We start from the raw sequence: 57,671 nt of genomic DNA on the forward strand, positions 1-57,671 counted from the left end.
AGTACGCAGTTTTTGAACACACAACAAAAGCTTGAATCCTAGTATTTACAATAGGTTTCAAGCTTTTTATCCTTTTCAACTGTCAAAGACGGGATTATATACTAAAGTTTGGAAAAAAACACCTTTTATTTATTTGTGCGATCAAGATAGCCCTGTAAAATATGTATCGCTGCTAGCTTGTCAATAACTGTTTTTCTTTTTTTTCTGCTGACATCAGCTTCGATTAATGTTCTTTCTGCTGCAACAGTTGTTAATCTTTCATCCCAAAAAACAGTTTCTAGATTTGTACGTCTTTTTAATTTTTCTGTAAATTCTATTACCTTTTCACTTTGAGGTCCTAAAGACCCATTCATATTTTTAGGTAATCCTATAACAATTTTTTTAACATCATGCTCTTGAATAATTACTTCTATTCTTTGTAAATCACTTTTAATATTTGTCCTATGGATTGTTTCTAGACCCTGGGCTGTCCATCCCATTAAATCACTTAATGCAACCCCTATTCTTTTATCTCCCACGTCTAAGCCCATAATTCTCATCATCACTTATTCCTCCTATATTACTTTAATACAAAAATGGGGACAGCTTTTTGAACAATAGCCACAGAGTACACATTTTTCTGGATCTACTATTACTTTGTCCTGAATAATCTTTAATGCATTGTGCCTACAAGTTTTTATACAGTTGCCACAGCCTTCACACCAAAAATCTATTTTCAATTTTCTATTTTTTCTTTTTATGCTGTCCAACAACGCTTGATTTAGTTCTTTGCCTTCAAAACTTTCTATATTAACATCAATTTCTTCTGTAGTTTGCATTCCTACTGCTATAGAATCTAAGCAGGATAAGTTTAAGACAAAATGAAAGCAATCTTGAAAATCCTTTAGAAGATTTCCTCCACCTAAGGGTTTCATACCATAAATACCTTTCCCTAATTTATGAGCTTCTGTCAAAGACTTTAACATTTCTTCTATAGACCCATCTTGTATGCCTAAGCCCAGCTTATTTACAATTGGGTGAAGTATTTCTATTTCATTCATAGATAAAGAGGCCTTTACTGCACTAATGGTATGGGTAGAAATACCTACTGCACCAATATAACCTTTTTCCTTCATCCTAATGAAATACTCTAACGCTTCATAATGTCCTCTTATAGTATGCTGGCTTTCTTGCTCATGTAATAAAAAGATATCAATGTAGTCTGTGTTCATTTCTAATAGCGCTTTTTTTAGGCTTTCTTCAGCGGTTATTTTAGAATAGGCATAGGACTTTGTTGCAACGACAACCTGATCTCTTTGCCAATGACTTAATCCATGCTTAATATGTGGATATGTTTCATATAGCTCTGCTGTATCAATAAAGTTAATACCCTTTTCAAAAGCATGTAAAAGTAAATTTCCGCCTTCTTCTGGAGACAGATTTGCTTGTAAGGGTCCCATTGTTAAACTGCCGAAACAAAGCTTTGAAACAAGAATAGAAGTGTTTCCTAATTTATTTTTCTCCAAGTTCTTCCCCCTACTTCCTATAGATATACGCTTATTCTAAGGTTGTTTTGTTCATAATTAAATAAAGAATCGATGTAGTTAAGAAAATGATTGTAGTAGCAGCAGCTACTACGCCTGAATCATTCACCGCAAAAGATATAACGCAGCCTAAGATAATGCCACTCCATCCTATAGCGATATTAGGATAATCATTTGCTAGGCTTTTTATTACCCCTACAGGTCTATAGAATAACACACCTAATATAGCTAAAGCAATAAGTAAAACCCTACTCCAAACTGTAACTCCCATCACACGAATGTTCATTGAGATTTTTCTAGCAATGATTTCGTATATTGCGACAGGGCCTTTTTCCACTATCTGTTGAAGAGCATTGGCTAAATGGGTTTGATTTTCCATAATAAAGAGGTCAATAAAGGCAATTACCGCTATTACCATCACCATTGAAAGAAAAATGTAAATTAACTTTTTGCTGTTGATTTTCATACCTAATAATCGAATAGAGGTAAATAAAAAAGCAACAACAGCGGTTATAGTACCTCCTACATTTGCTCCTAAGGTTGGTAAAGCAATTATGGCTATAGTAAATATATATATAAGTATAATGAAGTACTTATTTAATTTAAATCGCTCAATTAGGGTAGTTGTAAAGATTAATGCAGAACCTATTAACACTCCCATATATTCATTTCCAATCCCATAATATCTAGCTCCAATAATTGGATCATATCCGAGTATTGAATTTTTAATCAGATTTTGGCCTAAAATGATATCAACAATCAAACCTATCATGATCAAAAATGATGCGTACATGATCATGTTTAAGGAGTTTTTTCTACCTAATGCATATAAGCTGCAAACAAAACCCCCAGTAATTCCTATCAAAAGAAGATAGTTAGCAAGTAAACTCATTATCCCCAAAAGAGGTAGAATCAACAGTGTAAATGGAGCTACAATCGTACTTAATAAAACTAAAGAAATAGGCGTATTCCATTTTTTATGTATCCTCTTTTTAAATACAATTGCTAATAATGCTATTACAGAAGCTAGCATTTGAAATATAGCAAAGCTGTATAATATCCTATATCTCTGTAGTGAAGTATTTACTACTCGCTTGTTTAAATAGTGAATGTGATTTATAGCATCTTCTCGAGGAATTGACGTTAGTTTTCTACCAATCATATTAGTGGGCTCAATATGAAAGTAGGATAAAATTGTTGGGGCAATGTCAACATTCCCTATGATTCCTGGTCTTCTGGTTGTACTTGACCACAGTAGTCCTTGATTTAAGCCGCCGTCATAGATGATAACAGGCGTCAATCTTTCACCTGCAGCTGCAGCATAATCTGAGGGATACGGTGTTACAAACATTAATAGAGTCTCGTTAATATCTATATGATTCAGCAAATTTCCCACGAAATCATCTATATTGCTTAATATATTGTTTTTGTGGTGCTGATATAAACTCGTACTTAGATTATCTTTATATCTATCAAGTCGATTTGTATCTCCTGTTTCTATAAGGATCAAGTCTCCTTTTGGATAAACTTCTATAGAACTGTTTAATAACTGAGAATAGTTTGTTTTTATGCCATAGGGACTATAGTTATCTTCTTCAATTAATTCTTCAGAAACATTGCCATCATCAATATAACCTCTGCTATCCATGGCTATCAATCCAATCGCTCTTGATTTTTCATTTTCAATATCACTATTTCCAATGATAGCTGTTCTATAATTATGTTTTCTAAGAAGATCTCCCAAAATACCAGGAAAGGCTCCGTACTCTCCTCTTAGATTTTGCTGGATCAATAGATTTATATTGATATTAACAATTCCTTCTTCCTCAAAAAGATCCCCAGTTCTTCTTTCGTAGATCCCTGTAGTTTCTTCCTCTAAACGAAAAAAGGTTGAAGTGTTTTGAGCTGCTTCTGCCCTTGTCCCCCAACCTAGTGTAGCATAAGATTTGAACTCACTGTTTCGACCAGATGCCCTGGTATTCATTAGTGCAATACTGCTTTGGTCAATGATAGATTTCATTTGAGGCATATTGTATAAATCATAGAAATCTACACGATTAATGATGACCATCACTACCTTTGGTGTTGACTCTTGATTAACTCCATAGGATATAACGGCATTATCGATAAAGAATACGCCTATGATGATGATGAATAGTATTCTAAGTGGCCTTTTAGTGATTTTCAAGCTTACTCGCTCCTATTTTTTTCTAAGTATGTTTTCAGTAGTTCCTCCAGCAATTCATCTCGTTCTATTTTTCTAATAATACTTCTAGCATTATTATGATTTGTTATGTATGTAGGATCTCCAGATAAGATATATCCAATGAATTGATTAATTGGATTGTATCCTTTTTCTTCTAAAGAATTATATACTTCTATAATAACGTCTTTAGCTTGTTTCTCCTTATCTTTATCCAAATTAAATTTCATAGTAAAATTTAATTTATCTCCCATAGTTATTCCCCTCTCTCTCTAATTTAATTCTATTTTACCATATTATACCCGTTCCTCCAATTATATTTGCAAAATGTCATAAAATCATAAAATAGAATTTTCCATTCATCATCTTTAATTTATCCTTTAGGATAGTACTTATATATGGAAAGTAAAATAATAGAGCATGGAAAACCATGCTCTATTATTTTATCCATTTAATTGACTTTTTAATAGTTCTTCAACTGCTTCTAAAGCATCTTTTATTTTTTCTGGGCTTTTACCACCAGCTTGAGCCATATCGGGTCTTCCACCACCACCACCGCCGGTAGCTTTTGCAGCTTCTTTCACAAGGTTACCTGCATGTACACCCTTTGCAACGATATCCTTTGTCACGATTGCAATAAAGTTTACTTTTCCTTCTGCTTCCGAGGCCAATAGGATGACACCGGAGTTTATTTTCTCTTTTAATATATCTCCCATTTTTCTTAAATCATCCATACCTTGGATATCTACTTTTTCTATTAAAATCTTCACATCATTGATTTGTTTAGACTTTATAAGTATTTCGTCGATAGACCCTGTTGCCAGCTTCGTTTTTAGCTTAGAAATTTCACGATCCTTTTCTTTTCCTTCAGCAATAAAAGCTTCTAGCCGATGGATTATATTGTTTATTGGCGTTTTTAATAAATCACTAACCTTTTCAATTGTGTACTGCTGTTGTTTTATATATTTATATGCTTCTAAGCCTGTAACAGCCTCTATTCTACGAACACCAGAAGCTATACCGCCTTCGCTCAGTATTAAGAACATGCCAATTTCACTGCTATTTCTTACATGAGTACCACCACATAGCTCTATACTATAATCTCCAGCCTTAACCACCCTTACAATTTCTCCATATTTTTCACCGAACAAAGCTTCTGCTCCCATTCTCTTTGCTTCATTAGGTGTAGTTTCAGAAACTATAATTTCTTGTCCCTTCATAATTTGATGATTAATTCTTTCTTCAATTTCTGTTATTTCCTCTGATGTTAATCCTTCAAAATGGGTAAAGTCAAATCTTAATCTATCTGGAGTTACAAGAGAACCTGCCTGCTGCACATGTCCTCCTACAATTTCTTTTAGGGTTTTATGAAGCAAGTGAGTTGCTGTATGGTTACGAGCAGTACTTTTCCTAGTTTTTTCATTTACTTGGGTATTGACGATGTCACCTGTGTTTATAGTGCCTTTGTTTACTTTTATTGTTTGGAGAATTCTATTGTTAGTTCCTTTTTTCGTATCCAATACAGTTGCTTCGAAGACTTCATTGTAAAGTATACCTATATCTCCCACTTGTCCACCACCTTCACCATAAAAAGTGGTTTCATCTAAGATCACAATGGCTTCTTCATCATTTTCAATACTAGTTGTGATCTTGTTATCTTTGATGATGGCCAATACTTTTCCTTGATTCTCAAGTGTTTCATAACCTTTAAATTCTGTGACAATGTCTTTGCTAAGGCTTGAAAAGACGTCCTCCTTCCAGCCCTCTGTATCTTCTCCGACCCTTGCTTTTCTAGCTCTTTCTCTCTGCTGTGTCATTTCTTCTTCAAACCCATCAATATCCACCTGCAAACCTTTTTCTTCCAATATTTCTTTTGTTAGGTCAAGTGGAAATCCATAGGTATCATAAAGCTTAAATGCATAGGCGCCATTTAGTGTAGTTTCTTTAGATGCTTCTAGTTCCTTTATATAGTCGTTCAAAATATCTAAGCCTTGGTGTATGGTTTCTTGGAAGCGTTCCTCCTCCACACCTATTACCTTCTTTATATATTCCAGCTTTTCTTCTAATTCTGTATAGGTGCCTCCATACATTTTCACTACTGAATCTACTAATTCATTTAAGAAACTTTTATCAACTCCTAAAAGCTTACCATGTCGAGCTGCTCTTCTAAGAAGCCTTCTTAAAACATAGCCTCTTCCTTCATTGCTGGGTAGCATTCCATCGCTAACCATAAAAACAACAGAGCGTATATGATCAGTTATTACTCGAATAGATATGTTTTTCTCTTCACTTTCATTATATTTTGTATTGGTCAATTTACATACATTATCTAGTATGTACTTCATGGTATCCACTTCAAAAATAGAATCTACGTCCTGCATAATACAAGCAACTCTTTCCAAACCCATTCCTGTATCGATATTTGGGTTTGGTAACAAATTGTAATTACCCTCTTCATCTTTATCAAACTGAGTAAATACATGATTCCAGAACTCTACATAACGATCACAATCGCAACCGGGTTTACAGTTTTCATGATCACAACCATATTTTTCCCCACGATCAAAATAGATTTCTGAACAAGGACCACAAGGACCTAAACCAATTTCCCAAAAGTTATCTTCTTTTCCTAATCGAACAATTCTTTCTTTAGGAATCCCTACTTTTTTGTCCCATATTTCATAAGCTTCCTCGTCTTCAAAATAAATAGATGCCCATAATTTATCAACCGGCATTTTCAAATATTCAGCAACAAACTCCCAGCCCCATAGAATAGATTCTTCTTTAAAGTAATCACCAAAGGAAAAATTTCCCATCATTTCAAAAAAGGTTGCATGTCTAGCAGTCTTTCCTACATTTTCTATATCTCCTGTACGGATACATTTTTGACAGGTAGCCATTCTTTTACTTGGAGGCACCTCTGTTCCTGCAAAATATGGCTTTAAGGGAGCCATTCCAGCATTAATTAATAATAGACTCTTGTCATTTTGAGGCACAAGTGGATAACTAGGTCTTACCAAATGTTCCTTTGATTTGAAAAAATCTAAAAACAACTGTCTTATTTCATTTAAGCCTTTCTTTTCCATAAAAATCCTCCTCATTAAGTATCTTACTATTTAACAATAAAAAAACCCTCATCCATACAATGCATATCGCATATAGTAGGGACGAGAGTATTCTCGCGGTACCACCCTAATTACCGTAATAAAACGGTCCCTCAGAGGAAAAACCTTTAGATAACGGATTATCCGATAATTTCTACTTTAGCAGTTAAACTATTTGGAAATTATAACTCCGGGACTGCTTCGCATAGTTTATCTAGAGGTTTTCCAGCCAAAGAACCTCCTCTCTATCAGAATCAAGATATACTACTATTTCCCATCATTGTTTTTTTAAATATGTATTTTATTTGCATTATATAGAATTACCTATATTTTGTCAATATATAAGTAAAATTATTAAAGTTTAACAACATAGCTGACAATATGTTTTCCTAAAACCTTAAGAATAGCGGCCGCAGGAACTGCTACTAAAAGACCAACAATGCCAAAAAATCTTCCACCAATGATCAGTGCAAGTATAACAAATACTGGATGAATACCCACGCTTTTCCCAACAATTTTCGGAGCAATAATAGCACTTTCTATTTGTTGAATGACAATAAAAACTAAAACAACCCATACTGCTTTCATAGGACTATCCATTAAGGCAAATAAAACTCCTGGTACAATCCCGATTACAGGACCAAAATATGGAATAATATTAGCTATTCCTGCAATTAACCCTACTAATACAGCAAATTCTACTCTAAGTACCAGAAGTGATAGTGTGGTTAGTATACCTACAAAAGCTGCAACTGTTAACTGTCCTCTAATAAACCCAGCTAGTACCACATCCATATCCTTAGCGATATTAAGGATTTGATTTCTACAGAACCTTGGTAGTAATAGAATAATACTTCTTTTAAATTTCTCAGCATCCTTAAGAAAGTAGAAGGCTAGAACTGGAATTAACACTAGACCAATGACTTTAGAGAAAATCCCTATAAACATATTTGTAATAGAGGTAAATGCTCCAAAGACAATCCCCTCTATTCTATCAATATTTAATCTAAGTAAATCCTTTACTCCCTCTAGCTCTGCTGGAAGACTTTCAACATTCCTATTGTATCTTAGGTATAAATCGTATAAATATTCATATGCATCATTACTATATTTTGGCATAAACTCTATCAAGTGTTTTACTTCTAAAGTAAATCTAGGAATTAATGTTATTGAGAATAGTGTTAGGATAAGAAGTATTGTAGTATAGATTATTAACACTCCCCATAATCTTTGAATTCCTTTTGATTGAAGGTAGTGTACTATAGGATTTAAAATATAAGCTAAAGCTATGGCGAAAATGAAAGGTCCTAATATTTCATACATTAACCCTCGTATTCTAAACATAAAAATAATTAGAAGTACAATGAGAAATACAAGGATAAACAAATATATTTGTTTTTTTCCAATATTAACTTTATTTCCTCTCTCAACATATTGATTGCCAATATGAATCAAATAATAGGTAACAAAGCATAGCAACAATAATAGTATCAGCTGCGTCAAAAATCCAAAAAAATCTGTAAAACCAGCTCCTCCTGTTATTGTTCTTATGTTTCTAGATATAATCTCTATAGCACTATTATCCATAATTTTTCCCCCGTTTTTATTGATGTGTATATAGTAGTATATTCATTAATACCCTAATCTAAAATTAGTTATTATGATTTTCTGTATTTTGTTGTAATATAAAAGCAGCTTTTTAGCTGCTTTTATATTACAACATATTCATTCCACCTATCAAATGACTTGCTACTTTCATTATTTTTCTACTGCGTTTTAACATTCTCTTTTGTTCTCTTGGATTCATTTGTGAAATTGCATATGCACTAACTGTAGCTCCTATTAGGCTTCCAGTAATTAAACCTACCATTGTATCTCTTTTCATTTTATCACTCCTTACTTTGGAAAGAGCATATATAGTATTAAGTTTAATCATATTTTTTGTTATTCTTATTATTCTATACCAAGAAATTTTTTCAATCCTCCTCCTTGAGATAACATAGATTTTAATTCATTGTCTCCTACGATAACGTGGTCTTCATGAAAATCCACATAACGGAGAATAGGTAATAAAGAATATCCTTGAAGCAAATCATTAAAAACTCCTTCACTTATAATAAATGCAAGAACCTTACCACTTTTTTTTTGTATTACTGTGTCTTTAATTACACCTACTAAATCTTTATGATGGTTATAAATATGGAACCCTATTATTTTTATAGGGTTGTTATAAGCTTCTTCAATTTCCGGTATTTGATAGGGAAATATGATATCATTTTTTGATGAAATGATTATACCCTCTCTTGTAATTGCTTGTATTTTTTTGAAGGGTATCATTCCATCATATTTATAAGAGTGTTCTCTTGAGCTTAAACTTAAAGCTAATACCTTAAAACCTTTTTTAGAATATATTACCTCTCTTGCAAAATTGTTCGTATCTATTTTATTATCTATTAATACAGATAAACCTATTAACTCACTCCCTTTTAGCATATATATCCCTCTTTTTAAAATTCATTTATATAATTATTGTATCTTATCTATTTGAAATAATTCAGGTAATGGATGTATATTCAGTTATAGATTGCTATATTTAATAAAATTCTCATAACAAAAATAACCATAAAGCCTTTTTGGCTTTATGGTTATTTTTGTTGTTTTGTTATCGTTCCCCCACCAACAACATGCTCTTGATCGTATAGTACGACAGCTTGGCCTGGAGTAATTGCTCTTTGTGGTTTATTAAACACTATTCTTATTTTTTGATTTTCAGGATATACGATAGCGGCTTCTGCTTTTGCATTGTATCGTATTTTGGCAAATAGTTCTTTAGGTTCACTCAAAAATTCAAAGGGAATATAGTTAACTTCATCTGCAATTAACTCTGAACCAAAAACTTCTTCTGCGTTCCCTAGTACTACTTGGTTTTTATCCGGGATTATATCAGTTACATAAACAGGCTTTCCCAGTGCAATGCCTAAACCTTTTCTTTGACCAATAGTATAGTAAATGATCCCATGATGTCTTCCTAACACATTGCCTTCTTTATCAACAAAATCTCCTGGAATAATTTCTGAAGGACTATTGTTCTTAACAAAGTCTCCATAATTGTTATCTGATACAAAGCAGATCTCTTGACTATCAGGTTTAAAAGCTACTGGTAAATTAAGCTCTTCAGCAATTTTTCTAATCTCCTCTTTATGATAATAACCTAATGGCATCAGCGTATGTTCCAGTTGATGTTGTGTCATATTATATAAAGCATAGGTTTGATCTTTTTCTTCTGTAACAGATTTTTTTAATAAGTATCTTTTTATACCTTTATCATATTCAATTTTTGCATAGTGTCCTGTTGCTATGTAATAGCAATTTAATTGAAGTGCTTTATTTAAAAATTCTTCAAATTTAATATGTTTGTTACATGCAATACAAGGATTAGGTGTTCTGCCTTCCCTATATTCATCTATAAAATAATGAATTACTTTTTCCTTAAATGCTTCTTTAAAGTTCATTACATAAAAGGGAATATCTAGTTTTGCCGCTACTCGTCTTGCGTCTTCTACCGCTGACAAAGAACAACATCCACCTTCTGTTTTTTGTATTTCATCATCTTCCTGCCATATTTGCATTGTGACCCCAATAACCTCATAGCCTTGTTGTTTAAGCAAATAGGCTGCTACTGAGCTGTCTACTCCTCCGCTCATTCCTAAAAGTACTCTATTATTTTTTTCCAATAGCTTCACCTCTTAATATTATAGCAGTAATAACCCCCTAAAAATCTCAGGATCAAACTGGTGAAAAGTCCTCTCTTCTTCGTCGCTTCAAAAACCCAGCATCCTCACGTATCTCTATTGTACGCTGCGGCCACTGGGTTTTCTTGATCCTTAAATCTACAGGCTTTTGAGCAGTCTGGATTCTATTTTAATGTGCTTCTTCCTCATCATGATGATGGTCATCTTCATTAGGATCGAAGCCTTCTAATTCTTCAAAATATAGGTCGTTTTTCTTTGCATAATCATATATTGCTGACTTAACAGCTTGCTCAGCCAGTACAGAACAATGCATTTTTACAGGAGGTAATCCGTCTAATGCATCTGCTACAGCTCTATTTGTTAATGCTAAGGCTTCTTTGATAGTTTTACCTTTTATCATTTCTGTAGCCATACTTGAAGTTGCAATAGCAGATCCGCATCCAAAGGTTTTAAATTTCACGTCTACTATCACTTCGTTTTCTATCTTTAAATACATTTTCATTATATCTCCACATCTTGGGTTGCCTACTTGACCTATGGCATCGGCATTTTCTATTTCTCCAACATTTCTAGGATTCATAAAATGCTCCATTACTTTATCACTATACACTTTTTGCTTCCCCCTTTACTTTTTCATATAGCGGCGACATTTGTCTCAATCTTTCTACGATGGGTGGTAAATGTTCAACAACATAGTTTATTTCTTCTTGAGTAGTTGAGTCACCTATAGTTAATCTCAACGAACCATGGGCAATTTCATGGGTAAGCCCTATTGCCATCAAGACATGGGAAGGATCTAATGAACCTGAAGTGCAAGCAGATCCGCTTGAACCAGCAATTCCCACCATATCAAGACTCAATAGCAATGATTCTCCTTCTATAAATTCAAAGGACAAGTTTACATTCCCTGGTAATCTCTTCGTTGGATGTCCATTTAATCTGGTATAAGGTATCTTTGCCATAAGCTTATTAATCAACTGATCTCTAAAATTAAGTTGGTGTTGATTATGCTCTTTAAGGTTATTGATAGCAATTTCTGCAGCTTTACCGAATCCAACAATGCTGGGAAGATCTTCCGTTCCTGCTCGTCTTCTTTTTTCTTGTGCTCCTCCATGTAAAATGGATTGTAGCTTTGTACCTTTTTTGATGTATAAGGCACCAATACCCTTAGGCCCATATACTTTATGTGCAGATATAGATATTAAATCGGCTCCTAAGGTTTCTGCATTTATATCAATATTCCCATATGCTTGTACTGCATCTGTATGGAAAATAATTGATTTCTCTTTTGCAATTTTTGCAATTTCTTTAATAGGTTGTATTGTACCAATTTCATTGTTAGCATACATAATCGTTATTAGAATTGTAGTATCTTTAATAGCTTTTTTTAAGTCTTCTAAACTAATCATTCCATATTGATCTACATCTAAATAGGTTACTTCAAATCCTTCTTTTTCTAAATGCTGGCAGCTGTGTAATACTGCATGATGCTCAATCTTTGAAGTGATAATATGTTTGCCTTTATTTTTTAATGCATAAGCTACACCTTTAATAGCCCAATTATCTGCTTCTGAACCACCAGCTGTGAAAAAAATTTCTTCGGGCTTTGCAGTTAATGAATTAGCTATTCGATCTCTTGCTAGATCTATAGCTTTTTTGCTTTCTCTGCCATAGGAATGAATACTTGATGGATTTCCAAAATGCTGATTAAAATAAGGGAGCATTTCTTCTAAAACATCTTTTTTCACCGGTGTTGTAGCGGCATAATCTAAATACACCTTCATGTAATCCTCTCCTTAAGCTTTATTTAAAGCTGTGATTTTATTTTATTTATAAAGCACTTTTATTATATATAAAACATATAATTATCTTTGCTTTTAATTTTATTGTAGTCCTCCAGCATATCTTCTAATGTAATTGAATCAATCACATCAGTAATACTGTCTCTAATTTTTTCCCATACTCCCTTTGTAACACAATAATTAGCTCTTTCACAAACTTTTGGTTCATCTTCCATGACACAGTCTGAGGGGGCAAGAGGACCTTCTAATGTTCTTATAATATCTCCTACTGTAATATTTTTCGGATCAGTTGCCAACATATATCCACCCTGTGCACCTCTAACACTTTTTACTAAGCCAGCCTTTCTTAATATAGCAATCAATTGTTCTAAGTAATGATCCGATATGATTTGTCTCTCGGCGATGCTTTTTAAAGCGATTGGCCCGTCACCATAATGCACAGCTAAATCAAACATTGCCTTTAAGCCATATCTTCCCTTTGTTGAAAGCTTCAAGCCATCATCCTCCTTTAATTCCAAGTAAAGAGATTGGAATTCGATTTAATTATATTATACCCAAGTATTTTTGTCAAGATTCACCAATGAAAATATTTTTTGTTTTTTTACAATCATTCTATTTCTTGTTGCTGCACCTTTTTCTAATTTTCAAATAAAATGTTATTAGAGGAGGTGTCTTAGTCTGTGCTTGATTTAATACTATTTTTGTTAATCATTACTTTAACAACCATTTTTATTTTTGTAGTGGCTCCTATTCTTTCTAAAACTCTTAATAAAGATGATATTGAAAAAATTCAAAGTATCATTAAAAATGTTATTCTATTTATTGAGCAGACCAAACAAGGTTTTTCAAATGAAGAAAAAAAGACAATGGCTGTAAATTATGCTAAAACAATCCTCGAGTATATGGAGCTTCATATAAGTGATGAGCTATTAGATGTTATTATTGAAGCTCAAGTTTATTTGCTGAAAAAATAGAAACGGCTTAATTGACATTTGGATATTGGAAAAACCCCTTATCTGATAAGGGGTTTAACTTAGTCATTGCTATTGTTGTTACTAAATAAAGGAAATGGAATTTCATTTTCTACGTCAAGGTTTTCTGGTAAATTATATATTATAAGTTAATCTTTTTCAATTATTTATTAATGCCTTATTTTATTACACTTAGATTTGTGAAGATTATACCTGTTAAACATCTAATAATAAATGTTAATCGTTACTGACAAAATCTAAAGCTCTAGCTTTTCAATCATATTATTCATTTCATTAAATTGTCCCATATCAAGCCATGCCTCTTCACTTATAGGATATGCTCCAACTCGTTCTCCTTTTTTTATATACTTTTCTACTAAATCAGTAATGTGATAAAATTCATTATCTGGTATATCCTGTAGTGTTTCAGGTTCCAGTATATACATACCAGTATTTACTAAATAACTGCATTCTGGTTTTTCAATAATGTTCTTTATAATACTCTTATCATCTAGTTCTATTACTCCATAGGGAACAGTGAAAAATTTAAGGGAAGCTATTACCGTGATTTTATTTTCTTTTTGTCTGTGGAATTGAAGCATTTTATAATAATTTTCATCTATTAGTGTATCGCAATTGCTAATAAAAAAAGTCTCTTTTAGCTTGTTTTTTAGTAGATACAAACTTCCGCCTGTCCCCAATGGTTTTTCTTCCTCAACATATTCAATTACATAATCTTTATCTAAATCATTGAAGTAAGCCTTAATTAAATTTTTTTTGTAATTAATGGTTAAATAAAATCTTTTGCAACCAAAACATACAAATCTATCTATTATTCTTTCAACTATCGGTATATCTCCTATCGGAACTAATGGTTTTGGAAACACCTTAGTAAGAGGATGGAGTCTAGTTCCCTTGCCCCCTGCCATAATTACTACTGGATTATTAAAAAAGTTGTCAATTTTCAAATTTTCATTATAAGAATCCTTCCAAAATATTACTTTGATAATTTCCTCTTCTTCATTTACGATAGGTATTGCTTCAATTGATTTTTTCTTCATTATATCTTTAGCTTGCCACGCTTCTTCCTTCCTTAGATAAATCGGATTATTATTCATAATCATTTTAACTTTTTCATTTAAACTCCCATTTATTAAAATCCACCGTCTAATATCTCCATCGGTTATAATACCTTTTAAAAACTTATCCTTGGTTATTAACAATACTTTTTTTGCAGTTTGATCTAATTTTTTTATAGCCTCTTTTATAGTAATCTCTTCACTTATAAACAAATCTGTTACATTCATCTTTATCCCTCTTTTTGAGATTTTAAGCTATTTAACGCTCTGATAACCCTCAAAACATCATTGATCTCTAAATTTGTACTACAGGGAATATTCAAAACCCTTTTTATCCAATATTTAGCTTTGTCAATTTTATAGCTTTGATTATGCATATAAGGTTTTTGTTCATGAATTAGACTCCATATTGGTCTTGTTTGTATACCTCTTTCAGATAATTTCACCATTAAATTATCTCTGCCTAATCTATATTTTTCTTTATCTACAATTAAAGGATAAAACCAACAATTTGGCCTTATATCAGAATTAAATTCTAACAGGCTTAGCCCCTCAATTTCTTTAACTTCCTTTTTGTATAGATTGTAGTTTTTAATTTTTATTTGAATAAATTCTTCTAATTCTTCTAATTGTGCAACACCTAAAGCTGCCTGTAGATTTGTCATTCTATAGTTATATCCAATAGTTTCATGCACATAGTATATTGGGTTGTCTTTGGCTTGATTTGACAAGTATTTTGCTTTTTCACTAAGAGAAGCATCTTTAGCAACAAGCACTCCTCCACCACCGGAAGTAATTATCTTATTTGCATTAAAGGAATATGCTCCAAAGTCACCTATAGTACCTGCAAATTTTCCAGAATATTTTCTTTTCCGATAGTAGGAGCCTAATGCTTCAGTTGCATCCTCTATAACCTTTAATCTATATTTTTCCGCTATATTCATTACTCTTTCCATATTGCTCATATTTCCAAATACATGGACTATTATTAAAGCCTTTATTATTCTATTGCTTCTTTTATTCATTAACCCATTCTCTGTTAAGGTACATTGACTTTCACAAAAACTTTCTAATTTATCTAAATCCATATTTAGCGTATCATCACAGTCCATAAACACTGGCTCTGCTCCTTGATATTTCACAGGATTTACTGTGGCTATAAATGTAAGTGTTGGTACAATTACTTCATCTCCTAGTTCAACGCCTGATAGTCTTAATGCTAAATGAAGAGCCGCAGTTCCATTTTGACATGCTACGGCCTTTTTTATCTTTAAATATTTTGCTATCTTTTCTTCAAACTCTTTTACAAATGGACCTTCAGTTGATACCCATTCTGATTCAACAGCTTTTTTAACATATTCAAGCTCTTTACCTGTGAAATTTGGTACTGAAAGAGGTATTAACTTCTCCATAATAATTCCCCTTTAAATATTATATATATCAACTTTGTATTGATTTAAGTTGTCTTTTAACCATGTTATTGTTTCAGCCAACCCTTCTTTAAGCGTATATTCTGGCTTCCATTTTGTCAGCTTTCTTATTTTTTCATTTGAACCAAGTAATCTATTTACCTCGCTTTTATCCGGTCTTAGCCTATTTTCATCAGAAATTATTTTTGCTTTTGGATTAATTTGCATGATTAACTCCTCAGCTAATTCTCCTATTGATATTTCTTTTTGAGAAGCAATGTTTATTTCTTCTCCTATTGTCTTTTCTGAATTTGCAATTTCTATAAATGCTTGTACTGTATCCTTGACATAATTGAAATCTCTAGTTGGTGTTAAAGAACCGAGTCTTATTTCTTTTTTTCCTGTCAATAACTGAGTTACTATAGTTGGTATAACTGCCCTTGCCGATTGCCTGGGACCATAAGTGTTAAAGGGTCTAGCTATTGTTATGGGCATATTAAAGCTTCTGTAAAATGATTCTGCCACTCTGTCAGCACCTATTTTACTTGCTGAATAGGGTGATTGAGCCTGAAAAGGATGAGTCTCATCTATAGGAACGTATTTTGCTGTTCCATATATCTCGGAGGTGGAAGTTATTAATATTCTACTTGTTCCAAAATCTCGTGCTGCTTGTAATATATTTAAGGTTCCTTTTATATTTGTTTCAATGTATGAATCTGGGGAGTGATAACTAAAGGGTATTGCAACTAAAGCTGCTAAATGATATACTTCATCAATTCCCTCTAGTGCCTTCCTCACTCCATTTGGATCTCTTATATCTCCTGTAAATATTTCTATTTTTGATAATTTGTCTTTTGAAAATTTATCTAACCATCCCCATCTGTTAAATGAGTTGTAATGCACAAAACATCTTATAACGTTACCTTCTTGGAGTAGTCCTTCTACTAAATGGCTTCCTATAAATCCTCCTGCTCCTGTTACTAAGACTTTTTTCATTTCCAGCCTCCAATTTACAAGTATTTACAATAGAATTGTACAAATATTTGTTTAAAAACATATATATGTTTTTCTATCCTTAGTAAGCATTTTAGAATAATAGTCCAGTGTTTTCTATTCTTTTATAGTATTATTATTAACTGCTCCAAGTAGAAAAACATTTTCTTTCTTTTCTTTTATAGTATTTCTAGTATCATATATAATTTTTAAGTTTTCAATTAATAGTTCATAATCTATATTATCATGGTTTGTAATTATAATTGAGCAATCATATTCTTTTAAATTTTCTTTAGTAAGATTAATTGAAGAAATAGTTTTGTTAGATATTGTTAGTTCTTTTACATAAGGGTCATAGTAGTCCACACTAGCTTTTTCATCGATCAGTAAATCTATTATCTTCAAAGCAGGGGACTCTCTTACATCATCTATATCTTTTTTGTAAGCAACTCCTACGATTAAAATTTTAGATTTTTCAATAGATTTTCCTGAATTATCTAATATCTGTTTAATAGAATTTACAATATACTGTGACATACTGTCATTGATTTTACTGGCTAATTTGATGAAACCACTATAAAAGTTAAAGGTTTTTGCCTTCCATTCTAAATATATTGGATCTATAGGAATACAATGCCCCCCAATTCCTGGTCCAGGATAAAATGCCATATATCCAAAAGGTTTTGTAGAAGCGGCTTCTATCACTTCCCAAATATTTATTCCCATTTTTTCACATAGCAATGCCATTTCATTGATAAAACCTATATTTACGCTTCTAAATGTATTTTCTAAAAGCTTTACCATCTCAGCAGTTTTTACTGAAGAAACAAAAAAAACTTCATTAGTAATTTGTTTATATAGTAGTCCAGCTAATTGGCTACATTTTTGAGTGACTCCACCTACTATTTTAGGAGTATTTCTTAAGCTGTATAATTTATTTCCTGGATCCACCCTTTCTGGAGAAAAGGATAAGTTAAAATCTTTATTTAATACCCATCCAGCATTTTCTAGTTCTTTCATAATTAATTCTTCTGTTGTTCCTGGGTAACTAGTACTTTCTAAGATAATTAAAATTGACTTTTTTGCATATTGTTTTATCTTTTCTACCACTTGATAAATATAACTGACATCTGGAGTATTGTCATTTTTTAATGGAGTAGGAACACAAATGATAATTACATCCATTTTATTCATTTGCTTATACTCACTAGTGACCGATAAACTTCCTTTTTTTATTACACTAGCAATATCATCATCTGGAACATCCTTCACATAAGATTTTCCCGCTAGTAGCTTATTAACTTTTGTTTTGTTTGTTTCAATACCTATTACTTTAAACCCTGATAATGCAGTTGTGGTTGCTAAAGGCAATCCTACATACCCTAATCCTATTACACCGAGAATAGCTTCTTTATTATTAATTTTATTTTTGAGGCTCATTTTTTTTAGCTCCTTTTGTTAAGATATAGTGATTTTCCTAGTTTTATTGTATGATAATCAAATGCAAGTGGTTACCAGAGAGATATTAAATCTTTCTCAACAAAAAAGGAGATGAAAATCTCCTATTTACTAGATAAATATTCTTTCAATGCCTCCTGCCATCCTCTTAATGTTATATATGAATTGTTCTTCAAGCTTGAGTTTACTGGTCTTTTAGCTTTTTTTTGTATTATATCAGAAGTAGTTGGAGACAACTTTGCTGAAATATTCCTAATTTTGATAATCTCCTTAGCAAAGTTATACCATGTACAGTTGCCTTCATTTATAAAATGATATATTCCATATTCTTCGGTAGTTATTAGTTTCTTTAATGCTTCAGCTAAGTCAACGGCATAGGTAGGGGATCCCGTTTGATCATCTACTACCTTTAAGAGTGTATTGTTAGAAGTTAAACTCAATATTGTTTTAACAAAATTTTTCCCTTTGTGCCCATATAACCAAGAGGTTCTTACAATAAAATACTTCTCAAGGTTTTTTTTTAGTTCAGATTCACCTTGATATTTGGACATTCCATATACATTAATAGGGTTCGGTAAATCATTTTCATCATAAGGACTCCCCTTATTTCCATCAAAAACATAATCTGTACTAATATAAATCAGTTTACTATCTAACTTCTCTGCAACAAGAGAAACATTTTTTGTCCCTTGAGCATTTATTTGAAAAGCAAGCTCGGGGTTATTTTCACATTGATCTACATCTGTGAATGCCGCTGAGTGGATAATAGTTTCTGGTTTTATTGTTTTTAAGGTTTTATATAATTTGTCTAGATTAGTAATATCTAAATTTCCTTTCCCAAATCCAACAACTTCTTTATACTTCATCACTTTCATCAATTCGTGTCCTAGTTGACCATTACATCCTAGTAAACATATTGTCATTATTTCACCTCACAATTTCTCTTTAAATAGGACATTCTTATTTAATTCTATTCTTATACATTATTTGTTGTTACATAGGTGTAGCAGCTTATAAGCTTTTTAACTACTTTTTCCCATAAGAAGTTCTCAACAATATAATCCTTGAAACTAGGGTCAAAGGGCTTTCTAAATGATTCTATTAGTTTTTTTTCTATATCTATTAGATCATAGGGATCAACATAATCAGCATATTTTTTAAAATATTCTCTAGTACTGCCTTCTTTCGTCGTGAGTATATTACAATTTCCTAGGGCTGCCTCTAGACTTACTAACCCAGGAATCTCATACCAACTTACCAAAGCATGGACCTTAGCAGCAGCATATATATCCTTTAATTTAGCATGACATGTCTTACTGATATATAGAATATCTTTATTAGCTCGCATGCATTGATGATAATAATTTAAATCATTTATTGGACCAACTAGTACTAGGGGAATTCCTAGTCTTTTTGTAACTCTAGCTAAAGTTAATTGATTTTTGTGGGGCGAAATTCTTCCAACAGAAAGTACGAAATCTTTTTTCTGGAATTTATCTAAGAAGTTATTTCTATTACCTTCTGCAAAAATCTTATCCACTCCGTTGAAAACTACCTGATAAGGTACTTTTATATTAAAGCTTTTCTCTATTTCTCTCATCTCTACTTCAGAGCTAGGCAGAATCATATCTGCCTTTTCAAATATTTCTTTCCTCATTGGATTCTGCTTTTTCCAGTAACTAATTCTATAATTATTTGTAGGATTCTTAGGTAAGTATTTTATGTAATTCCAATAAATTGGTGTTAATACAATCTTTTTTTTATATTTTAATATATTTTTTAAAAATTGATAGGTATCAAATACTCTTATGGTATTAAATAGATGTATTATATCATATCTATCTAAATTTTCTTCTGTATTACTTGAAATATCTACTTCTACTTTAGCTTTACTTAGATATTCCTTAGTCTTAATTAATAAAACACTATCTCCTGCAATGTTTTTTTTATAATCCTTACGAATATACATTAGCACCCTCATTAACTCACCTCTGTATAATGAAAACATAGGGGAATTCATTACACATTTTCCTTTTCTAGATTATTTTCTATATAATCTTTATTAAACACTGTGGATTAGCTTTCTCACCTCTTCACTTCTTAAAATTGTAACATTTGTTTCCATTATATTTGATATATATAATTCAATTCCTTTACCCCCTATCTTATACTATGTTTAATAAATTCCAAATATTGCATTTACTATTTTATGGTAATTAGGTTGATTTTTTTAAAATACTCCTGTATTATAGTTACCAAGGTTAACATAATAAAAAGGAGTGATACTAATGAGTAAATCTAAATCAATCAAAAAAGTTGTAGTTCCAGTTATTACAGCTGCGTTACTTTTATCGACAGTTGTAACTAGTAGCGCCAACACGTTGTATAGTAATGGTGGCAGTAATAGAGTGGTGTTAAATTATAATATTAGAACAAATACCACTTCTACCTATAAATTTAATATTGTAAAACATATTCAATCAGTACGAATTTTTAATTTCAACAAAAATACCGATGCCACTACACCAAAACAAAACGATACTATTCCTAATAATAATGAACCTCAAGAAGTTCAAAATCCTAGCACAAACTCAGAAAATCCTACCCCAAGTGTTCCATCTCAACCGCAGGAACCATCTAAGAATGAAAATCAGCCAGCTACTCCAAGTAAACCAGTACAAGAACCACAGGTTGAGAAAGAGCCACAAGAGCAAAATCCAAATACTGAGCCACAAAACACTTCTAATGCTAAACATGCTCTAACAGCAGCTGAAATTGAAATGGTTAATTATGTAAATCAGGCAAGAAAAGATGCTGGATTACAGCCTTTAGCTATAGATGTTGACTTATCTTATGTTGCAAGAGTTAAATCTAAGGATATGCAAGATAACAATTATTTTTCTCATACTTCACCAACCTATGGATCACCTTTTGATATGATGAAAAATTTTGGAATTCAGTATAAATCAGCTGCTGAAAATATTGCTATTAACTCTAGTGTAAGCGGAGCTCACAATGCCTTCATGAATTCTGAAGGTCATAGAAATAATATCTTAAATCCAAGAATGACTCATATCGGAATAGGAATTGAGAATAGACATTATACACAAATGTTTATTCAAAAATAAAAAAATTTATTTATTATACTAAAAAAAACTGCCTTAGGCAGTTTTTTTTCTCAGACTGTTGAAACACCTCCACCTTCTTCGTTGCTTTGAAAATCCAGCACCCTTACGTATTTCTGTATACGCTGTGGTCGCTGGATTTTCTTGCGCCTCGAATCTGAAGGCTTTTGAATAGTCTGGATTTTGTTGACTATTTCAACAACCTCAGAATAAAAAACTGCCTTAGGCAGTTTTTTATTCTTTAAAAAAACTCATCTTGTGGTATATCTTCAAATTGTCTTGGGAAGAATGCCGGAAATGGTTCCATCTCAAATATTTCACATATATCATCTGGTGAAAATTCTTCGCATTCCGGAGGTTCTGGACAGAAGCCAAACTCAGGAATTAATAATTGTACTCTTCCAACTACTTTTATAATTATAAATACACCTACTGCAAATACTAAACACCCATCTTCTTCAATTGGTTCATTTAATAATTGTGATGCTGTTTCAATTACTATGCTAAATGTAAATTCATCTCTTGCTTCTGGTATGAACAATACGATGTCTTTTTGAATTTCTGGTAATTCCCCTGGTATAGTTATAATTACACCTGTTTCAATATTTCTCACTCTTAATGTATAGGTGACTCGTACTCTAAAGCGCACTCTACTAAAATTAGGTCGATTTGGTATTGGTGTAATAACTAGTGTTCCATGAATAATTTCTCCTGGGTTAAATGTAATGTCTACAAATTCAAAATTTCCTCCTTTTGGCAACTGTACTGCAACAGTTTCAAAACATTCTCTCTGCTGACAATGAGCATATACTTTGTCTGCAATGATACACACTGGTGTAAAATCTGGAAAATATGGGTCTTGTTGCAAACTTATAGCTTCGTTCAAGTTTAGATTTAAGTTGTTATCCATTTTATACCCCCCTTACTAAATAATGTTTTTTCTAAACGCGATGTTTTATATACAATATCATTATATGTAGTACTGAAAATTCTGTTACAAATAAAAGCTACCAATTTTGGTAGCTTTTATTAGAAAAATTCATCTTGAGGGATATCTTCAAATTGTCTTGGGAAAAATTCTGGAAATGGAACTGCTTCAAAATCAATACATACCAAGTCTCCATTGAATTCTTCACATTCCGGAGGTTCTGGACAGAAGCCAAACTCAGGAATTAATAATTGTACTCTTCCAACTACTTTTACGATTATAAATACACCTACTGCAAATACTAAAAATCCATTTTCTTCAATTGGTTCATTTAATAATTGTGATGCTGTTTCAATTACTATATTAAATGTAAACTCATCTCTTGCTTCTGGTATGAACAATACGATGTCTTTTTGAATTTCTGGTAATTCTCCTGGTATACTTATAACTACACCCGTTTCGATATTTCTTACTGTTAATATATAGGTAACTCGTACTCTAAAGCGTACTCTACTAAAGTTAGGTCGATTTGGTATTGGTGTAATAATTAGTGTTCCATTAATAATTTCTCCTGCATTAAAAGTGATGTCTATAAACTCGAAATTGCCTTTTTCCGGTAGCTGTGCTGCAACAGTTTCAAAGCATTCTCTCTGCTGGCAATGAGCATATACTTTGTCTGCAATAATACACACTGGTGTAAAATCTGGAAAATATGGGTCTTGCTGCAGATTTACTTCATTAATCATTTCACTCATTTCATTAATCCCCCTTATTTTTATTTCCTCTTATTATTCTCAAATTAATAATAAATTTGTTGTTAATATCATAATATGGATTAAGTAAATATTTGTGATAAATAAAATAAAAAGGATGTGAGGCATATGCATCTATTTCACCAATATTACCTTATAAAAACAGAAGATAACACTTCTTACTTTTTCTATTTAAATAAAAATCAAGAAATTCACTATAATATTTATAGTGCTGAAAATCTCTTGTTGAAAAATGAAAAATTAGTTGTAGAAATAGTTATGGATTTTGCTGCTACTATTGATTTTAATAACCAAATTCATGTAATCTGTATAACTAAATCTGGTGTTTTAAATTACTACATTGGTTTAGATACTAAATGGAAACATAAAACCCTCACTCAGCTTGATGTGAAATCAAATACTTATAGATATCTTTCATTACTAATTGATAAAAATTATACTCATATTTTTTGTATTAAGACTAATTTATTAAACGCTACAATTGCTTCAATAGAACATATGTATTGGAATCAAAAAAACATAAACAAGACAACAATTACTACTTATATGCCTGGTAAATATCCTAGCCCTTATGAAATTGATCTTGACAGCATGGGTAATATTCACATAATATATAAGGTTTTTTATAGAAGTAACCATCAATTATTCTATAACAAATTTAATATATTTAATAAAAAGTGGGGAACAAGTGAGATGGTTAGTGATTTACAGGAAGAGCATTCTCATCCTAGTATACTTATTGATAGAAGAGATAATCTACATTTAGTTTGGTGCACTATTACAAAAAATAATTTCACATTGAAATATAAAAATAAAATGAATATAACGAATCCAAAATCTAAATGGTGTAATCCTAAAATATTGTCAAGCACAAATGCTAATAATTTATCTCCTATAATTTTGCATGAAGGTTCTTTTATTAAGGTCTTGAGTAAACAAAATAATAATATTAACGAAGTTGTTTCTAATGATTATGGTTTGAGTTGGGAGCCTAGTAGCAGAAATCAAAGTTATAGATCCAAAAATCCTATTCTTATTGGCTATTTTTCAAATCATAAGTTAGAAAATAAGAGTTCTAAAATTAAATATGTTTATGGTGAAATAGAAGACAACGTTAATATATTTGGTGCTAAACTATTTAAAGTGAAAGAAAGCTCAAGGGTAATGAATATAACAAGCAATACATCTAACACCATCCATAAAGAAAAAGATCCTCATGATGATGTTTCAATATCTAATAATATTATCAAAGAAAATATAGATTCTAGTTTAGATATAAAGGATACTAAGCTTGAATCCAGCGAAAATATTCAAACTGCAGAAATCCAAACTGCTGGCATCAATAAAGGCTTAGTTGCAAATGATATGAAAGAAATAAATAGAAAAGATAAGTCTTTTGATCAACTTATCTATAATATAGAAAACCATATGAACACACTCATAAATGAACTGGAAAAGCTATTAGAAATTAAAAATTTACTAGAAAAAAACTCCTTCAACTCTGAGGAATCAAATCAATCATTGACTCCTACAAAATCAAAGGAATTTTTCACTAATCAACTTTTAGAGATTAATAATACTCTTTCCATATTGGATAAAGAAAAAAATAATCTCAAAGAAAAATTAAATACTCTACAAAATCAATTTGATATTGTTGAGAGTAGAATCAAGGAGTGTCAAAATAGACATGTTGTTTTACAAGAAGAATTATCAAAATTTACTGATGAAAACTTAGGATTTGTCAATAAAATAATGAGTTTTTTTAGGTAATATTAAGTTTTTTTAGCACTCTATTCCTATTTACCTTTTCAGCTATATATACAGCTGAAATTTTCTTTTTTATTTTAGTCGCATGAGCTAGCAGTAAATCATAGTCTTCTAATTTATTGAACCTGATAGAATAACTACACCCCGCTTTTATTTTACAAGGAGTTGCAATAAGTTGAAATTGAGAAAATTTATTTCTTTTTAAATGTTGATATAACTGCATAGCATGATTTCTAGAATCAAATACTGCAATATAATATTGATCTTGTATATATTTTTCCTTCATATTATTTCCCTCCACCATAAATTTACTGGTTTTTATATATTAATATATGTAGGTTAAATAATACTTGTTACTAATATTAAAAACCTATAATTAAGTGAAATTATAATTAAAAAACACTAATGCATGTTAATCATCAGTGTTTTTTAATGTGCTCATATATATCTTAATTTGCTTTTCATACCCATTTTCAGTAGGAATATAATAACGTTTGTCTCTCAATTCATTCGGCATATATTGTTGTTGAATATAGTTTTTTTCATAATTATGAGGATACAAATAATTTAATCCATGCTCCATGTCTTTAGCATTTTTATAGTGAGCATCTTTTAAATGATTTGGTACTGTTGTTTTTATAAGTTCTACATCCTTTAAGGCTTTAGCTACACCTACGTAAGCAGCATTACTTTTAGGTGCCGCAGCTAAATAAGTAGTTGCCTGAGCTAAGGGAATCCTACCTTCTGGCATCCCAATAATCTTTAGCGCTTCATGTGCTGCAATGGCAACTTTTAATGCATTAGCATCTGCATTTCCAACATCCTCTGAGGCTGCAATAATCAGACGTCTTGCAATGAATTCAACATCTTCACCAGCATAAATCATCTTAGCTAAATAATGTAAAGCTGCATCAGGATCACTTCCTCTGATTGACTTAATGAAGGCTGAAATAACATCATAGTGTTGATCCCCATCCCTATCATACTGCACTGTTCTTTTTTGAATGGATTCTTCTGCTGCCTTAAGATCGATCTTTATCATTCCAGATTTATTAGGTGGTGTGCTAAGCACTGCAATTTCCAGTGCATTTAAGGCCTTTCTAACATCTCCTCCAGCTATTTCTGCTATATGTTCTAGTGCATCTTGGTCAACTTCTGTATCAAATCTTCCCAGTCCATATTCTTCATTTTTTAGTGCCTTTTGCATAATCAGCAGAATATCATCTGTTTCTAATTCCTCCAGCTTAAGTACTGTAACTCTTGATAAAAGTGCATTATTCACTTGAAAAAATGGGTTTTCTGTTGTAGCCCCTATGAGTATAATGACTCCTCTTTCTACATGAGGAAGTAATGCATCCTGTTGATTTTTAGAAAATCGATGAATTTCATCAATAAACAAAATGGAGGTTTTTTGGTACATACCTAGTAGTTGCTTAGCTTCTTCTATTACTTCTCGGATTTCTTTCACTCCAGAAGTAACAGCATTTAATTGAAATAGATTAGCACCAATTTCTTTAGCAATCACTTTTGCTATTGTTGTTTTTCCAGTGCCTGGTGGCCCATATAATATGATTGAAGGTAATCTTCCTGACTTTATGCACCGATTTAAGAACTTATTATCTCCTAGAATATGATCCTGACCTAATACCTCATCAATAGTTTGAGGCCTCATTCTGTCAGCTAAAGGTGCTGTATTTTTTAAAGTTTCTTCCTTAAGCAAATCAAATAAATCCATTTTTATCATTCCTAACTAATAATTTCTTTGATAATATCTACAGCATCAAGAACGTCCTGTCTGCTAACATCTTTATGAGTTACAAACCTAATGACATAATCATTACGAGGATTTGCTAATAATCCTTTATTTTGAAACAGCTGTATTAATTGAGCTGTAGTAAATATAGTATTTGAAAAATCAACATTAATCATGTTAGAATGTACTTTGTTTACATCTACTAGTATATTGGGAATGTCATTCAATTTTTCTGCTAATAACTTAGCATTTTGATAGTCTTCTTCTAGTCTTGTTGTCATTTCTTCTAAAGCCATACTAGCTGCTGCTGCAATAACACCAACTTGACGCATACCACCCCCTAGCATTTTTCTAAATTTTCTAGCACGATTAATAAAGTCTTTAGTGCTTACCAGCATACTTCCAATAGGAGCACCTAATCCCTTTGAAAAACAAAACATAACTGAGTTTACATATTGTGCAATTTCTTTAACTTCAACGTTTAGATAGTTAGCTGCGTTGAAAATTCGTGCTCCATCTAAATGGACTGGAATATTATTTTCTTTTGCTAAGGTATAAATTTCTTTCATATTGGTTAAAGGAATTGCCATCCCTCCCGCCATATTATGAGTATTTTCTAAACAAATTAGTCCTGTTTCAGGAAAGTGAATGTTTTCTTTTCTTATTGCATTTTTTATATCCGACGGGTTCATTATTCCTTCAATACCCTTTATAGGTTTTGCTTGAACGTTGGCAACCCTTGCAATCCCCGCAACTTCATATAGATAAATGTGACTGCTTTCTTCTAAAATCACCTCTTGCCCTGGAGTCGTATGTGTCATGACTGCTAATAGGTTTCCCATTGTACCTGTTGGTACAAACAAACCTGCTTCTTTACCTAGTAGGTCAGCTGCTAAAGCTTCTAATTCATTGGTAGTTATATCATCTCCATATACATCATCTCCAAGTTTAGCTTGCACCATTTTTTCAAACATTTTATCTGTTGGTAAGGTAACGGTATCACTTCTAAAGTCCAGTTTTTTCATCTGCTTCTTCACTCCTTTATTTGGTCTTAATAATATTATAATTTATTTAGTTGGTTTTTCCAATGACGAAAAAAAATCTGATGCCAAAAGACATCAGATCCGTAATTATATTTTTAATTCTGACAATAGTAATAGCTGGTTTAGCAGGGGTCAGTATCTCCATTAACAAATGGTTCGCTAACTTGTGGTGGGAATAATGGCGGGAATTGGTCTCCACAAATTGGTCTTACTCTTGCTTCTTGCTCACAGAAACCTGTACTTAATACACATAATTGAACAGGAACCTTAATCTTCTTCTCGCAAGTAATACATAAAGCAAGAATTAGGTTTATAAATATTTCTCCTGTTGCTGGATTAAAGTTAATATCTCTTGTAATACTTTGAGTTGCTAATCTTCCTAAGAAGGAAATATTACAAAACTCAGTAAACTGTGGTAAAAATGCTGAATCAAATACAGACGGCATACATAATTCAAAGAAATTGGTTAAAGTTTGATTTACTGCTGCTCTACCTCTTAATGTAGCAGTTTCAGTAACACCTAATGCAGTAATAAATTCTACATCTATCTCTATTATTACTGTTCCTGAAACACATATTTCCTGTGAACCAAAAATTGGTGTTCCTAATCCTTCTTGGTCACATTCTGTTGTATCAGTAAAGATTAGAAATTGTAATAATCCTGCTGGTCCTGGTACTACAACTGGTTTGCCTCTTTCATCTAGTACGAATTGTGCTCCTGACAAAGTAGTTTTAGGTGTTATTGTTAAGTTTTTAGGGTCATTAATGTTGTTAGGATTAAAAGCTTTTCTAACACGAATATCCAATACTCTTGTAATCCTTGATTTAGGTCCACATTTTTTTGTTGGTAGTGTCCCAAATGGGGCTTTAGATACTGGTTGTATTCCTTGAAGGTTAAAGGTTACTGAATCATAAACCTTATCTACAAAGATACATTCCCCTACTACATTACTAAGATTTCCATCAAAAACACAACCAGTGTTGGCTATACAGCAGGGCTCATCAATTTGCATAGTTTCTACACTTAATTGTTTATCTTTTTCCATTCATATCAACTCCTTTTAATAATTGCCTAACATATATATATTGTTTTTTTATACTTCCCCTTACTGTAAAATATGAATTCATCTGATTTATGGTGCTATTAATATGTAATTTTTATTTTTGATTTGCATATATTTTAATAGAATTTATTAATAGGAAATAAGAAAAGTTTATAGGATGTGATGCTGTGGGCTTAGTAGTAGGATATGAATACATTATTAAAAATTCTAAGGGAAAACTTTATAATTTTTATTTGAACGAGAAACAACAAATTGAGTATATAGCTAAAGATGAAGAAAATCGTTGGGCTGAAAAAGACATTGTATTTGAAGAAGCCATAAATAGCTTTTCAGTAGAAATTGACGAACTAGATTCAGTTCATATAGTAAGTTATTCTAAAAAAAGAATGATATATTACCACACTAGTGTAAAAAACAATTGGATACATAAAAATATAAAAAGCTATTCAACTGATATCAGTGAAATATATTATCCGGTTATTAAAATAATTGATAAAAGTATAAATATTTTTTATTATTTTCATGATAAAAAAGATAAAAGTACATGCGATTTAGTTCACTTTGTACTTAATGAAGAGAGTGTATGGAAAAGTAGAAACTTATTTGAGATCAACTATAATAAATTTATTAATCCTTTTTATGTTCTATTAAAGGAGAGTGGTATGTATGTGCTTTTCACATCTCTGATAGGTGAATTTAATCAAGTCTTTTTAACTTCCTTTGATCATCAATTAAATGAATGGCAAAAGCCTATTCAAATAACTCAGTCTCCAATCGAAAAGATCTATATCTATGGATTAATAATCAACAGAGATACTCTACATATTACCTGGAGCGAATTTGATGAAAAAGGTTTAACCGTAAAATATACAAAGTTATGTGAAAAACAATTTGGAGAGGATTCATTCATTCTATCTCTTTCAGAAAAATCAAACTGTTCTTTCCCTATACTACTTTCTTATAATGGCCTTCTTTGGTGTACTTGGACACAAATGAACAAGTTATATGCTTGTTACTCTAAGGATGAAGGCAATGAATGGTCTTTTCCTACTATAAGGCAAGAAAGCCAACAATTAGAGTTTAAACTTTATCAATATAAAACCAATTATACCGATGATTACCAAAATATAATTTGCAATTATTTGTATGGATCTTTATATCCCAAAATTCAGTTTTTAGGCTTTGGAGGTGAAATTGTATGATGAAGTATGAGATAACAAGTCATAATTTTATACCTAAGAAACAGAAAATAGCTAAACCGCTAGATGTTAAATCATTAGATCAGGAAAACATACTATTAAAAGAAGAAAGAAATAGATTAATAGAAACACTAGAGGATATACAACAACAAATTAGTGTCATAGAGGAGGAACTCAATAATAAAGAAAAAGAACTTATACTTTCCAAAGATACCATACTATCTTTGGAAGATAACCTTAGTAAGTATGAAATGCTAAAAGATGACTTAAATAAGGTTGACTCATTGAAGTTTGAAATTAATTCACTGAGTAGCCAAATTAACAGGTTGAATAAAGAAAACCTAACTTTAAATAAAGAAAATCTAACTTTAAATGAAGAAATTGAATCTTATAAACAGCATGTTCAAACCCTCTATCTTATACTACTTGTGTTAGCTGTTTTTTAGCTAAATGGATACAAAAATTATCTATTTTTGTTAATCATAATCTAAGCTAAAAATAAGTTCCCCCCTGTTTTGGGGGGATTTTTATGAAATGATTTTTCTATACCAAGTAGTTTTCATAGAACTAATTATGTTTACATACTGTTTTAAAAGAGCTTCTATTTCTTCGGGAATTGGTAAAATAAACGTATCTATTAAAATGTTTAAGCTTATCTCTTTTATAAGTATAGTATACATTTGAATTATTATATCTTCATCAAATAAATCAAGGGGTTCCATCAGTATCCAATATAGCATAGCACTATTTTTTTCTGTTTTTCTACTAATTAATACTAGTTCTTTTAGTGTACTATTATAATTCACGGTGATTTTTTTACATTGTAATTCCTTACTATGATCATGCCAATAATCTAATAGGTATCTTGAAGGTAGATTTCTATCGACAGATACAAAGTTATTTAATGTATTTATATTTAATTCTATCAATTCCTCAGTGTATTGAAACACTTTATCACATTTTGTATTTTTAATAATGCTTACTTTAGCCTGACGTGTGTAATAGAACTTAGTAAAACCCAGTTTGATCAAAGATTCCTCTGCTAAAATGCTGCTACTTGAAGCAATGTCCATATTATAAACGCCTTGATTTTTCAAGTTTTTTTGTAAAAAAGTTAACACTTTATGTAAATTTATTAATGTACTATAGGATTTCGATATATTTAGGCAGTAAATAAATGCATATTGTCCATAGGGCATAGGTTCCTCATGAAGATCTATTCCTATATATCCAATAATTGTTTTGTTATCAAATATTAAATAAAAGTGTTTCTCGTTAAACCAGTTTTTCTTTTTATAATTATTTATCTCTCTTTTTAATGAGTCTGGCAGATTACCATCATACTCCTTTAGTAAAATGATATTAAGATTGGTTTTTTTCTCATAAGAATTGTCTATTTTTTGTAGCTTCGTAATTAACTGTTGTAAATCCTTGATTACCGATTGTTTTAAAAACTTTACTTGATCAATATCTTTCTCTTTGTTTTCTAGTATTTTTATAATATACTCTTCAATATTTAAGTTTTCTTTCCCACATGCTTCTAATAATTTAGTATAGAGCATACTAGATAGCTTTAATTCTACTTTATTATCCATCATCTTCCCTCCTTCCTATTAGCATATTTCTTTATTATTGTATTTAGCACTAATCATCCTAGGATTATGTAATATTGCCTACCTAGTATAAGTCAATCATTGTGCTTTTCATAGCAGATGATTAATATTTTATTGTAGCTTTGTAAAGACGTCCTTATATTATTTCAGAGCGTCCCTAATTTGCCTATCATGATTTAATAATGCTAAGTTTTGATAAAATTGTAATTATTCTCAACAACACTTATAGATAACCAACCGTTTAGGTTAATAAAGATAAATTGTAAAGTTTTTGAGTCTGTCATCCTGAATGCTAGCGAAGAATCTTTTCTTAAAATTCATTATATGTATCTGTATTATCAATAGCTACTCATCTTTAAAATGCCTTAAACCTTCTTAGGATTTTATACACTTCAGATATAAAAATAAAAAGATTGCAGCTAATTGCTACAATCTTTTAGGGATACTATTTAATAATATTTTTATATACATATTCACTTGTCATCAACGCCATCATGGCTCCATAACCAACATGGAACTTCAGTTCGTCTCCAATTTTTAAATTTCTTTCACAGTCGGTTATATCTAGAATTAGGTGATCACTGCTGCTGCCCAATATTTCAATAGATTTATCTATAGGTTCTATCTTATGGGTTCCAAAATCCTGTTTTCCTATTGCTAATATGGCCCGTTGTCTCACGCCTTTATCTTCAAATACTGGCACATTACCGAAGGCATCTCTTCCTATTTCCCCGAGAGGGAGGGATGGTTTTTCTTTAATTTCAATAATTTCTGCTACCAAGGTAAATACATCTTGATAATTATCGGAGATATTTTCACCATATGCGCTTTCTGTTCCTAAGAGAATAGCTTCGCCTAATCGTAATTGATTGATTCCCTCTATAGCCTTACCTTGCTCTAATATATAAACACTGCTGGAGTTACCCCCACTAACAATCTCTAGCTTTATATCTAATGTCTCTTCAACATGTTTTCCTAGTTTTACTAGCCTTCCTAGATTTTCCTCATTAGGAATGACGCCCCCATAACAGGTTAAGTTTGTTCCTATGCCAACAACCTTAATATTTTCTAAAGCTTGTAGTTGGTGGCAAACTGTATCTATTTCATGGTCGTTAAAAAAGCCTTCTCGTAAATCCCCCAGATCAATCATCAAAACAATTTTGTGTAATTTACTGTTCTTCTTTGCAGATTCATTTAAAGCTTTAATTGTTTTGATTTCAGAGTTTAGGCTTATATCTGCATATTCAACTACTTTTTCTACTTGGCTAATCATGGGAAGTCTTAATAAAATCTTTTCCACAGGAAAATCCTTTAATTTTATTAAGTTTTCTATTCTTGAATCAGCAAAATACTTTATTCCACCTTCATAAATTGCTTCAGCGATTTCAGGCATAGCACAAAATCCCTTTGTTACAGCTGCTACATGAATGCCGAAGTCTTTATATTTTGTCACCATTCTTTTAGCATTATGCTTCAATTTACTATAATCAACATCTATTCTTGGATTCATTTAACCACTCCCTATTAAATTCCCATACTTTGTTTCATTAAGCTAAGGGCGGCCTCGGGATATCTTTTAGATAACACACCTAGAGAAGCCATAATGTAATCGTTATCGATTAATATTTTTGCTTCTTCTTTAGGTAACAGCATATTTTGGGTGTTTTTCTTAATAGCTGTTTTTAATATTTCTACTCGATTTGGTAGTCTAGTCAAGGCGCCACCAGTTCCTATAATATATTCGACGTTAGAAAGATCTTTTCCTTCTGCTACTGTCATTTTCCCACCCGGCCCATATAAGTGTCTCAGTTTTCCCACATGTCGTTCTAGAGCCACTTCAACTGCTTTTAATGTTAATCTCTCAACAAATTTGATTTGTTCAGCAGTTTTAGGTATGGGTTGATGCTCTTCGATCATCTTGTCTATATTCAATGCTAGTTCTTCCTGAAGTTTCTCTTTTCCAATACGCTCTACTATGTTTAGCATATTGACATAAACTCCTAAGTCCCCTTCAACAGTTCTTTTAGCTAAAGGTTCTGGACTAAGCAAGATACGATTTATTTCTTCGCTTCCTTCAGTAACAGAATGTAAATCTGTTGTTGCCCCACCAACATCAAAGGTAACTAAATCTCCTAAAGCTTCTTTTAATAGCTTTGATGCCTCCATGACGGAACCTGGTGTAGGAATAATAGGACCTTTTACCATTTCTCTGACTTTTTTCATTCCTGGCGCTTGGGTAATATGAGCTTCAAAGGCATCTTGAATTACTCTTCTGGTTGGTTCAATATTTAATTGATCTATTTTAGGATACACATTTTCAACGATATATAATTCATTACCTGACTCACCGAATATTTCTTTGATTTCCTCTTGGTTTTCTATATTTCCTGCATAGATGATTGGTGTTTTTAAGTTCAATTCTGCAATTTTTTCTGCATTATAGATGGCTGTGTCCCTTTCGCCATAGTCTACGCCACCAGCAATTAATATGATGTTAGGTTTGATCTCAAGAAATTTTTTTATGTCTGTTCTTTTTAGTTTACCAGCAGTTATTTTATGAATAATTGCCCCAGCCCCTAGAGCAGCTTCTTTTGCTGCTCGGACTGTCATATCATATACTAACCCATGGACTGTCATTTTCAAACCACCAGCTGCACTACTGGTTGCCAGCATTTCATCATATTCTATTTTATCAACATCTAGCTTTTTTCTTAAATCTTCTATTGCTCCCTGTAGCCCTATATTTACATCCCCTTCTAATACAGTAGTTGGAGATTGTCCCTGCCCAATAAACTTTGGGCAGAGTGTATGAATGTCCTGAAAAGCATTGATCACGGTAGTTGTGCTACCGATTTCTGCTACTAGAACATTGATTCTCATTTTTTTAATTCCCTTCTTCTTTTTACTAGGAATGTGGCTACATGAATACCTTTTGTTCCTCTACCAAATCCAGCATCTATGCCTTGTTTAACAGCTGATTCTGGCGATACCTGTGTACCTCCGCAAGCTATGATAATATTATCTCGAATACCTTTTTCTATACAAAGCTCATGAATTCGCTTCATATTTTTGTAATGAATATCATCATGGCTAATAATTGTAGAGGCTAAAATAGCATCTGCCTTTAGCTCAATAGCAGCATCTACTAACTTTTCTAATGATACAGATGTACCTAAATAATGGCACTCAATACCATATTTTTCGATACCACCATGCTTGATGTCAATAATTTCTCTAAGACCAACAGAGTGTTCATCCTCTCCAACTGTGCCAGCAACAATCTTCATTGGTTGTTTTTCAATATCTTCTCTTACTTCATCTTCCGACATCAATTCTGGCTCTGGAGGAATCACTAACTCATTGGTATCAATTGTAAAGCCTATTCTGCCTTTTAGTTCTATTCTTGTTCCTTCAGAAGGATGCATTTCTTCCTTATGAATTACTTCTACATCCTCTAATCCCATCTTTTTCGCCATTTCAATAGAAGCAAACTCCGCTACACGTTTTGGTAAAGGTAGGAAGAGATTTAACATGATATAGCCATCACCCATCCATTCTACCTCTGGTTTCACCTTTGTTGTTTCCCTATACTCTTTAGTTTCTTCTAATCTTACATTCACGTTATCCGTTTCATCTAGCTCGTCGATGAAAACAATCTTTTCTGGTTTTTCATAGGTGGAGCCCTCTATTAATGTAGATGGATTGTTTACTGCCGCTACATCATACTGTACCACATTATTGTAACCAAAATGAGCTGTTACAGGAGCGAAGTAATCTTCATCTCTTTCATAAACTGTTCCAACACCTATGCCTCCATTGATCTTTCTTGCAATACCGTCTCCATTTCTTTCAGGATAATAGCCAGAATCTACAAAGAAGCCTTCTTCAACAGCTTTAAAGTATCCACCAGCTTCTATTACTTCCTCCATAAATAAAACGGCTCTTTCTTTTAACTCCCTTACTTTCTCTCTAAGGATGCCTTCATTCTTTAATTCAATCATATCCATTAGACCATCCATACCTACTAAGGCCTGCTTTGCTGTATCACAAGCTTCCATATTGTAAATATGCCAAGGCACGTTTCTTCCTTCATCAGGTGTAATGGTAGATTGAATTTCAGCCCTTGTTAATCTAGATACTAGTAGGTTTAGAACATGTGTTACAGTAGCTTCTCTAGTAGAAGACTCCATATATTTTGTGTTCATTTGTGCTCTCATTTTGTACTCTTTAAATAGCTCTCTTAATGCTACAGCATAAGGTAGATCTAAAGTCATACATGGAGCTGGAGGTGCTGTAGGTGGCACTGTAGATAGACAAATATTTTCTTTTTTCATACCAATTTTTACTGAATAAATTGAATTTAACGCATGTTGCACCATCAACTCTGGCATAACCTTCCATGCTTCTCTAGCTGTGGCATTGGCATTATGAGCTCCATCTATTTGTGCTATATCTGCCCATACCATTGATTGTTTTGCTTCTGCCGCATCTACAAAGGATCGAATCATATTAATGTTTCGATATAAAACATTATATTGTGGGTCTTGATGAGCTCCGTTTACTCCTTCTTCGGCAAACATTACTGCAATTTCAGGCCCAGCAACGCCACTAATGTAGGAATGATAATTGATAGGTCTACCTACCTCTTCTTCGATAAAGTCTAAAGCTTTTCTTTGAGCTCTTACTTGCTTTCTAGTTATTGGAATTCCACCGATGCCTTGAGGAGTACCTTCTATTAATCCATCGAAGTGACTCTGTCCAGCAGTTCTAATAACCATGATGTGATCTGCTCCATGCCAAGCTGCCATTCTCATACGACGGATATCGTCTTCAAATCTTCCTGAAGCAATTTCTGTAGTAATCACTGAGTCTGGTTGTGGATCTATATCATTAAAGTATTTTGCTGAAGGTAGTGGAGTACTGTTACCCAACGGAGTAGAACAATTTTTATAAACAAATGGCCCCATTTGCAAGTCTTCTTCTTTATTTCTCCAAGTCCAACCTCTACGTTTAGGCGTATATTTATCTAAATCCTTCAATATATTTTTTATGTTTAATTTTTCATTTGGCTTAACATCCACTATTTTGCACCTCCCTCAAACATAGTAATTGCCTCGTCCCATAGTTTGCCTTCGGCTAACTGAAGACCTGTTTTTCTAACATCTAATCCTTTTTCTTTAGCTAGCTTATAGACAACATGCCCTGCTCCTTTACCCATTAAACCTCTATTCATAACACCTTCAACAATAGCTTTAGCTTCAATACTTGAAAAACCCATTCTTAGAAGAACAGAGCGTTCTATAGATGGCGTAGTATTTTTTCTTGCTAAATCAATCATTGGATCTACGATTTTTTCTGCTAATTTCCAAAATTTTTGTTCTAAAGCTTCATCACTTAGATCGCTTAAATGTTTTCTTCTTTCTTGAAAATCATCCGCTCTTTTCATTATCGTACACCTCCGTTTTCTTTTATTGAATTGTTACCTTTAATTCACTTAAAACTTTTTCTACAAAATCATTGGTTGTTTTACAATCAATTGCTAAGAATTCTAAGTCCTCTTTAGTAATTGTAGTTACATTTCTATTTTCTATACAGTTTTTAATATAGGACATCCGTAATCTATCTATATCTATATCTCTTGCCTTAATTAAAGAAGGATGTGATGGTAAAATGATATTTTCTCCCTGCACTTCTTCATCAGGATTACCAATGGAAATATGAATTCCATTTTCCCTAGCAAAGGTTAGCTGAGGTTGAATATGCTTTCCGGCTCCTGTATATTCTGTTTCCTGTACAACAATTATTTTGTCTTTATCCAGCTCTTGAGAAATGGCAAAAGCTGCTGCTAAGGATGTGTTACCTGCAGGTCCTCTTTCCATTCCCTCTAACTGTGCTAAAGCTTCTGTCATATAGAATACTTCTCCTTGATTTACAAGAACATACCGATCCATATATCTTAAAGGTCTTGCAGCTGATCTTGGTACATCAGAACGGTCTGGCCAAGTAGCAAAGGGCATACCAAATCCTGTGTGACCAGTGGTAAAGGACTTTTTATTGAAATGTGTATCACTTGCCATATGTAAGCCTTTGAGGTTTACACTAGCACCTACAATTTTTACATTTTCTGCACCGGCTTTCTTCAACCCTCTAGCAGTTCCAGTTAAATTTCCTCCCCCTGCGTTTGTACATACAACAACATCAGGATCTTTTCCTTCTCTTTCTCGAAATTGCATAGATAGTTCATATCCTAAGGTTTCCACTCCTGCTATACCAAAAGGTGTATATAGAGAAGCATTAAAGTAACCAGTTTCCTCTAAAAGCTTTAGAAATGTGTAGAATAATTCTGGACCAACGGTTAATTGCACCACCTCTGCTCCAAAGGCTTCACATTTCCTTGCCTTTTCAATGATTTCTGGTTGACCCTTTCCTGTACTGTCATAGCATTCTTGAATAATGATACATTTTAGTCCCCTCATGGCTGCTTGGCTAGCGACTGCTGCTCCATAATTGCCACTTGTGGCTGCTATAACACCTTTATATCCTAGCCTTTTCGCATGATAAACAGCATTTGCTGCTCTTCTTGCCTTGAAGCTGCCGGAAGGATTGCTGGCTTCATCTTTTATAAATATTCTTGCGCCTTTACCCTCTGGTGCCAGCTTCCTAGCTAAAGCTGTTAGGTTTTCAAGCTCTAATAAGGGTGTATTACCTACACCTGTTTCCCCTTGAATTTTCTGCATTTCCTCTAAGGAATAACCTGTTTCCTTCATCATTTTTTCATAATCGAATGCAATGCTACCGAATTCAAAAACTGAATAATCGATGCCAACTGCCTTTTTCATAATCTCACTTTTTCTTGCCATAACAGTTTCATAACTATTGTTGTTGCTCATGATTGCCACCTCCCCACAGAATTTCCCTCAGCTGTAGTCCTATCTGTAGGATTTCAGGAACAAATTTCCCAAAGTCATGATCATGATGGGGATTAATCTCTACTAATCTCCCTTTTTCATTTCTACCGGTAATCGTTTGTATCTCTACTTGTTCTCCTATACTAGCATCCTCCAATAAAAAACCTTTTATCCACATCTCTAAAGGTACCTTTTTAGTATCTTCAGGAAGTTGAGGTGCTCTTTCATGAGGTTGTAAAACAATATCGTGAATTCTTACCCATGTGCCTTTTTTTACATTCATACTACTCTCTCTCCTATCTTTCTATTAAATCCCTCATATCACCCATGATTGCTCTTGGAACAGGTAAGTCAAGCATTGTCTTTAGACCAGCAGATGCATTGATGACGTGAGGTATCATATTTATACACATTGCTATTGTTCCTATGCCACCTGGAATTTCTGGTTTTATTTGCATATTAATATCTGGTGTTCCTTTAATCCAAATATAATCTCCAGTATCAACACCTTCTGTTTCAGGAAGAATTTGTTGAGGATGCTCCATATCAATTTTTAATTCTCCATCTACATAACCATATCCACATTGACGACAACCAGCAACATTTCCAGCCTCTACTTTGGCATATTTCGTTTCTCTTTCAAAATTTGTTGTAATTGGTTCTCTTGTTTGTTCAATATTATCTATATTCCAGCCTATTCCATCAGCAACCATACGAATAGACTCTGGGAAACCAACATGTCCGGCAACCTTACCAGTTTTAACACCCTCTTCAAATTCTTCAACGGTTAGCCCAACTCCTTGTTCTTCCATTACAGCACGACCGAATGGAGCTAGGTCATTGATCCTAGCAGCTTTAATATAATCTACTTCTTCACAGGTGCCTGTTAAAGCTAAAATAAGTAAATCCAGCACAAAGCCTGGGTTAATACCAGTTCCCAAAATGCTTACTCCATTTTCTTTTGCCAATCTATTCATTTCCTTTGCTAATTCAGGTTCTTGTGCTTGAGGATAAGCCATTTCTTCCGCTGTTGAAATAACATTTATTTTCTTTTGAACTACAAGCTTTATTTTTTCAAATGCCCCTTTAGTAAAAGAATCAGTTGCCAATAAGGCTACATCAACAGCTCCTTCTACTAGAACATCCTCAATATTATTTGCTATAATTACTGGCTGATTGTCTCCTCTTTCTATTCCTAATACTTCATACATATCTTTTCCAACTCTTGCTTCATTTCTGTCACAAATTCCTACAATCTCTACTCCCTTTTTCTTTAATAGCATTTCTGCCATACCACTTCCCATTGCCCCAAATCCCCATATAACTACTTTAATATTTTCCATTTAAACCCCTCCATAAAATAAATTTCTAACTTAACTATTATTAATGCAAGATAATAGCCAAAAATATAGAATTCTTAAAAAATATTTATAATTTATATTCATACAAGATAATGTTATTTATTCATTTTATTTAGATAGTTAATTGATGACGTGTTAAGCTTACGGTGGATTTTAAATTTATATTATTCTAATATATATACATCAGCTATTTAGGCAATTTAAAATTTCAGTAGATTTTTTCATTTGAGCAACAAAATAGCGCAAATATATTTGCGTTTATATGCAAATATATTTGCACTATTTTTATTGTATATCTATTTTAGCTATAACTCTTTATAATAAATATGATATTTCTTAAGCTTATGTTGTAACGTTTGTCTTTTCATTCCTAGCTTTTTCGCTGTTTGTGTAATATTGCCGTTCAAGCTGAACAAAACATCTTCAATATATTTTCCTTCTATTTTGCTTAGCATGTCTGATAAAGTTATTTCCTCCTGGCTTTCAAATAAAAGAGATTGAGTTTTTAAATAATTATTATCCTTCGATGCAAGTATATATTCTGGAAAATCCACAACCTTTAATATATGTTCATCTTGAATATAGTTCATTGCACCCTCAATAAGATTTTCTAGCTCTCTCACATTACCAGGCCATGAATAACTTAAAAAATCACTTTTAACCTCTTCAGATATCATCCATACTTGTTTTTTAAAAATCTTATTATATTTGTTGATAAAAAAGTCTGTAAGTAATAAGATATCCTCTTTTCTTTCTTGTAAGCTAGGTATGTTAATACTAATTACCTTTAATCTATAGTATAAATCTTTACGAATAATACCTTGATTCATCAATTCTGTCGGTTTTTCATTGGTTGTGGCGATGATTCTAACATCTATAGGAATATCCTTTAGTCCTCCTATCCTTCTGATATATCCCTCCTGCAAAACCCTAAGAAGTTTCGCTTGAAGCTGAAGTCCCATTGAATTAATTTCATCTAATAATATCGTGCCCCCAGATGCCTGTTCAAAAATCCCTGGTCGATCTATGGCTCCAGTAAAGCTACCCTTAGTTGTCCCAAATAGGATACCTTCTAGCAGGCTTTCTGGCAATGCGGCACAGTTTTGAGCAATAAAGGGCTTGTTTTTTCTATTACTATGGAAGTGAATACTTTGAGCAAACAACTCTTTTCCAGTTCCAGTCTCTCCATATATTAAAATACTTGAAACAGAGTTAGCTGATCTTCTAGCCAAATTTATAGCTTTAACAAATATTGGGCTCTTCCCAATTAAATCTTCAAAAACATATTGTTTAATTGCTTTTTCTTTTATAACTGGTTTAATTAACTCCTGATGTAACCTCATTATTTCATCAGATAAATTCTTAATCTTGGTAATATTTTTTGCTATTTCTAGAGCTCCTATTTTTTCGTTTTCATAGTATAAAGGTATAGTTGTATTGATGGTATTAATTTTTTTTCTTTGATTATTAAGATATGTTTGGCACTCATTCAATATTGGGTTTTCAGTTTTTAGTACCTTTAACAGGGTACTGGTCTCATGGTTTAGACTAGGAAACACATCAAGAAGTCTTTGACCCATAACTTCATCAGCAGGCATCCCTTCTAATTCTGCCATGGCTTCGTTATATAATATGGTAACGCCCTCATTATTAATCACATGTATACCTTCGTCAATGGTGTGCAAAATTTTTTGCAGTATGACCATTAGCGTTCTTTTGGTAATCATTTTATCCTCTCCCATATTCAGAAGCTTGTTTTATTCTATTATATCAATTAAGCAATAAAATCTCTAGATGTACTTCCTATTAAAAAAAGAGGAAAATTATTTTCCTCTTTTATCAGTTATTTAATGTTACATATGTTCTTTATATAATTCAAATTGCTGACATAAGCTCTTAACCATTTCAGATGCTTTTCTAATATTTTCAGGATTGCTAATAATCATATCGATTACTTCTGCAATCTTTATCATTTCTTCTTCCTTAAAACCTCTTGTAGTAACAGCTGGGGTTCCTATCCTTATTCCACTTGTAACAAAAGGACTTTCTGGATCATAGGGTATCGTGTTTTTATTTACTGTAATGCCTACTTCCCCTAGTAGCTTCTCTGCATCTTTACCGGTGATACTTTTATTTCTAAGGTCTAATAACAGCAAATGGTTGTCGGTACCGCCTGATACTAGAGTGAAATCTTTTTTTAACAACTCTTCTCCTAACCTTTTGGCGTTTTTGATTACCTGTTGTTGATAAATTTTAAATTCAGGTGCTAATGCCTCTTTAAATGCTACAGCCTTTGCTGCAATTACATGCATTAATGGTCCACCTTGTATTCCAGGAAAGATTGACTTATCAATCATTTTTGCATACTTTTCTTTACAAAGGATCGCTCCACCTCGAGGACCCCGTAATGTCTTATGGGTTGTAGTCGTAACGAAATCCGCATGATCACAGGGATTATTATGAAGTCCAGCAGCTATTAATCCTGCTATATGAGCCATATCTACCATTAAGTAGGCCCCCACTTCATCAGCTATTTCTTTAAACTTCTTAAAGTCAATTGTTCTAGGATATGCACTTGCTCCTGCTACGATAAGCTTAGGCTTTTCTTCATTTGCTATTCTTCTTACTTCTTCATAGTCAATCAATTGTGTCTTTTGGTCTACTCCATATTCCACAAAGTTATAATATACCCCTGAAATATTCACAGGACTTCCATGGGTTAAATGACCTCCGTGGGATAAGTTCATACCTAATACCTTGTCTCCAGGCTGTAGAATGGCAAAATATACTCCTAGATTTGCATTTGAACCTGAATGAGGTTGTACATTGACATGTTCTGCATCAAATAATTCCTTCAATCGATCCCTCGCTAATTCTTCAGCTACATCTACTTCTTCGCAGCCTCCATAATATCTTCTAGCGGGATAACCTTCAGCATATTTGTTGGTTAAGTAGCTACCCATTGTCTCCATTACAGCAGTTGAAACAATATTTTCCGAAGCAATTAATTCAATGCCTGCTCTCTGTCTACCTTTTTCTTTCATTATTACATCATAGATCTTCTCATCCACTTCTTTTAACCTATCAAAGTTCATTAGCTGTTCTCCTTTCATGATAACTTGTCTCAAATTCATTATAGATATATTTTAGAAATTTTACAATAATTTCCTCACTTTTTGCATAAAATCATAATGCTATCTATAGGATATCCTTTTACGATACTTTTAATATATTTTTGTAGATTTATCCTAGATTCTGATATATATTAATATAATAAAGTAGATTGGAGGTGAATTTATGCTTCAAGTAAACAGAAAAAAACTTTTGGTTTTAGCTCTTTATGCAGGGGAAATCATGTTAAAGAATGGTGCTGAAACCTACAGAGTCGAGGATACAATAATTAGATTATGTAAATCCAAAGGCTTTTCCTATGTGGATGTTTATGTTACCCCCACAGGAATATTTATATCCATAGATAATAAGGGAGAGAGTCAAGAAGAAATTTTATCCTATATTAAAAGAATCAAGTCCAGAAGTATCAATTTGAATAAGGTTGCAGAAGTAAACAATTTTTCCAGAAAATTTGTTGATCAGAAGATATCCATAGATGATGGAATTAAACTTTTGAAGGAAATCGACCAATTGTTACCCTATCCCCACTACATCCATGCAGTTTTTGGAGGTCTAGCTAGCGCCTTCTTTGCTCTATTATTTGGAGCCAATATATTTGAATTTCTTAGTGCCTTTATTACTAGTATTTTAGTTACTTATAATTTAAAATATTTATTAAGCATAGACTTTCCCCCATTTCTTACAAATGCCTCTGGAGGCGGAGTTGCAGCAATCATGGCCATTATTCTTTCATTCCTGCACCCTTCAATCCATATTGACAAGATCATCATTGGCGCTATTATGGTAATGGTTCCTGGAGTGGCTATGACAAATGCTGTTCGTGATTCTATTGCAGGAGATCTGGTTTCAGGTTTAGCTAGAGCTGCAGAAGCACTAATTATTGCGACGTCTATTGCATTTGGGGTGGGTTTTATTCTTAAGCTATGGATATTGTTTGCAGGAGGTACTTTAATATGATGTACGTTACTAATTTTGTTTATGCTCTTATCTGTACGATAGGATTTGCTATTGTTTTTAATGTTCCAAAGACATCTTTAATTAAATCTGGGTTTGGCGGAGCTTTGGGTTGGACAGTGTTCATCACTATTAATCATTTTTTTCAGTCTGTAGTTGTTGCAACTTTTATCGCTTCTTTCATTATTGCATTAATTGGTGAAGCCTTTGCGATCATTGATAGACAACCTTTAACTGTTTATATTATTCCTGGTATTGTGCCTTTAGTTCCTGGTTTTGGTTTATATTATACGATGCTGTCTATACTAGAAGAAAATTATGAACTAGCTATTAATCATGGCAGCGAATCCATTATGATTGCCATCTCTATAGCAGCTGCTTTGACCATCGTATTATCGTTAAATTCTTATAGAAAAAAAAGAAGATCTAATTTTTAGATCTTCTCTTCATGGTCAATGACCTCAACTATAACTGGTGTAAATTTTCTACTGTTCTTTATTACATTTTCTTTTTTTCTAATTCCAATAAAGCTAAAGAACATTAAAGTAAAGCCTATTAATGCCGCATACAATTCCATATTTTCGTTAACACCTAAGTTAGGTAGAATCGTAGTAGCTAATAATACACCGATCACCAAAGCTAACAATGGAATTACATATACGATAAATGCAGCAGTCAGAACACTTTGACCCTCCATATCCACTTCAACCCGTTCCCCTAGCTTAGCGTTAGCATCATTAATTGCTTCTATCTCCATTTTCATGTCTTCTTGCCCCATTTTACACGCATTACAACTTCCACAGCTAGAATGTCTCTGCATTAATACTTTTGCCGTTTTATCCTTCACCAGTGTCACGACACCACATTGTTTCATCTTCCAACCTCCTTTGTAAAGGTTTATAGCTTATTCATTATATTCCCAATCTATTAAATCCCTAACAACAACCGATGCAATGATTAATCCTACTGCTGAAGGAACAAAAGCAACACTGCCAGGAATCTGATGTCTAACAGTACAGGTTCGATCCTTGTTAGGACATATACAATCTGTTTTACAATCACTGTCTATTTGTAAGGGGGTAATGGGATTCTCTTTAGAATAAACAACCTTTAAATCTTTTATATTTCTCTTTCTTAATTCTTTTCTTAATACCTTGGCCAAAGGGCAGATAGATGTTTTATAAATATCTTCAACAACAAATTTTGTTGGATCTAACTTGTTTCCTGCTCCCATGCTACTGATAATTGGTATGTTTCTTTCTTTGCACCGTTGAATTAAGTCTATTTTAGCCGTAACCATATCGATTGCATCGATAACATAATCATAATTATCATTTAGTAGTCTTTCAGCACTATCACTATTGTATAGCTCTTTATAAGTGGTTACTTCTGCCTTAGGATTTATATCAAGAATCCGTTCTTTCATCATGTCTACTTTAGATTTCCCTACGGTAGACCGAGTTGCATGTATCTGCCTATTAATATTGGTAAGACATATATCATCATCATCTACTAAAACAAATGCTCCAACTGCTGTTCTAGCTAGTGCTTCTGCTGCGAATGTTCCAACTCCACCAATACCAAAAATTGCAACTGTACTATTTTTTAATTTACTTAAACCTTCGGTACCAATTAATAGTTCTGATCTAGAAAAAGGATGTAGCACCATTGTTTTCCTCCTATTGATTATTAATCTATCTTTCAAAATCTAGTGTGGCAAACTAAAGTCTATAATATATAATTTATTTTTTTCTGTCAACTATATTTCCTTTTTTAGGACAAAATTTTCTTTAACTATATTATTTTAAAATACGGTTTTGGAACTATATTTCTCCTATAAAAAAAATTCCTAATAAATAATAGGAATTAACATTTACTGTTATTTTTAATATAAATACCCACCATGCCGTGATCCGATTGTTTTGAAACCTGCTATGCAGGTGGGTGCTCTGTCATCTATTTCTTAAGTCCTCTGAATTAAAGAGGCATTTAATCCATAAACAAACGCCGAATTCCCAATGTAACTGTGTTGGCTCAAAACGTTATCGAATTCACGCACACAGTAGGTGTGTATACATATAGTATCATAATTTCAAGAATATTTCAATTAATGATGGATATATTTTTAAGTATATAGTTGTAGTATGCTCTAAGTCTAGATAAAATATGTTATTTACATATCCATATTTTAATAAAATAACCTCCTAAAGTAGATTTTTTTATCTATCTACTTTAAGAGGTTCACCTAAAATTAAGATTCTTTTTGGGTTTGAATCTGAATGCTTAATTCTTTTAACTGTTTTTCATCTACAAAAGATGGCGCATTGGTTAATAAACAAGTGGCGTTTTGAGTTTTTGGAAATGCTATTACTTGTCGAATATTTGCTTCTTTTGTCAAAATCATTACTAATCTATCTAATCCATAAGCTATACCTCCATGAGGTGGAGTGCCATATTTAAATGCTTCCAATAGGTAACCAAACTTTTCCCATGCTTCTTTTTCTGTAAAACCTAAGACCTTAAACATTTTTTCTTGAAGCTGTGAAGAGTATATTCGTATACTTCCTCCACCAATCTCATGCCCATTTAATACAATGTCATAGGCTTTTGCCCTCACTTTTTCTGGCGCTGTATCTAACAATTCAATATCTTCATCCATTGGTGATGTAAACGGATGATGCTTTGCAACATATCTGTTTTCTTCTGGATCATGTTCTAATAATGGGAATTCTGTCACCCATAATAATTTGAATTCATCAGGATTCAATAGATTTAATCGTTTAGCAACCTCTAGTCGTAAATGTCCTAAAGCATCATGTACAATATCAAACTTGTCTGCAACAAATAATATTAAATCTCCAGATTTTCCATTAACTTTTTTAAGTAGATGACTCAATTCTTCTTCTGTAAAAAACTTCGCTATAGGGGATACTACTTCTTCTTCAACAATTTTCATCCATGCTAGACCTTTTGCACCATAGGTTTTGGCCACTTCTTCTAAGCTTGTTATATCTTTTCTACTAAACTTATCTCCATAGCCTTCTATGTTGATGGCTTTTACAAATCCTCCATTTTCAACGGTAGAAGAAAAGACTTTAAATCCACTTGTTTTTACAGGTTTAGAAACATCTACTAGTTCAAAGCCAAAACGAATATCTGGTTTGTCAGATCCATATCTCTCCATCGCTTCTTTATAGCTCATTCTCTGTATTGGCAGTTGTATATCTATATTAAGCGCATCCTTAAATACTTTTTGTAAAAGTCTCTGGTTCACTTCAATAATATCTTCCATATCTACGAAGGACATTTCACAATCAATTTGTGTGAATTCTGGCTGGCGATCAGCTCTTAAGTCCTCATCTCTAAAACATTTTACTATTTGAAAATACCTTTCCATGCCAGACACCATTAGAAGTTGTTTAAAAAGCTGAGGTGATTGAGGTAGAGCATAGAACTTACCTGGGTTAACTCTACTAGGCACTAAATAGTCTCTAGCACCTTCTGGTGTCGTGTTAATCAACATAGGTGTTTCTACTTCAATAAATCCGTCTTCTGTTAAAAAGTTTCTAACAATATTGGCTATTTTGGATCGAAAAATTAGATTGTTTTGCATAGAGGGCTTTCTTAAGTCTAAATATCTATATTTTAATCTTAAATTTTCTGAAACAACATCATCATCTTTAATGTATATAGGTGGTGTATCTGCAGTGTTTAATATATGTAACTCTTCAGCAAATATTTCTATTTCACCAGTAGGTAGATTTGGATTCATTGATTGTCGTTTATATACTTTCCCTTTAACACAGATAACATATTCTGAACCGATTGTTTCTGCTTTATTAAAGGCATCTAAAGAAATGTCCTTATCAAAAACAATCTGAAGTAATCCTGTCCTATCCCTTAAATCAACAAATATTAAACCACCAAGATCTCTTCTTTTTTGTACCCAGCCATTCACTACGATTTCTTCATTAATGTTTTGGGAATGTAAAGTGCCGCACATATGGGTTCTCTTTAACAACTTAGAAGTCATTTTTCCCTCTCCTCATCAAAAAATTTATTTAAGTCTGTCTTTTAAAATATTATAAATATCTGTAATTTCAATTTCTTCTTGCTCGCCATTTCCCATATTTTTTAATAGAAGAATTCCTTTATTAAGTTCATCTTCACCTATAATGATTGTATAGGAAGCCATCATTTTGTCTGCATATTTAAATTGTGCTTTTACGCTTCTATCCATATGATCTTGATCTACCTTGAAGCCCCTACTACGTAATTCGCTGATTAATTCAAAGCCCTTGAGTTTTGCTGCTGTTCCCATGGTCACAACAAATGCATCTAATGCTTTAGGATTAGGTATATGGATTTTTTGTGTTTCAAGTGATAATATTGCTCTTTCTAGCCCCATTCCAAAACCTACCCCAGGTGTAGAAGGACCTCCACAATCCTCTACTAGTTTGTCATATCTTCCCCCACCACATAAGGTTCCCTTTTTTCCGGCTTCATCCGTTATAATTTCAAAAGCTGTTTTTGTATAATAATCTAGGCCTCTTACAATCTTGGGATCAATAATATATTCTATTCCGGATGCTTCTAAATATTTTTTTAACCCTTCAAAATGATCATTACATTCATCACAAATGTGATTCAGCATTAATGGAACGTCCTGTAATTGCTGCTGACATGTATCAGATTTGCAATCTATAATTCGCATAGGATTTCTTTCAAATCTACTTTGACAGGTTGTACATAAATTATTAAGTCTTTCCCCTAGGTAAGCTTTTAAAACTTCGTGATAATCTTTTCTGCACTTAGGACAGCCGATGTTATTTATTCTTACTTCTAAATTTTTAATTCCCATCTTTGTATATACTGCCATAGCTAAACTAATAACCTCTGCATCGACAGAAGGATTAATCGCCCCAAATACTTCTATTCCAAATTGATGATGTTCTCTGTACCTTCCTGCTTGAGGTTTCTCATATCGAAACACTGGAATGATATAGTACAATTTTGTCGGCTGCGGCTCAGCATAAAGCTTATTTTCAATAAATGATCTTGCAACTGGTGCTGTACCCTCAGGCTTCAAGGTTATACTTCTTCCACTACGGTCTTCAAAGGTATACATTTCCTTTTCCACTACATCCGTAGTATCTCCGATTCCTCTAATAAATAGTTCAGTATGTTCAAAAATTGGGGTTCTAATTTCTTGGAATCCATATTTTTCTGCAACTTCTCTAGCAGTATTCTCCACATAATGCCACTTATATGCCTCCGAAGGCAATACATCCTGTGTGCCCCTTGGGGTTTTTATTTGCATATTTTTCCCTCCACTCTATGATTTCTCATTTCTCTATACAAAAATTTGTTTTGAGATCTATTGGAATAATTTTTTTAAACCAATTACTGAAATAATAGCTTATTCACAATTCAACAAAGTATAATATTTCTTATTGGTTATAAAAAATATTATTTCTCTTAGACTAATTAATAGGAAATATGTTAAATGAAAAAATCCCCTCTTCCCAAAATAAGGGGATAATTTGTACTTAAGTGACCAACACGAAAGTCACAAACCAAACTTTCGGTTGTCTACTTATGAATTAAGTCTCATTTTATTTGTAATATTATAATTCTTTTTGAAAATATTGTCAATGTATTATCATAAATGCTTTTTCTTTCTTTCTATCATTTCATCTACCCGTTCTATGTAGAGCTCAAGGTTCTTAATATTGGGTACTCTTTCTAAGCGATTTTCTTTAGGAAATACAATTTTTGATACTGCACCTGCTCCCATAGCAATAATGGTTTGTTTTTCCTCCATGATTTGGATGTTGTAAATACATTCATACCCAGGCTTTGCATAACCAATGTTCTCTAGATTTTCTACCATATGTTTTTGCCTGTACATATAATATGGTTTTAGACCCATATCTCTTGCATAGTTTTCAGTAATTTCTAGCATCTTTACTATCTCACTGTTTTTCTTATCTGTAGAATATTGCTGTTCTTTTAATCTTGAAGCATTTTTAATGGCTAATGTATGCACGGTTAAATTGGAAGGTAATAGCTTTTTAATAGCCTTCATTGTATTGTGAATCATATCTATATTTTCATCTGGAAGTCCAATAATGACATCCATATTAATATGATCAAATCCAATTTTTCTAGCTAACTGGTAGGCTTCAACGGTTTCTATCACTGAATGATTTCTTCCTATTTTTTTCAAAGTACAATCATTCATAGTTTGAGGGTTGATACTAATCCTTGTAACACCACTTTTTTTAAGGAAAATTAATTTCTCTGTATCCACTGTATCAGGTCTACCGGCTTCAACAGTAAATTCTTTCAGTTTTGACATGTCAAAGCTATCAACCAAGACATCAAAAAGTTTTTGGAACTGGCGGGTATTTAATGTAGTTGGTGTTCCACCACCGATATATACCGTCTCTATTTCTTTTCCTTTACGATTTAATATTTCAGAGGTTCCTTTTATTTCTTTGCAAATTGCTTCGATATAATCTTCTATATAGGTATGAAATCTATCCAATGGATTAGATGGAAAAGAACAATAGCTACACCTAGTAGGACAAAATGGAATGCTGATGTATATGCTTACTTTCTTTTCGTCTATTGGATATACATACTTATGTTCAATGTTAGCTACTTCTAAAAGTAGCTGGGCTTTTGCTTTTGAAATATAATAATCCTTCGTTAAGATGTAAGTAATTTCTTCTTGGGATTTTCCTTCGTTTAGTAGCTCATGAACGATCTTTGTAGGTCTTATTCCAGTTAAAAATCCCCAAGGTAGATAGACTTTATTATATTTTATTAGTAGTCGGAAAAAAGCAGATTTAATTAATTGTTTGGTTTTTCTTTTTACATCATGCAGATTTCCGTCAATCACCACGGTTTTAATAGTTTTATTCTTTTCTCCAGATATGTATGCCTCAGTGATGATGGTTGTTTCATTTCTATTTTTAATTAATTTATTAATAATAATATCTTCGCTTAAATTTTCAGTCTCTAAATCAACATGATGATCATTGCTATATATTATCAAAGCATCAGCATCATAAAAAAGCTTTAGTAATTCTTTAACTTCATATTCATAATCATGACCTATTAAAAATACTTTTAACATTAAAACATAACTCCTATTAATGATCTCGTTCTATTTCTTCAATTATTTTTTCTACATAATTAGAATTCATCCCTAGTTCTCTTGCAATTTCCAACTGTGATACGCCTTCATAATTCATTTCCAAAAAATCCTGCAACTCCATATCTATGCTTTTTCGGCTCTTTATGTTATATTGATTTTTACGATTTTTCTTCATAAAGCAACCTCCTAGAAAAATATTTTAGGTTAGTATTACCTATATTTTCTAGGAGTATACTGCATTACTTAATATACGGATTTGTAACTTTTTCAATACCTATTTTTGATGCAGGCCCATGTCCAGGGAAAACAGTAGTATCGTCATCTAATACCATAAGTTTTTCTTTAATGGAACGGATAATTAGCTCATAGTTCCCTCCATCCAAATCTGTTCTACCTATAGAATTAGCAAATAAAGTATCTCCTGTAAAAACAGAATCATTAACGTGTATACAAATACCGCCTTGTGTATGTCCAGGGGTATAGATAACCTTAAGTTTCAATTCTCCTAATTCTAATCCTTCACCATCTGTAAGAAAGGCGTCAGCAGACATCTCAATAACAGGTCCCCCCATCATTGCAGAATAGTTTCTATTCTTATCCTGTAATAGATAGTGGTCATCTTTATGCATATATACTGGAGCATTTGTTTTTTCCTTCAGTTCCTGTAACCCTCCAATGTGGTCACCATGTCCATGGGTCAATAGTATATATTTTAATTGCAGTCCATTATCCTCCAACATTGTTAGAATTTCTTTCGCATCACCACCTGGATCAATAACAGCTGCTTCATTCGTTTTATCATCCCCTAGAATATAACAGTTAGCTCCATAAACTCCTACTGCCATTCTTTGTAAAAACATAATTTACCTCCTTTAAAACAGTTTTTTGCTATCAATTAACATAGTAACTGGTCCATCATTGATAGAATGTACCATCATATGAGCTTGAAACATTCCTGTAGCTACTTGTATGCCAGTATCTTTGCAATAGCTAACAAATTCTTTATATAGGCCTTCTGCTATATCTGGTTTTGCTGCTTCAGAAAAGCTAGGTCTTCTACCTTTTCTACAATCTCCCATTAAGGTAAACTGAGATACCACCAATAATTTACCTTTTACATCAACAACAGATAAATTCATCTTTTCATTTTCATCTTCAAAAATTCTTAAGTTGGCTATTTTCTCTACCATATACTTAATATCATCTGTAGTATCCTCATGCCCTATCCCAAGAAATACCAGTAAGCCTTTTTCTATCTCACCAGTAATATTGTTATCTACTACTACTTTACCTTGACTAATTCTTTGTACAACTGCCCTCATAGGTACCTCCTTTAACTTATGTGATTACCCTAAATACGTCTAATACACCTTTAACTCGTTTCAGCTTTTCCATCAATTTATTTAAGTCGTCTATACTATTAACTTCTAGAACAAGATTAAGTAGTGCAATTTTTTCTTTGTTAGTCCTAGCATTTAAGGCATTCACTGTAACCTTTGCATCTGATAGTATATGAGTTAATTCTGATAGCAGTCCTTTACGATCGGCAGCTTTTAATTGTATTTCTGCCTGGAAAGAGATGGATTTGTTAGAATCCCATTCTACCTCAATAAAACGCTCGGTAGCTTCAGCATTATCATATAAATTAGGACAATCCTTTCTGTGAATAGATACGCCTCTACCTCTAGTGATATAGCCGACAATTTCATCTCCTGGCACTGGATTGCAACAACGAGAAAAACGTACCATGATATTATCTATTCCTTTAACGATTATACCTTGACTTGGTTTTCTCTTGTTTTTACTATCGATATGCTTATTAGCTAGAGGTATTTCTTTTTCCTGAATTTCCTGCGGCTGAGGTGTATCCTTTTTAATATTTTCTTTTATTTTTGGTATTACCTGAGCTAAAGTAATGCCACCATATCCAATAGCAGCATATAAATCTTCCTCATTATTTAAGCTTAGCTTTTTAGCAATGCTGATTAATAGTTTCACCTGCAATGCCTCGTTAGCATTCAGCCCCTGTCTCCTTATTTCTTTTTCTAGGATTTCTCTACCTCTGCTAACATTTTCTTCTCTGCGCTCTTTTTTAAACCATTGTTTAATTTTTGTTTTAGCTTGAGAGCTTTTAACAATCTTCAACCAATCTCTACTAGGCCCATTACTATGACCTGATGTCAATATCTCTACAATATTACCGTTTTTTAATTTGTAATCGATAGGAACGATTCGTCCGTCTATCTTTGCACCTACACATTTATTTCCTACATCTGAGTGAATTTTATAAGCAAAATCTACTGGAGTTGATCCCGTTGGTAGGTTAATAACCTTTCCTTTAGGAGTAAAAACAAAAACCTCGTTAGTAAAAAGATCTATCTTTAAAGATTCCATAAATTCTTTAGGATCCTTCATTTCTTTTTCCCATTCTAGCATTTGTCTTAACCAGGATAATTTATCATCTATTTCTGTTTCTTTATTTGTAATAATATTTTCTTTATATTTCCAATGAGCAGCAATACCGTATTCGGCTATTTGATGCATTTCCCCAGTTCTTATTTGTATTTCAAAGGGCTCTCCCTTAGGCCCTATAACAGTCGTATGGATTGATTGATACATATTGGGCTTAGGCATAGCTATATAATCCTTGAATCTACCAGGTATTGGTTTCCACAATGTATGCACCACACCTAATGCTCCATAGCAATCTTTGACTGTATCTACTAATATTCTAATTGCCAAAAAGTCAAAAATTTCATCAAATGATTTTCCTTGGTAGGTCATTTTACGATAAATACTATAAAAATGCTTAGGTCGTCCTGAAATCTCATTTTCTATATTAAATTCTTCTAGTTTATTCCTAAGTTTTTTTATAACTTCGTTGATAAAATCTTCTCTATCTTTACGCTTTTTTGCTACTTTTTCTACCAGCTCATAGTATCCTTCAGGGTCAATATAGCGAAGACATAAATCCTCCAGTTCCCACTTAATTCTAGAGATACCAAGACGATGTGCGATAGGAGCAAATATTTCAAGTGTTTCAAGTGCTTTTTCCTTTTTCTTTTCATCTGTCTGATACTTAAGTGTTCTCATATTGTGGAGCCTATCAGCTAATTTAATAAGAATTACTCGAATGTCCTTTGCCATAGCAACAAACATTTTCCTTAGATTTTCTGCTTGTCTTTCTTCCTTTGATTCAAAAGATAAACGAGTTAACTTCGTAACTCCTTCTACTAGTTCTGCTATCTCTTCTCCAAATTCTTGTCTAATTTTGTTATAGTCGTAACCTGTATCCTCAATAACATCATGTAATAAGCCTGCAGCAATCGTGGTGCTATCCATTTGCAGTTCTACAAGTATTTTAGCTACCTCAACAGGATGAATAAAGTATCTCTCGCCAGATTTCCTATATTGCCCTGCATGTGAGCTTTCAGCAAAGTTATAAGCTTTAATAATAAGCTCAACGTCACATTGAGGGTTGTATTCTTCAAGCATTGCTATTAAGTTTTCCAACATCATAAAATCACCCTCTTCAGTAGCATCAAATAATTTCTGCTTAGTATTTATAATCGAATATTAGAACTCATTATTTAACATTTTATTTCTTGTAGTATATTCAAAATACACGTCTTTAGTGCTTCCTCATGGATTCTAATAGTAAAATTCAAAATAAACTTAAAAATCTAGAGTGCTTTAATCATGATAGGTAATTAAGGTTTTTACATTATAATTAGATAATTTTTCTCTTCCTTTTAAAAACGCTAATTCAATTAAAAAGTTAATAGATACTACTTCTCCGCCTAATTCTTCAATCAGCTTAGCGGTTGCTAATACAGTTCCTCCTGTTGCCAGCAAATCATCTATAATGGCTACTTTTTGACCAGGTTGAATAGCATCTCTGTGGATTTCTAGAGCATCTTTACCATATTCCAATTCATATTCATAACGAACAATTTCTGCTGGCAGTTTACCGGGTTTTCTTACAGGGACAAAGCCTGCCCCAATTTTATAGGCAACAGGTACGCCTACTATAAACCCTCTGGATTCAGGCCCTACTACGATATCAACATTTAAATCTTTTAATTGCGCTGCTAAGGTATCTACCATATAAGTAAAAGCTTCTTTGTCCTGTAAGAGAGTGGTAATATCTTTAAAGTTAATACCTTCCTTAGGAAAATCTTGTATTTCTCTAATTTTTTTTGATAAATCCATGATAACTTCCTCCTTTTATCCCATCTGACCATTGATTGATGAAATCAATGAAATTGTTTAATAAATTCCTACATTGTTTAAAGGTATCTAATTCCTCAATATTAACCTTTTTTGTGACCTTTAAGATATTAAAACTGTATTTGTCATCATCCACGTGATACTGAACAAGTTGTCCCTCTTGAAAAATCGTAAGGGCATTTTGTAAATGCTTTTCATTTATATGTATTTTTGTAGAATTTTGTATTTCATACAGTAAATTTTCAAGCTTTATAGATTTTTTACCATCATATTTTTTTAGAAACTTATAAAGTATCACTAGGTCCTCTCTTGTTGGTATGATACTCTTTAAAATTTCCAAATTATATTTCTCGTCTCCTTGACTGTAAAAAACCATTATATTTTGATTATTATTTTTGTTAGCCAAACAGTCATATTCTACCTGTGAAAAAAACATATCATATACAATAATACTATTATATAGTTTAAATTGAATTTTATCAATATTAGGATTAATAACAATGTGAACTTCTTTATCTCCGCAATAGCACGGAGTTTCATGATAAAATATATTTATATTTATGTCAGTTGATTTTTCTCTTATTTCCGAAAGCTTTATTAAGCTATAGGCTTGATATATTGTATTTACTAGAATTAATAGCTTGTTTTGCTGTTGAACTGCCTTTAGTAACATGTCATCTTTGTTGCTATCAGTTATTATAGGTATGCTATCTAAAGAATAATCACTAAAATTATAGTCATATTGTGTAAACTGTAAACGTTTATAATATTCCTTTGCTTCCTTTATTTTATAAGCTTCATTCGTCTTCATAATTTTAATATCTTTAACATTTAGCTGGATTTTTTTATTGCCATTAAACACATTGAACTCTGGTGAAAAAACTAAAGCAACTTTATCCTGTAATGAAATATACTCCTTATATTCTCCTAAGTTAAAACCAATAGTGTCAAATACTCTATTGGATTCTGCCACCTGCATTTTTAAATGTTTACCTTCTGTTCCAACTCTTTTTAGTTCCTTTGGCTTTAAATTTAGATTGAGAAATCTAGGAGATGCATTTCCTAATCCGAAAGGTTCTAACACCTCTAATTCACCAATAAGCTTGTCGTCAATATCATTTAATGTTAGCTTATCATCACAAAATATTTGAGGAATCAAATCTTCCTCATGAAGCATTTCATCAGCTATGTTGTTAATCTTTTCTCGAAAAGCCTCTATATTATCAACATCTAGCGATAAACCTGCTGCCTGTTCATGACCTCCGAATTTTATGAAAAGTTCCTTGCATTGACTCAATGCTTCAAATATGTCAAAACTAGAAATACTTCTTGCAGAGCCTTTAGCAATACCGTCCTCTATTGATAAGATAATCGTAGGCTTATAATACTTTTCTAAAATTCTAGAAGCTACAATGCCGATTACCCCATGATGCCAATTTTGATTATATAATACTAAAACTCTTTCTTGCTGGTATTTAGGTTGACTCTCAATGATTTTTAATGCTTCCTCTACTATTTTTGCTTCTAATTGTTGCCTATTTCTATTTTCTTCATCCAATATTTGTGCTAAATGTTTTGCTTCTTCGTCATTATTGGTAGTGAGCAGCTTAACACCTATTTCTGCCGAGCTAATGCGGCCAGCCGCATTAATTCTAGGGGCAATCATAAATCCAATATTGCCAGAGTTAAGCTGTTTTCCCTTCAAACCACACACCTCTAACAATGCTTCTATCCCAACGTTCTGTGTTTTTTCAATACATTTTAAACCATTCTTAACAAAAATACGATTTTCTTCCACTAAGGATACTATATCAGCAACTGTTGCAATAGCCACTATATCTAAATATCCTTTTACTTTAGTGTTAAATTCTGCCGAAGAAGTTAATGCTTGTATAAGCTTAAAGGCTACTCCACATCCACATAACTTATCAAATGGATATTGACAATTCTCTTGTTTGGGATTAACAACAGCATAGGCCTCTGGTAGAGTAGTATGACAGTGATGATGATCTGTAATGATCATATCAACACCTAATAAAGTGGCATAGTCTACTTCTTCAACAGAAGTGATGCCACAATCTACTGTTATTATCAAATTTCCCCCCTTTTCGGCGATTTTTCTTAAAGCCCCTTTGTTTATTCCATATCCTTCTTCCATTCTATCTGGAATATAATAGTTTACGGGACAATCAATGGAGTTGAAATATCTAACCAGCAAGGATACACTTGTCACACCATCCACATCGTAATCACCATAAATCCATATGGATTCTTTATTCTCCAATGCCTGTTTAATACGCCTAACTGCTTTATCCATATCCTTCAATAGGAATGGATCATATAAATCTTCTAGTTTTGGTGT

The 57,671-nt window shown here is 32.5% G+C and carries 52 protein-coding genes, 1 other RNA gene and 1 other annotated feature (1 of these 54 running past the window's edge); of the genes, 7 read left to right on the forward strand and 46 right to left on the reverse strand.

The genetic code is table 11. The annotated features are described in order from the left end of the window. Positions 1-125 precede the first annotated feature (125 nt). The 12 genes from ruvX to CHB72_RS09705 form a co-directional block, all read right to left on the reverse strand. On the reverse strand, positions 126-542 hold the full coding sequence (ruvX, locus tag CHB72_RS09655; RefSeq protein ID WP_089282690.1) for a Holliday junction resolvase RuvX: 417 nt from the start codon (positions 540-542) through the stop codon (positions 126-128). A gap of 12 nt (positions 543-554) precedes the next feature. Next, complete coding sequence (locus tag CHB72_RS09660; RefSeq protein WP_089282691.1) at positions 555-1,505, reverse strand: aldo/keto reductase; 951 nt, start codon at positions 1,503-1,505, stop codon at positions 555-557. A 31-nt stretch (positions 1,506-1,536) separates the two neighbouring features. Continuing rightward, on the reverse strand, positions 1,537-3,711 hold the full coding sequence (locus tag CHB72_RS09665) for an alkaline phosphatase family protein (protein ID WP_242975091.1): 2,175 nt from the start codon (positions 3,709-3,711) through the stop codon (positions 1,537-1,539). Positions 3,712-3,713: 2 nt separating this feature from the next. Next, complete coding sequence (locus tag CHB72_RS09670) at positions 3,714-3,980, reverse strand: IreB family regulatory phosphoprotein (RefSeq protein ID WP_089282692.1); 267 nt, start codon at positions 3,978-3,980, stop codon at positions 3,714-3,716. Positions 3,981-4,169: 189 nt separating this feature from the next. Then, complete coding sequence (alaS, locus tag CHB72_RS09675; protein ID WP_089282693.1) at positions 4,170-6,812, reverse strand: alanine--tRNA ligase; 2,643 nt, start codon at positions 6,810-6,812, stop codon at positions 4,170-4,172. Between the two features lie 74 nt (positions 6,813-6,886). Then, positions 6,887-7,120, reverse strand: a binding site (T-box leader). A gap of 64 nt (positions 7,121-7,184) precedes the next feature. After that, positions 7,185-8,417, reverse strand: a complete 1,233-nt coding sequence (locus CHB72_RS09680; RefSeq protein ID WP_089282694.1) for an AI-2E family transporter — start codon at positions 8,415-8,417, stop codon at positions 7,185-7,187. A gap of 127 nt (positions 8,418-8,544) precedes the next feature. Continuing rightward, positions 8,545-8,715: a hypothetical protein gene (locus tag CHB72_RS26495; RefSeq protein ID WP_176431300.1), complete on the reverse strand. Its 171-nt coding sequence runs from the start codon at positions 8,713-8,715 to the stop codon at positions 8,545-8,547. A 68-nt stretch (positions 8,716-8,783) separates the two neighbouring features. Further along, entirely contained in the window at positions 8,784-9,323 is a 540-nt protein-coding gene (locus CHB72_RS09685; protein WP_089282695.1) for a PRC-barrel domain-containing protein, read from the reverse strand. A 152-nt stretch (positions 9,324-9,475) separates the two neighbouring features. Beyond that, positions 9,476-10,564 carry a tRNA 2-thiouridine(34) synthase MnmA gene (mnmA, locus tag CHB72_RS09690; protein WP_089282696.1) on the reverse strand — a complete coding sequence of 363 codons (1,089 nt, stop codon included), beginning with the start codon at positions 10,562-10,564 and terminating at the stop codon, positions 9,476-9,478. Between the two features lie 187 nt (positions 10,565-10,751). Continuing rightward, the gene (gene nifU / locus CHB72_RS09695; protein WP_176431319.1) at positions 10,752-11,174 is read right to left on the reverse strand and encodes a Fe-S cluster assembly scaffold protein NifU; all 423 of its coding nucleotides are present in this window, start codon (positions 11,172-11,174) and stop codon (positions 10,752-10,754) included. Positions 11,175-11,184: 10 nt separating this feature from the next. Continuing rightward, a complete protein-coding gene (nifS, locus tag CHB72_RS09700; protein WP_089282698.1) occupies positions 11,185-12,366 on the reverse strand; it encodes a cysteine desulfurase NifS in 1,182 nt (393 codons plus the stop codon). A 62-nt stretch (positions 12,367-12,428) separates the two neighbouring features. Further along, the gene (locus CHB72_RS09705) at positions 12,429-12,878 is read right to left on the reverse strand and encodes an RrF2 family transcriptional regulator (RefSeq protein WP_089282699.1); all 450 of its coding nucleotides are present in this window, start codon (positions 12,876-12,878) and stop codon (positions 12,429-12,431) included. A gap of 186 nt (positions 12,879-13,064) precedes the next feature. Here CHB72_RS09705 and CHB72_RS09710 point away from each other — a divergent pair, with 186 nt between their 5' ends. Beyond that, positions 13,065-13,358 (forward strand): phage holin, LLH family, encoded by a 294-nt coding sequence (locus CHB72_RS09710; RefSeq protein WP_089282700.1) that lies wholly within the window; start codon positions 13,065-13,067, stop codon positions 13,356-13,358. 254 nt (positions 13,359-13,612) lie between these two features. Here CHB72_RS09710 and CHB72_RS09715 read toward each other — a convergent pair whose 3' ends face one another. The 6 genes from CHB72_RS09715 to CHB72_RS09740 all read right to left on the reverse strand — a co-directional run bounded on the left by CHB72_RS09715 (position 13,613) and on the right by CHB72_RS09740 (position 20,263). Continuing rightward, complete coding sequence (locus tag CHB72_RS09715; RefSeq protein WP_089282701.1) at positions 13,613-14,662, reverse strand: nucleotidyltransferase family protein; 1,050 nt, start codon at positions 14,660-14,662, stop codon at positions 13,613-13,615. Between the two features lie 2 nt (positions 14,663-14,664). Further along, positions 14,665-15,846, reverse strand: a complete 1,182-nt coding sequence (locus CHB72_RS09720; RefSeq protein ID WP_089282702.1) for a LegC family aminotransferase — start codon at positions 15,844-15,846, stop codon at positions 14,665-14,667. A gap of 12 nt (positions 15,847-15,858) precedes the next feature. Further along, positions 15,859-16,839 carry an NAD-dependent 4,6-dehydratase LegB gene (locus CHB72_RS09725; protein ID WP_089282703.1) on the reverse strand — a complete coding sequence of 327 codons (981 nt, stop codon included), beginning with the start codon at positions 16,837-16,839 and terminating at the stop codon, positions 15,859-15,861. Between the two features lie 114 nt (positions 16,840-16,953). Then, positions 16,954-18,276 (reverse strand): nucleotide sugar dehydrogenase, encoded by a 1,323-nt coding sequence (locus CHB72_RS09730; protein WP_089282704.1) that lies wholly within the window; start codon positions 18,274-18,276, stop codon positions 16,954-16,956. Positions 18,277-18,398: 122 nt separating this feature from the next. Continuing rightward, positions 18,399-19,217, reverse strand: coding sequence for a dTDP-4-dehydrorhamnose reductase (rfbD, locus tag CHB72_RS09735; protein WP_089282705.1), 819 nt, complete (start codon positions 19,215-19,217; stop codon positions 18,399-18,401). 53 nt (positions 19,218-19,270) lie between these two features. After that, the gene (locus CHB72_RS09740) at positions 19,271-20,263 is read right to left on the reverse strand and encodes a glycosyltransferase (protein ID WP_176431301.1); all 993 of its coding nucleotides are present in this window, start codon (positions 20,261-20,263) and stop codon (positions 19,271-19,273) included. Between the two features lie 319 nt (positions 20,264-20,582). Here CHB72_RS09740 and CHB72_RS27020 point away from each other — a divergent pair, with 319 nt between their 5' ends. Next, positions 20,583-21,422: a CAP domain-containing protein gene (locus tag CHB72_RS27020; RefSeq protein ID WP_207652537.1), complete on the forward strand. Its 840-nt coding sequence runs from the start codon at positions 20,583-20,585 to the stop codon at positions 21,420-21,422. A gap of 238 nt (positions 21,423-21,660) precedes the next feature. Here the strand turns inward: CHB72_RS27020 and CHB72_RS09750 are convergent, their stop codons facing one another. Then, entirely contained in the window at positions 21,661-22,329 is a 669-nt protein-coding gene (locus tag CHB72_RS09750; RefSeq protein WP_089282707.1) for a hypothetical protein, read from the reverse strand. 119 nt (positions 22,330-22,448) lie between these two features. Then, positions 22,449-23,102, reverse strand: a complete 654-nt coding sequence (locus tag CHB72_RS09755) for a hypothetical protein (RefSeq protein ID WP_242975092.1) — start codon at positions 23,100-23,102, stop codon at positions 22,449-22,451. Positions 23,103-23,228: 126 nt separating this feature from the next. Between CHB72_RS09755 and CHB72_RS09760 the strand changes: the two genes are divergently transcribed. Beyond that, entirely contained in the window at positions 23,229-24,890 is a 1,662-nt protein-coding gene (locus CHB72_RS09760; RefSeq protein ID WP_089282708.1) for a hypothetical protein, read from the forward strand. On the opposite strand, the gene CHB72_RS09765 is transcribed toward CHB72_RS09760, so the two are convergent. The 4 genes from CHB72_RS09765 to CHB72_RS09780 form a co-directional block, all read right to left on the reverse strand. Next, positions 24,883-25,173, reverse strand: coding sequence for a DUF3343 domain-containing protein (locus tag CHB72_RS09765; RefSeq protein WP_176431302.1), 291 nt, complete (start codon positions 25,171-25,173; stop codon positions 24,883-24,885). The two genes, CHB72_RS09760 and CHB72_RS09765, sit on opposite strands and share 8 nt — an antisense overlap. A gap of 126 nt (positions 25,174-25,299) precedes the next feature. After that, entirely contained in the window at positions 25,300-26,622 is a 1,323-nt protein-coding gene (locus tag CHB72_RS09770) for a replication-associated recombination protein A (protein ID WP_089282710.1), read from the reverse strand. 11 nt (positions 26,623-26,633) lie between these two features. Continuing rightward, positions 26,634-27,665: a low-specificity L-threonine aldolase gene (gene ltaE / locus CHB72_RS09775; RefSeq protein ID WP_089282711.1), complete on the reverse strand. Its 1,032-nt coding sequence runs from the start codon at positions 27,663-27,665 to the stop codon at positions 26,634-26,636. Between the two features lie 140 nt (positions 27,666-27,805). Next, entirely contained in the window at positions 27,806-28,729 is a 924-nt protein-coding gene (locus tag CHB72_RS09780) for a hypothetical protein (RefSeq protein ID WP_089282712.1), read from the reverse strand. A gap of 185 nt (positions 28,730-28,914) precedes the next feature. On the opposite strand from CHB72_RS09780, the gene CHB72_RS09785 reads away from it, so the two are divergent. Together CHB72_RS09785 and CHB72_RS09790 are read left to right on the forward strand one after the other, a co-directional pair. Beyond that, positions 28,915-29,949, forward strand: a complete 1,035-nt coding sequence (locus tag CHB72_RS09785; protein WP_089282713.1) for a hypothetical protein — start codon at positions 28,915-28,917, stop codon at positions 29,947-29,949. Then, positions 29,946-30,392, forward strand: a complete 447-nt coding sequence (locus CHB72_RS09790) for a hypothetical protein (RefSeq protein WP_089282714.1) — start codon at positions 29,946-29,948, stop codon at positions 30,390-30,392. The genes CHB72_RS09785 and CHB72_RS09790 overlap by 4 nt, the downstream gene beginning before the upstream one ends. Positions 30,393-30,473: 81 nt before the next feature. On the opposite strand, the gene CHB72_RS09795 is transcribed toward CHB72_RS09790, so the two are convergent. The 10 genes from CHB72_RS09795 to CHB72_RS09840 all read right to left on the reverse strand — a co-directional run bounded on the left by CHB72_RS09795 (position 30,474) and on the right by CHB72_RS09840 (position 42,923). Further along, positions 30,474-31,541, reverse strand: a complete 1,068-nt coding sequence (locus CHB72_RS09795) for a hypothetical protein (protein WP_089282715.1) — start codon at positions 31,539-31,541, stop codon at positions 30,474-30,476. A gap of 463 nt (positions 31,542-32,004) precedes the next feature. After that, complete coding sequence (gene orr / locus CHB72_RS09800) at positions 32,005-33,069, reverse strand: ornithine racemase Orr (RefSeq protein ID WP_089282716.1); 1,065 nt, start codon at positions 33,067-33,069, stop codon at positions 32,005-32,007. A gap of 14 nt (positions 33,070-33,083) precedes the next feature. Then, positions 33,084-34,439, reverse strand: coding sequence for a GlmL-related ornithine degradation protein (locus CHB72_RS09805; protein ID WP_089282717.1), 1,356 nt, complete (start codon positions 34,437-34,439; stop codon positions 33,084-33,086). Beyond that, the gene (gene oraE, locus CHB72_RS09810) at positions 34,436-36,640 is read right to left on the reverse strand and encodes a D-ornithine 4,5-aminomutase subunit OraE (RefSeq protein WP_089282718.1); all 2,205 of its coding nucleotides are present in this window, start codon (positions 36,638-36,640) and stop codon (positions 34,436-34,438) included. Before oraE ends, CHB72_RS09805 begins: the two co-directional genes overlap by 4 nt. Next, complete coding sequence (locus CHB72_RS09815; RefSeq protein WP_089282719.1) at positions 36,640-37,005, reverse strand: ornithine aminomutase subunit alpha; 366 nt, start codon at positions 37,003-37,005, stop codon at positions 36,640-36,642. Before CHB72_RS09815 ends, oraE begins: the two co-directional genes overlap by 1 nt. A gap of 22 nt (positions 37,006-37,027) precedes the next feature. Further along, a complete protein-coding gene (gene ortB / locus CHB72_RS09820; RefSeq protein ID WP_089282720.1) occupies positions 37,028-38,449 on the reverse strand; it encodes a 2-amino-4-oxopentanoate thiolase subunit OrtB in 1,422 nt (473 codons plus the stop codon). Next, positions 38,433-38,750, reverse strand: coding sequence for a 2-amino-4-oxopentanoate thiolase subunit OrtA (gene ortA / locus CHB72_RS09825; RefSeq protein WP_089282721.1), 318 nt, complete (start codon positions 38,748-38,750; stop codon positions 38,433-38,435). The genes ortB and ortA overlap by 17 nt, the downstream gene beginning before the upstream one ends. Before the next feature lie 13 nt (positions 38,751-38,763). Then, complete coding sequence (gene ord, locus CHB72_RS09830) at positions 38,764-39,810, reverse strand: 2,4-diaminopentanoate dehydrogenase (protein ID WP_089282722.1); 1,047 nt, start codon at positions 39,808-39,810, stop codon at positions 38,764-38,766. Positions 39,811-40,133: 323 nt separating this feature from the next. Beyond that, a complete protein-coding gene (locus CHB72_RS09835) occupies positions 40,134-41,555 on the reverse strand; it encodes a sigma-54 interaction domain-containing protein (RefSeq protein WP_089282723.1) in 1,422 nt (473 codons plus the stop codon). 126 nt (positions 41,556-41,681) lie between these two features. Further along, on the reverse strand, positions 41,682-42,923 hold the full coding sequence (locus CHB72_RS09840; RefSeq protein ID WP_089282724.1) for a serine hydroxymethyltransferase: 1,242 nt from the start codon (positions 42,921-42,923) through the stop codon (positions 41,682-41,684). A gap of 202 nt (positions 42,924-43,125) precedes the next feature. Here CHB72_RS09840 and CHB72_RS09845 point away from each other — a divergent pair, with 202 nt between their 5' ends. Together CHB72_RS09845 and CHB72_RS09850 are read left to right on the forward strand one after the other, a co-directional pair. Further along, a complete protein-coding gene (locus tag CHB72_RS09845; protein WP_089282725.1) occupies positions 43,126-43,917 on the forward strand; it encodes a threonine/serine exporter family protein in 792 nt (263 codons plus the stop codon). After that, positions 43,914-44,351 carry a threonine/serine exporter family protein gene (locus CHB72_RS09850; RefSeq protein ID WP_089282726.1) on the forward strand — a complete coding sequence of 146 codons (438 nt, stop codon included), beginning with the start codon at positions 43,914-43,916 and terminating at the stop codon, positions 44,349-44,351. Before CHB72_RS09845 ends, CHB72_RS09850 begins: the two co-directional genes overlap by 4 nt. Here CHB72_RS09850 and CHB72_RS09855 read toward each other — a convergent pair. The 12 genes from CHB72_RS09855 to recJ form a co-directional block, all read right to left on the reverse strand. Next, positions 44,348-44,788 carry a SoxR reducing system RseC family protein gene (locus tag CHB72_RS09855; RefSeq protein ID WP_089282727.1) on the reverse strand — a complete coding sequence of 147 codons (441 nt, stop codon included), beginning with the start codon at positions 44,786-44,788 and terminating at the stop codon, positions 44,348-44,350. The genes CHB72_RS09850 and CHB72_RS09855 overlap by 4 nt on opposite strands. 30 nt (positions 44,789-44,818) lie before the next feature. Further along, positions 44,819-45,583: a tRNA threonylcarbamoyladenosine dehydratase gene (locus tag CHB72_RS09860; protein ID WP_330397031.1), complete on the reverse strand. Its 765-nt coding sequence runs from the start codon at positions 45,581-45,583 to the stop codon at positions 44,819-44,821. Positions 45,584-45,805: 222 nt separating this feature from the next. Then, a non-coding RNA gene (gene ssrS, locus CHB72_RS09865) (6S RNA) lies at positions 45,806-45,986 on the reverse strand. A 179-nt stretch (positions 45,987-46,165) separates the two neighbouring features. Next, entirely contained in the window at positions 46,166-47,947 is a 1,782-nt protein-coding gene (gene aspS, locus CHB72_RS09870; RefSeq protein ID WP_089282728.1) for an aspartate--tRNA ligase, read from the reverse strand. Positions 47,948-47,971: 24 nt separating this feature from the next. Continuing rightward, positions 47,972-49,234: a histidine--tRNA ligase gene (hisS, locus tag CHB72_RS09875; protein ID WP_089282729.1), complete on the reverse strand. Its 1,263-nt coding sequence runs from the start codon at positions 49,232-49,234 to the stop codon at positions 47,972-47,974. A 342-nt stretch (positions 49,235-49,576) separates the two neighbouring features. Then, a complete protein-coding gene (hemZ, locus tag CHB72_RS09880; protein WP_089282730.1) occupies positions 49,577-51,058 on the reverse strand; it encodes a coproporphyrinogen dehydrogenase HemZ in 1,482 nt (493 codons plus the stop codon). A 16-nt stretch (positions 51,059-51,074) separates the two neighbouring features. Beyond that, positions 51,075-51,254 carry a hypothetical protein gene (locus tag CHB72_RS09885; protein ID WP_089282731.1) on the reverse strand — a complete coding sequence of 60 codons (180 nt, stop codon included), beginning with the start codon at positions 51,252-51,254 and terminating at the stop codon, positions 51,075-51,077. Between the two features lie 64 nt (positions 51,255-51,318). Then, positions 51,319-51,939 (reverse strand): MBL fold metallo-hydrolase, encoded by a 621-nt coding sequence (locus CHB72_RS09890; protein WP_089282732.1) that lies wholly within the window; start codon positions 51,937-51,939, stop codon positions 51,319-51,321. Between the two features lie 12 nt (positions 51,940-51,951). Continuing rightward, positions 51,952-52,401 carry a D-aminoacyl-tRNA deacylase gene (gene dtd / locus CHB72_RS09895; protein WP_089282733.1) on the reverse strand — a complete coding sequence of 150 codons (450 nt, stop codon included), beginning with the start codon at positions 52,399-52,401 and terminating at the stop codon, positions 51,952-51,954. A gap of 16 nt (positions 52,402-52,417) precedes the next feature. Next, positions 52,418-54,595, reverse strand: a complete 2,178-nt coding sequence (locus CHB72_RS09900) for a RelA/SpoT family protein (protein WP_089282866.1) — start codon at positions 54,593-54,595, stop codon at positions 52,418-52,420. Between the two features lie 177 nt (positions 54,596-54,772). Beyond that, positions 54,773-55,291 carry an adenine phosphoribosyltransferase gene (locus CHB72_RS09905; protein WP_089282734.1) on the reverse strand — a complete coding sequence of 173 codons (519 nt, stop codon included), beginning with the start codon at positions 55,289-55,291 and terminating at the stop codon, positions 54,773-54,775. Next, positions 55,269-57,671 carry the 3' portion of a single-stranded-DNA-specific exonuclease RecJ gene (recJ, locus tag CHB72_RS09910; protein ID WP_089282735.1) on the reverse strand. 150 nt of this gene lie beyond the right edge of the window, so 2,403 of the gene's 2,553 nt are visible here — the last part of the coding sequence; its start codon lies beyond the right edge, outside the window; its stop codon occupies positions 55,269-55,271. Before recJ ends, CHB72_RS09905 begins: the two co-directional genes overlap by 23 nt.

This window comes from Anaerovirgula multivorans (assembly GCF_900188145.1).
Taxonomy (GTDB): domain Bacteria; phylum Bacillota; class Clostridia; order Peptostreptococcales; family Natronincolaceae; genus Anaerovirgula; species Anaerovirgula multivorans.

Bases quoted from the DNA above. Each gene is read 5' to 3' on its own strand.
- ruvX (WP_089282690.1), bottom strand. From the start codon at position 542: ATGATGAGAATTATGGGCTTAGACGTGGGAGATAAAAGAATAGGGGTT.
- CHB72_RS09670 (WP_089282692.1), bottom strand. From the start codon at position 3,980: ATGGGAGATAAATTAAATTTTACTATGAAATTTAATTTGGATAAAGAT.
- alaS (WP_089282693.1), bottom strand. From the start codon at position 6,812: ATGGAAAAGAAAGGCTTAAATGAAATAAGACAGTTGTTTTTAGATTTT.
- CHB72_RS09680 (WP_089282694.1), bottom strand. From the start codon at position 8,417: ATGGATAATAGTGCTATAGAGATTATATCTAGAAACATAAGAACAATA.
- CHB72_RS26495 (WP_176431300.1), bottom strand. From the start codon at position 8,715: ATGAAAAGAGATACAATGGTAGGTTTAATTACTGGAAGCCTAATAGGA.
- CHB72_RS09685 (WP_089282695.1), bottom strand. From the start codon at position 9,323: ATGCTAAAAGGGAGTGAGTTAATAGGTTTATCTGTATTAATAGATAAT.
- nifU (WP_176431319.1), bottom strand. From the start codon at position 11,174: ATGGAGCATTTTATGAATCCTAGAAATGTTGGAGAAATAGAAAATGCC.
- nifS (WP_089282698.1), bottom strand. From the start codon at position 12,366: ATGAAGGTGTATTTAGATTATGCCGCTACAACACCGGTGAAAAAAGAT.
- CHB72_RS09715 (WP_089282701.1), bottom strand. From the start codon at position 14,662: ATGAATGTAACAGATTTGTTTATAAGTGAAGAGATTACTATAAAAGAG.
- CHB72_RS09720 (WP_089282702.1), bottom strand. From the start codon at position 15,846: ATGGAGAAGTTAATACCTCTTTCAGTACCAAATTTCACAGGTAAAGAG.
- CHB72_RS09725 (WP_089282703.1), bottom strand. From the start codon at position 16,839: ATGAAAAAAGTCTTAGTAACAGGAGCAGGAGGATTTATAGGAAGCCAT.
- CHB72_RS09730 (WP_089282704.1), bottom strand. From the start codon at position 18,276: ATGAGCCTCAAAAATAAAATTAATAATAAAGAAGCTATTCTCGGTGTA.
- rfbD (WP_089282705.1), bottom strand. From the start codon at position 19,217: ATGACAATATGTTTACTAGGATGTAATGGTCAACTAGGACACGAATTG.
- CHB72_RS09740 (WP_176431301.1), bottom strand. From the start codon at position 20,263: ATGTATATTCGTAAGGATTATAAAAAAAACATTGCAGGAGATAGTGTT.
- CHB72_RS27020 (WP_207652537.1), top strand. From the start codon at position 20,583: ATGAGTAAATCTAAATCAATCAAAAAAGTTGTAGTTCCAGTTATTACA.
- CHB72_RS09750 (WP_089282707.1), bottom strand. From the start codon at position 22,329: ATGGATAACAACTTAAATCTAAACTTGAACGAAGCTATAAGTTTGCAA.
- CHB72_RS09755 (WP_242975092.1), bottom strand. From the start codon at position 23,102: ATGAGTGAAATGATTAATGAAGTAAATCTGCAGCAAGACCCATATTTT.
- CHB72_RS09760 (WP_089282708.1), top strand. From the start codon at position 23,229: ATGCATCTATTTCACCAATATTACCTTATAAAAACAGAAGATAACACT.
- CHB72_RS09765 (WP_176431302.1), bottom strand. From the start codon at position 25,173: ATGAAGGAAAAATATATACAAGATCAATATTATATTGCAGTATTTGAT.
- CHB72_RS09770 (WP_089282710.1), bottom strand. From the start codon at position 26,622: ATGGATTTATTTGATTTGCTTAAGGAAGAAACTTTAAAAAATACAGCA.
- ltaE (WP_089282711.1), bottom strand. From the start codon at position 27,665: ATGAAAAAACTGGACTTTAGAAGTGATACCGTTACCTTACCAACAGAT.
- CHB72_RS09780 (WP_089282712.1), bottom strand. From the start codon at position 28,729: ATGGAAAAAGATAAACAATTAAGTGTAGAAACTATGCAAATTGATGAG.
- CHB72_RS09790 (WP_089282714.1), top strand. From the start codon at position 29,946: ATGATGAAGTATGAGATAACAAGTCATAATTTTATACCTAAGAAACAG.
- CHB72_RS09795 (WP_089282715.1), bottom strand. From the start codon at position 31,541: ATGGATAATAAAGTAGAATTAAAGCTATCTAGTATGCTCTATACTAAA.
- orr (WP_089282716.1), bottom strand. From the start codon at position 33,069: ATGAATCCAAGAATAGATGTTGATTATAGTAAATTGAAGCATAATGCT.
- CHB72_RS09805 (WP_089282717.1), bottom strand. From the start codon at position 34,439: ATGAGAATCAATGTTCTAGTAGCAGAAATCGGTAGCACAACTACCGTG.
- CHB72_RS09815 (WP_089282719.1), bottom strand. From the start codon at position 37,005: ATGAAAAGAGCGGATGATTTTCAAGAAAGAAGAAAACATTTAAGCGAT.
- ortB (WP_089282720.1), bottom strand. From the start codon at position 38,449: ATGAGCAACAACAATAGTTATGAAACTGTTATGGCAAGAAAAAGTGAG.
- ortA (WP_089282721.1), bottom strand. From the start codon at position 38,750: ATGAATGTAAAAAAAGGCACATGGGTAAGAATTCACGATATTGTTTTA.
- ord (WP_089282722.1), bottom strand. From the start codon at position 39,810: ATGGAAAATATTAAAGTAGTTATATGGGGATTTGGGGCAATGGGAAGT.
- CHB72_RS09835 (WP_089282723.1), bottom strand. From the start codon at position 41,555: ATGATTACCAAAAGAACGCTAATGGTCATACTGCAAAAAATTTTGCAC.
- CHB72_RS09840 (WP_089282724.1), bottom strand. From the start codon at position 42,923: ATGAACTTTGATAGGTTAAAAGAAGTGGATGAGAAGATCTATGATGTA.
- CHB72_RS09845 (WP_089282725.1), top strand. From the start codon at position 43,126: ATGCTTCAAGTAAACAGAAAAAAACTTTTGGTTTTAGCTCTTTATGCA.
- CHB72_RS09850 (WP_089282726.1), top strand. From the start codon at position 43,914: ATGATGTACGTTACTAATTTTGTTTATGCTCTTATCTGTACGATAGGA.
- CHB72_RS09855 (WP_089282727.1), bottom strand. From the start codon at position 44,788: ATGAAACAATGTGGTGTCGTGACACTGGTGAAGGATAAAACGGCAAAA.
- CHB72_RS09860 (WP_330397031.1), bottom strand. From the start codon at position 45,583: ATGGTGCTACATCCTTTTTCTAGATCAGAACTATTAATTGGTACCGAA.
- aspS (WP_089282728.1), bottom strand. From the start codon at position 47,947: ATGACTTCTAAGTTGTTAAAGAGAACCCATATGTGCGGCACTTTACAT.
- hisS (WP_089282729.1), bottom strand. From the start codon at position 49,234: ATGCAAATAAAAACCCCAAGGGGCACACAGGATGTATTGCCTTCGGAG.
- hemZ (WP_089282730.1), bottom strand. From the start codon at position 51,058: ATGTTAAAAGTATTTTTAATAGGTCATGATTATGAATATGAAGTTAAA.
- CHB72_RS09885 (WP_089282731.1), bottom strand. From the start codon at position 51,254: ATGAAGAAAAATCGTAAAAATCAATATAACATAAAGAGCCGAAAAAGC.
- CHB72_RS09890 (WP_089282732.1), bottom strand. From the start codon at position 51,939: ATGTTTTTACAAAGAATGGCAGTAGGAGTTTATGGAGCTAACTGTTAT.
- dtd (WP_089282733.1), bottom strand. From the start codon at position 52,401: ATGAGGGCAGTTGTACAAAGAATTAGTCAAGGTAAAGTAGTAGTAGAT.
- CHB72_RS09900 (WP_089282866.1), bottom strand. From the start codon at position 54,595: ATGTTGGAAAACTTAATAGCAATGCTTGAAGAATACAACCCTCAATGT.
- CHB72_RS09905 (WP_089282734.1), bottom strand. From the start codon at position 55,291: ATGGATTTATCAAAAAAAATTAGAGAAATACAAGATTTTCCTAAGGAA.